Below are 41,872 nucleotides of genomic sequence, written 5' to 3'. Positions count from 1 at the left end.
ACGATGCATCGCCGATGGTAGTGTGGGGTCTCCCCATGTGAGAGTAGGTCATCGTCAAGATTCATTTCGCAAAACCCCTATCTGCGCGAGCAGGTAGGGGTTTTGTCTTTTGGCTGGAAAACTCCCTGTTGGTAGCGTCTGCGGGCGGCCCTTTTCCTATGCAAGGCCACTACCCATAGCTATCATGCCAGCCTTATTCCAAGTCGAGACTGGCATGCTGAAGTTGTTGAATCTCCTCAAGGATGGCCGGTTCCATTCCGGAGAAGCCTTGGGGGCAGCCCTCGGGGTGAGTCGCAGCGCCGTTTGGAAGCAGCTGCAGCACCTGGAGACTGAGTTGAACCTCACCATTCACAAGGTTCGTGGCCGCGGCTACCAGTTAGCGGCGCCTCTGGCCCTGCTCGAAGCGAAGGCGATCGCCGAGTTTGCCGAGGGCGAGCAGTGGCCAGTTTTCATCCACGAAACCATTGATTCGACCAACGCCGAAGGGCTGCGGCTTGCGGGTGAGGGGCAGGCTGCTCCTTTTTTGGTACTGGCCGAGCGCCAGAATGCCGGGCGTGGCCGCCGTGGTCGTCAATGGGTAAGCCCCTTCGCAGAAAACCTCTATTACAGCCTCGTCTTGCGTGTCGAAGGTGGCATGCGCCAGCTCGAAGGGCTGAGCCTGGTGGTGGGGTTGGCGGTAATGCGTACGCTGCAAGGTTTCGGCGTAAAGGATGTGGGGCTTAAATGGCCCAATGATGTGCTTGTGCGTGGGCAGAAGATCACGGGCATCTTGCTTGAGCTGGTCGGCGACCCGGCAGACGTCTGTCACGTGGTGCTTGGTATTGGCATTAATGTGAACATGCAGACCAATGACCAGGTCGACCAGGCGTGGACCTCGATGCGACGTGAGGTTGGCGCCGCAATTGATCGCAATCACTTGGTGGCGATGCTCAGCCAGCAACTGCAACATGAATTGGCGCGTCACCGCCGCTATGGTTTTGCCGCATTCCAGGAGGAGTGGGAGCAAGCGCATCTATGGCAGGGGCGTAACGTATCGCTGGTTGCCGGCAGCACCCGGATCGATGGGGTGGTGCTTGGTGTGGACGGGCAGGGCGGCTTGCGCCTTGAGGTCGACGGTGTGGAAAAGAGCTTCAGCGGTGGTGAGCTCAGTTTGAGGTTGCGTGATGATTCTTGAGCTCGATTGCGGTAACAGCTTTATCAAGTGGCGGGTCATTCATGCTGGCGACGCTACGATCGTGGGCGGCGGTATTGTCGATTCGGACCAGTCGCTGGTGGCCGAGGTCAGTACCTTGGCGTCGCTGCGTTTGTCGGGTTGCCGTATTGTCAGTGTGCGCAGCGAGGAAGAAACTGCTGCACTTTGTGCGCTGATCGGCCAGGCATTCCGTGTGGTGGCGCAAGTCGCAGAGCCTGCGCAGCAAGCAGCGGGGGTGCGTAATGGCTATGAAGACTATCAACGCCTGGGTATGGATCGCTGGCTCGCAGCGTTGGGTGCGTTTCACCTGGCCAAGGGTGCTTGCCTGGTGATCGACCTGGGGACCGCCGCCAAGGCTGACTTCATCGCCGCCGATGGCGAGCACCTGGGTGGTTATATCTGTCCGGGGATGCCGCTAATGCGTAGTCAGTTGCGTACACATACCCGGCGTATCCGCTATGACGATGCTTCGGCAGCGCGTGCATTGACCAGCCTTGCCCCGGGGCGCTCAACCGTCGAGGCTGTGGAGCGTGGTTGTGTATTAATGCTGCAAGGCTTTGCTCGGACTCAGCTCGAACAGGCGCGTGCGCTGTGGGGAGAGGATTTTACCGTGTTTCTTACCGGCGGGGATGCGCCGTTGGTGCGTGAAGCTGCGCCGCAGGCGCGGGTAGTCCCTGACCTGGTATTCGTTGGCCTGGCAATGGCCTGCCCATTGGACTGAGGTGCTTATGCGTTGGTTGTTTCTGCTGTTGCTGGTGCTCAACGTCTTCTATTACGTCTGGCATCAACAGGAAGCCCCGCTCAAGGTCAAGGATGTCGCCCCGCTATCGTTGTACAAAGGTAACCAACAAGAGATCCGCCTGCTGCGTGAAACAGGCGTGTCCACACCGGCCCGACGTCGCGATGAGTGCCTGGTTGTCGGTGGCCTGGCGGGTAAAGAGCAGCTTGATGCACTGCGTCAGCGCTTGCTGAGCCTGGATATCAATGCATTGCCTGTGTCGGGTCAGCTGCCGGGGGCCGATGGTCTCTGGCTTAAGGTTTCCCCGGAAAGCGAGCGGTTGCTGGACCAAACCGTACTCGCCGCACTTTCCAGTGATTTCAAAGACTTAAAACATAAAATTATTTTCTGCCAGGGTATTGCAACTGGCGAATAGCTTGATAGAATGGCGCCCGCTTCACAGGGAACACCACTCAGGTGGCGGAACTGGAAGCGGTGTCAACGTAGCTAAGTTTCAGATTTGATTGAAAAAATTTGAAAAATAGCTTGACACCAGGGCGGCAGCCAAATAGAATGCCGGCCACATCTGGAGGGATTCCCGAGCGGTCAAAGGGGACGGACTGTAAATCCGTTGCGAGAGCTTCGAAGGTTCGAATCCTTCTCCCTCCACCAGTTTTAGCGAGAGCCGCAAGCTCCGCGGGTATAGTTTAGTGGTAGAACCTCAGCCTTCCAAGCTGATGATGCGGGTTCGATTCCCGCTACCCGCTCCAAGTTTGCTGGGTTTTGCGCAAAGTGTTTCGCTCTTGTAGCTCAGTTGGTAGAGCACACCCTTGGTAAGGGTGAGGTCAGCGGTTCAAGTCCGCTCAAGAGCTCCATATAAACAAGGCAGATATGAAAATATCTGCCTTTGTTTTATCAGCGTAAGACTATTTCTTCTGCGGAGGATTGTATCGATGGCTAAGGAAAAGTTTGATCGTTCCCTACCACACGTGAACGTTGGCACTATCGGCCACGTTGACCATGGTAAAACCACTCTGACTGCAGCTCTGACTCGCGTCTGCTCCGAAGTTTTCGGTTCGGCAGTCGTTGAGTTCGATAAGATCGACTCGGCTCCAGAAGAAAAAGCGCGCGGTATCACCATCAACACCGCTCATGTCGAGTACAACTCGAACATTCGTCACTACGCTCACGTCGACTGCCCAGGTCACGCTGACTACGTGAAGAACATGATCACCGGTGCTGCCCAGATGGACGGCGCGATCCTGGTTTGCTCGGCCGCTGATGGCCCGATGCCACAAACCCGTGAGCACATCCTGCTGTCCCGTCAGGTTGGCGTTCCGTACATCGTGGTCTTCCTGAACAAGGCTGACCTGGTAGACGACGCTGAGCTGCTGGAACTGGTCGAGATGGAAGTTCGCGACCTGCTGTCCACCTATGACTTCCCAGGCGACGACACTCCGATCATCATCGGTTCGGCTCGTATGGCGCTGGAAGGCAAAGACGACAACGAGATGGGCACCACTGCCGTCAAGAAGCTGGTTGAAACTCTGGACAGCTACATCCCAGAGCCAGAGCGTGCTATCGACAAGCCGTTCCTGATGCCAATCGAAGACGTATTCTCGATCTCGGGTCGTGGTACCGTTGTTACCGGTCGTATCGAGCGTGGTATCGTCCGCGTTCAGGATCCGCTGGAAATCGTTGGTCTGCGTGACACCACCACCACCACCTGCACCGGTGTTGAGATGTTCCGCAAGCTGCTGGACGAAGGTCGTGCTGGCGAGAACTGCGGCGTTCTGCTGCGTGGTACCAAGCGTGACGACGTTGAGCGTGGCCAGGTTCTGGTCAAGCCAGGTTCGGTCAAGCCGCACACCAAGTTCACCGCAGAAGTCTACGTCCTGTCGAAGGAAGAAGGCGGCCGTCACACTCCGTTCTTCAAAGGCTACCGTCCTCAGTTCTACTTCCGTACCACTGACGTGACCGGTAACTGCGAACTGCCGGAAGGCGTTGAAATGGTAATGCCAGGTGACAACATTCAGATGACTGTCACGCTGATCAAGACCATCGCAATGGAAGACGGTCTGCGCTTCGCTATCCGTGAAGGCGGTCGTACCGTCGGCGCCGGCGTCGTAGCAAAAATTATCGAATAAGTAGTTGATTTACTTGATCAGGCCGGTATAATGGCCGGCCTGATACAGCGTTACAGGTCAGTAGCTCAATTGGCAGAGCGACGGTCTCCAAAACCGTAGGTTGGGGGTTCGATTCCCTCCTGACCTGCCATTCACCTCGGTGTGATTGGCTTTCTTCTCACAGGATCCTCCCCGATGACTCCCAAAACTGAAGCCCAAGAATCGCGTTTTGATCTGTTCAAGTGGCTGGCTGTAGTTGCTTTGGTGGTTGTTGGCGTCGTGGGTAATCAATATTACTCCGCCTCCCCAATCCTGTATCGCGTCCTTGCATTGCTCGCCCTGGCTGCGGCTGCTGGCTTTGTTGCCCTGCAGACTGCGAAGGGTAAGTCGTTCTTTGCGTTGGCGAAGGAAGCTCGTACCGAGATCCGTAAAGTCGTGTGGCCGACCCGCCAAGAAACCACTCAGACCACGCTGATTGTCGTGGCTGTAGTTCTGGTTATGGCGCTGCTGTTGTGGGGTCTTGATTCCCTGCTCGGCTGGGCGGTCTCCTTGATTGTTGGCTAAGGGTGTCCCGTGGCTAAGCGTTGGTACGTAGTGCATGCTTACTCGGGTTACGAGAAGCATGTGATGCGCTCGCTGATCGAGCGCGTCAAGCTGGCTGGCATGGAAGACGGTTTCGGCGAAATTCTGGTTCCGACCGAAGAAGTCGTTGAAATGCGTAACGGCCAGAAGCGCAAGAGTGAGCGCAAATTCTTCCCTGGCTATGTACTGGTCCAGATGGAGATGAACGAAGGGACTTGGCACTTGGTCAAGGATACCCCTCGTGTGATGGGCTTCATCGGTGGTACCGCAGACAAACCTGCGCCAATCACTGATAAAGAAGCTGAGGCTATCCTGCGTCGCGTTGCCGACGGTAGCGACAAGCCGAAGCCGAAGACGCTGTTCGAACCAGGTGAAGTGGTTCGAGTCATTGACGGTCCGTTCGCAGACTTCAATGGCAGTGTCGAAGAGGTTAACTACGAAAAGAGTCGCCTCCAGGTGGCGGTGCTCATTTTCGGTCGCTCTACCCCGGTAGAGCTCGAGTTCAGCCAGGTCGAAAAGGTCTAGGCGGACGAAGCATCCCATACCCCGCAGCCCTGTGTGCTGCGGGGTTTTGTCGTCACTGGGATAAAACGCAAGTCATCCGGGGAGCCTTCTGGCGTTCGTACCCGATTTTGGAGTAGCTCATGGCTAAGAAGATTCAGGCTTACATCAAGCTGCAAGTTAAGGCCGGCCAGGCCAACCCAAGCCCACCCGTTGGTCCAGCACTGGGCCAACACGGTGTGAACATCATGGAATTCTGCAAGGCCTTCAACGCCCGTACTCAGGGTCAAGAAGCCGGCCTGCCGACTCCTGTGATCATCACTGTCTACAGCGACCGTAGCTTCACTTTCGAGACCAAGAGCACCCCTGCCTCGGTTCTGCTGAAGAAAGCTGCTGGCCTGACCAGTGGTTCGGCTCGTCCGAACACCGTCAAAGTTGGTACCGTGACCCGTGCTCAGCTCGAAGAGATCGCCAAGACCAAACAGGCTGATCTGACCTCTGCTGACCTGGACGCTGCTGTGCGCACCATCGCTGGCTCTGCCCGCAGCATGGGCCTGAACGTGGAGGGTGTGTAATGGCTAAGCTGACCAAGCGCCAAAAGGCTATTGCTTCGAAAATCGAAGCTGGCAAAGTCTACAACTTCGAAGAAGCAGCCGTGCTGCTGGCCGAACTGTCCACCGTGAAGTTCAGCGAATCCTTCGACGTTGCTGTCAACCTCGGCGTTGACCCGCGTAAATCCGACCAGGTCGTTCGTAGCGCTACTGTGCTGCCACACGGCACTGGCAAGACCGTACGCGTTGCCGTCTTCACCCAGGGTCCAGCTGCTGAGGCCGCTCTGGCTGCCGGCGCTGACCGTGTAGGTATGGACGATCTGGCTGCTGAAATGAAAGCCGGCGACCTGAACTATGACGTTGTTATCGCATCGCCTGATGCCATGCGCGTTGTAGGTCAGCTGGGTCAGGTTCTGGGTCCTCGCGGCCTGATGCCTAACCCGAAAGTTGGTACTGTGACTCCAGACGTAGCCGGCGCTGTCAAAAACGCCAAGGCTGGTCAGGTTCGCTACCGTACCGACAAGAACGGTATCATTCACACCTCCGTTGGCAAAGTCGGCTTCGAAGCCGTCAAGCTGAAGGAAAACGTTGAAGCCCTGATCGCTGATCTGAAGCGTATCAAGCCAGCTTCTTCGAAAGGTATTTACGTCAAGCGCGTTACCCTGAGCACCACCATGGGCCCAGGCCTGGTCATCGACCAAGGTTCGCTGAACGCGTAAGACCATGGCGGCACGACGTGTCGTGCTGCCAGCAAAAATTGGGGTCCCTGCCTGGCGGGGGCTATCCAAGACCGTAGGCGACGCAAGTCTTAAACCACCAGCCTACGCAGATGGTGCTCCCGATTCGTTATCGAATCAGACACCAAAACGACATCCGGCTTCGGCCAGATGAAACGGTAGAAACCAGGAGTAAACCCGTGGCAATTAAACTCGAAGACAAGAAGGCCATCGTCGCTGAAGTCAACGAGGCTGCCAAAGTCGCTCTGTCCGCTGTCGTGGCTGATGCCCGTGGTGTGACTGTAGGCGCAATGACCGGACTCCGTAAAGAGGCTCGTGAAGCTGGCGTTTACGTACGTGTCGTACGTAACACCCTGCTCAAGCGCGCTGTTGCTGATACTGAATTCAGTGTCCTCAACGACGCCTTCACTGGCCCGACCCTGATCGCTTTCTCCAACGAACACCCGGGCGCTGCTGCTCGTCTGTTCAAAGAGTTCGCCAAGGGTCAGGACAAGTTCGAGATCAAGGCAGCTGCGTTTGACGGCAAGTTCATTGCCGCCAACCAGATCGATGTACTGGCTACCTTGCCGACCCGTGACGAAGCTATCGCACGTCTGATGAGCGTGATTCAAGGCGCTACCAGCAAGCTGGCTCGTACTCTGGCGGCCGTTCGCGACCAGAAAGAAGCTGCTGCTGCCTAAGGCGGCGTAACCTCTTTCAAAATCATTTGTTTAATTTGATGGCTGCGAAGGCTGTCACCCCAATACAGGATTTAAGTCATGTCCCTGACTAACGAGCAAATCATCGAAGCAATCGGCCAGAAAACCGTTCTGGAAGTTGTTGAGCTGATCAAAGCTATGGAAGAAACCTTCGGCGTTACCGCTGCTGTTGCCGCTGCTGGCCCAGCTGCTGCTGCTGCCGTTGTTGAAGAGCAAACCGAATTCAACGTTGTTCTGCTTGAAGCCGGTGAGAAGAAAGTAAACGTGATCAAGGCCGTTCGTGAACTGACCGGTCTGGGCCTGAAAGAAGCCAAAGAGAAAGTCGACGGCGCTCCTCAGGTCGTAGCTGAAGGCGTTTCGAAAGAAGCCGCTGAAGACGCTAAGAAGAAGCTGGAAGAAGCAGGCGCTAAAGTCGAGCTGAAGTAATTTCGACTTTGCGATGCCAGCCTGAGCGTTGAGCACAAGGCTGATGGCTGGTGGCTTATGCCACCGGCCTTTTTCCGTTATTGGTGGCCGATCAGATCGGCCCCGATAGCGAGCTGCAAGACACCCATGTGGGTGGCGCAAACCAAGGGGTTTGCACGATTTTCTGGCTGCTCCCGCCGGGAGAAGCCAAACAAGCAGGTGACCAAGCTGGGGAACGCTGATGGCTTACTCATACACTGAGAAAAAACGTATCCGCAAGGACTTTAGCAAGTTGCCGGACGTCATGGATGTGCCTTACCTCCTGGCCATCCAGCTGGATTCGTATCGCGAATTCCTGCAAGCGGGAGCATCCAAGGATCAGTTCCGCGACGTCGGCCTGCACGCGGCCTTCAAATCGGTATTCCCGATCATCAGCTACTCCGGCAATGCTGCCCTGGAGTACGTAGGCTATCGCCTGGGCGAACCCGCCTTCGATGTGAAGGAATGTGTCCTGCGTGGCGTGACCTTCGCGGTCCCACTGCGGGTCAAGGTGCGCCTGATCATCTTCGACAAGGAATCGTCGAACAAAGCGATCAAGGACATCAAAGAGCAAGAAGTCTACATGGGTGAAATCCCCCTGATGACTGAGAACGGTACCTTCGTAATCAACGGTACCGAGCGTGTGATCGTTTCCCAGCTGCACCGTTCGCCTGGTGTGTTCTTCGACCACGACCGTGGCAAGACGCACAGCTCCGGCAAGCTGCTGTACTCCGCTCGCATCATTCCTTACCGTGGTTCCTGGCTGGACTTCGAGTTCGACCCGAAGGACTGCGTATTCGTGCGTATCGACCGTCGCCGCAAACTGCCGGCATCGGTACTGCTGCGTGCGCTGGGTTACAGCACCGAAGAGGTTCTGAACACCTTCTACACCACCAACGTGTTCCACGTTTCCGGCGAAAAACTGAGCCTGGAACTGGTACCGCAGCGTCTGCGTGGTGAAGTCGCGGTCATGGACATCCATGACGAAACCGGCAAGGTCATTGTCGAGCAGGGTCGCCGTATCACTGCGCGCCACATCAACCAGCTCGAGAAAGCCGGCGTCAAGCAGCTCGACGTTCCTATGGAATACGTCCTGGGTCGCACCACTGCCAAGGCTATCGTGCATCCGGCTACCGGCGAGATCCTCGCCGAGTGCAACACCGAGATGACCACCGAGCTGCTGATCAAGGTCGCCAAGGCGCAGGTTGTCCGTATCGAGACCCTGTACACCAACGACATCGATTGCGGTCCGTTCATCTCCGACACCCTGAAGATCGACACCACCAGCAACCAGCTGGAAGCCTTGGTCGAAATCTATCGCATGATGCGTCCAGGCGAGCCGCCAACCAAGGATGCTGCCGAGACCCTGTTCAACAACCTGTTCTTCAGCGCCGAGCGTTACGACCTGTCCGCCGTAGGCCGCATGAAGTTCAACCGTCGTATCGGTCGTACCGAGATCGAAGGTTCGGGCGTGCTGAGCAAGGAAGACATCGTCGAGGTCCTCAAGACCCTGGTCGACATCCGTAACGGCAAAGGTATCGTCGACGACATCGACCACCTGGGTAACCGTCGCGTTCGTTGCGTTGGCGAGATGGCCGAGAACCAGTTCCGTGTTGGCCTGGTGCGCGTCGAGCGTGCGGTCAAGGAACGTCTGTCGATGGCTGAAAGCGAAGGCCTGATGCCGCAAGACCTGATCAACGCCAAGCCGGTAGCGGCGGCGGTGAAAGAGTTCTTCGGTTCCAGCCAGCTGTCGCAGTTCATGGACCAGAACAACCCGCTCTCCGAGATCACCCACAAGCGCCGTGTTTCTGCACTCGGCCCTGGCGGTCTGACCCGTGAGCGTGCTGGCTTCGAAGTCCGTGACGTACACCCGACCCACTACGGCCGCGTGTGCCCGATCGAGACCCCTGAAGGTCCGAACATCGGTCTGATCAACTCCCTGGCGGCCTATGCCCGCACCAACCAGTACGGCTTCCTGGAAAGCCCGTACCGCGTGGTGAAGGAAGGCGTGGTCAGCGACGACATCGTGTTCCTGTCGGCCATTGAAGAAGCGGATCACGTCATCGCCCAGGCTTCGGCCGCGATGAACGAGAAGAAGCAACTGATCGATGAGCTGGTAGCGGTTCGTCACCTGAACGAATTCACCGTCAAGGCGCCGGAAGACGTCACCTTGATGGACGTTTCGCCGAAGCAGGTTGTCTCGGTCGCAGCGTCGCTGATTCCGTTCCTCGAACACGACGACGCCAACCGTGCACTGATGGGTTCGAACATGCAGCGTCAGGCTGTACCGACCCTGCGCGCTGACAAGCCGCTGGTAGGTACCGGCATGGAGCGCAACGTTGCCCGTGACTCCGGCGTCTGCGTCGTAGCCCGTCGTGGCGGCGTGATCGACTCGGTCGATGCCAGCCGTATCGTCGTGCGTGTTGCCGATGACGAAGTCGAGACCGGTGAAGCAGGTGTAGATATCTACAACCTGACCAAGTACACCCGCTCGAACCAGAACACCTGCATCAACCAGCGTCCGCTGGTCAGCAAAGGTGATGTGGTCAAGCGTCACGACATCATGGCCGACGGTCCGTCCACCGATATGGGTGAACTGGCACTGGGTCAGAACATGCGCATCGCGTTCATGGCGTGGAACGGCTTCAACTTCGAAGACTCCATCTGCCTGTCCGAGCGTGTGGTTCAGGAAGACCGCTTCACCACGATCCACATCCAGGAACTGACCTGTGTGGCGCGTGACACCAAGCTTGGCCCAGAGGAAATCACCGCAGACATCCCGAACGTGGGTGAAGCTGCGCTGAACAAGCTGGACGAAGCCGGTATCGTCTACGTGGGTGCCGAAGTCGGCGCTGGCGACATCCTGGTCGGCAAGGTCACTCCGAAAGGCGAGACCCAGCTGACTCCGGAAGAGAAGCTGCTGCGCGCAATCTTCGGCGAGAAGGCAAGCGACGTCAAAGACACCTCCCTGCGTGTGCCAACCGGCACCAAAGGTACTGTCATCGACGTTCAGGTCTTCACCCGTGACGGCGTTGAGCGCGACAGCCGCGCCCTGGCCATCGAGAAGATGCAGCTGGACGAGATCCGCAAGGACCTCAACGAAGAGTTCCGCATCGTCGAAGGTGCAACCTTCGAGCGTCTGCGTTCCGCCCTGAACGGCCAAGTGGTCGACGGTGGTGCGGGCCTGAAGAAAGGCACCGTGATCGCTGACGAAGTACTGGACGGTCTGGAGCACGGCCAGTGGTTCAAACTGCGCATGGCCGAAGATGCTCTGAACGAGCAGCTGGAAAAAGCCCAGGCTTACATCGTCGATCGCCGTCGTCTGCTGGATGACAAGTTCGAAGACAAGAAGCGCAAGCTGCAGCAAGGCGATGACCTGGCACCGGGCGTACTGAAGATCGTCAAGGTCTACCTGGCTATCCGCCGCCGCATCCAGCCGGGCGACAAGATGGCTGGTCGTCACGGTAACAAAGGTGTGGTCTCGGTGATCATGCCGGTCGAAGACATGCCGCACGACGCCAACGGTACTCCGGTCGACGTCGTACTGAACCCGCTGGGCGTACCTTCGCGTATGAACGTCGGTCAGATCCTTGAAACCCACCTGGGCCTCGCGGCCAAAGGCCTGGGCGAGAAGATCGACCGGATGATCGAAGAGCAACGCAAAGCTGCTGAGCTGCGCGTGTTCCTTACCGAGATCTACAACGAGATCGGCGGTCGTCAGGAAAGCCTGGAAGAGTTCACCGACGAAGAGATCCTCGCCCTGGCGCACAACTTGAAGAAGGGCGTGCCTATGGCTACCCCGGTCTTCGACGGTGCCAAGGAAAGCGAGATCAAGGCCATGCTGAAACTGGCAGACATGCCAGAAAGCGGCCAGATGGTGCTGTTCGACGGCCGTACCGGCAACAAATTCGAGCGTCCTGTGACCGTTGGTTACATGTACATGCTCAAGCTGAACCACTTGGTGGACGACAAGATGCACGCGCGTTCCACTGGTTCCTATAGCCTGGTTACTCAGCAGCCGCTGGGTGGTAAGGCGCAGTTCGGTGGTCAGCGTTTCGGGGAGATGGAAGTGTGGGCGCTGGAAGCATACGGCGCGGCATACACCCTGCAAGAAATGCTCACAGTGAAGTCGGACGACGTGAACGGCCGTACCAAGATGTACAAGAACATCGTGGATGGCGATCACCGTATGGAGCCGGGCATGCCCGAGTCCTTCAACGTGTTGATCAAAGAGATCCGTTCGCTCGGTATCGATATCGATCTGGAAACCGAATAACACGTGACGCGAAGGGGAGCGGGGCTGGCACAGCCCGCTTCCTGCTCCGCCAGGAGGAAAGGCCTTGAAAGACCTACTGAATTTGCTGAAAAACCAGGGTCAAGTCGAAGAGTTCGACGCCATCCGCATCGGTCTGGCGTCGCCTGAAATGATCCGTTCGTGGTCGTTCGGTGAAGTTAAGAAGCCGGAAACCATCAACTACCGTACGTTCAAGCCTGAGCGTGACGGCCTGTTCTGCGCCAAGATCTTTGGCCCAGTCAAGGACTACGAGTGCCTGTGCGGCAAGTACAAGCGCCTCAAGCACCGCGGTGTGATCTGCGAGAAGTGCGGCGTTGAAGTTGCCCTGGCCAAGGTTCGTCGTGAGCGCATGGCGCACATCGAACTGGCCTCGCCGGTTGCCCACATCTGGTTCCTGAAGTCGCTGCCGTCCCGTATCGGTTTGCTGATGGACATGACCCTGCGTGATATCGAACGCGTTCTCTACTTCGAGAGCTACGTCGTTATCGACCCAGGCATGACCACCCTGGAAAAGGGTCAGCTGCTGAACGACGAGCAGTACTTCGAAGCGCTGGAAGAGTTCGGTGACGACTTCGACGCCCGCATGGGTGCCGAGGCTGTCCGCGAGCTGCTGCACGCTATCGACCTGGAGCACGAGATTGGCCGCCTGCGCGAAGAGATTCCGCAGACCAACTCGGAAACCAAGATCAAGAAGCTGTCCAAGCGCCTGAAGCTGATGGAAGCTTTCCAGGGCTCGGGCAACCTGCCTGAGTGGATGGTCCTGACCGTCCTGCCAGTACTGCCGCCGGACCTGCGTCCGCTGGTTCCGCTGGATGGTGGCCGCTTTGCGACCTCCGACCTGAACGACCTGTATCGTCGGGTGATCAACCGTAACAACCGTCTGAAGCGCCTGCTCGATCTGTCGGCGCCGGACATCATCGTGCGCAACGAAAAGCGCATGCTGCAGGAAGCGGTCGACGCCCTGCTGGACAACGGCCGTCGCGGTCGCGCCATCACTGGCTCGAACAAGCGTCCGCTGAAGTCCCTGGCTGACATGATCAAAGGTAAGCAAGGTCGTTTCCGTCAGAACTTGCTCGGTAAGCGTGTGGACTACTCCGGCCGTTCGGTAATTACCGTTGGCCCGACCCTGCGTCTGCACCAGTGCGGTCTGCCGAAGAAGATGGCCCTCGAGCTGTTCAAGCCGTTCATTTTCGGCAAGCTGGAAATGCGTGGTCTGGCGACCACCATCAAGGCTGCCAAGAAGATGGTCGAGCGCGAGCTGCCAGAGGTATGGGACGTGCTCGCCGAGGTCATCCGCGAACACCCCGTGCTGCTCAACCGTGCACCGACCCTTCACCGTCTGGGTATCCAGGCGTTCGAGCCTGTGCTCATCGAAGGTAAGGCGATCCAGCTGCACCCGTTGGTCTGTGCGGCGTACAACGCCGACTTCGACGGTGACCAGATGGCTGTTCACGTGCCGCTGACGCTGGAAGCCCAGCTCGAAGCGCGCGCGCTGATGATGTCGACCAACAACATTCTGTCGCCAGCCAACGGTGAGCCAATCATCGTTCCGTCGCAGGACGTTGTACTGGGTCTGTACTACATGACCCGTGAAGCCATCAACGCCAAGGGCGAAGGTCGCGTATTCGCCGACCTGCAGGAAGTCGACCGCGTATTCCGCGCCGGCGAAGCTGCCCTGCACGCGAAAATCAAGGTCCGTATCAACGAGACCGTGAATGACCGCGATGGTAGCGTCACCAAGAACACCCGCATCGTCGACACCACTGTCGGCCGTGCGCTGCTGTTCCAGGTTGTGCCGGCAGGTCTGCCGTACGACGTGGTCAACCAGCCGATGAAGAAGAAGGCGATCTCCAAGCTGATCAACCAGTGCTACCGCGTGGTTGGTCTGAAAGAGACCGTTATCTTCGCTGACCAGCTGATGTACACCGGTTTTGCCTACTCGACCATTTCCGGCGTTTCGATCGGTGTTAACGACTTCGTTATCCCGGACGAAAAAGCCCGCATCATCGGTACCGCTACCGACGAAGTGAAGGAAATCGAGAGCCAGTACGCCTCCGGCCTGGTAACCCAGGGCGAGAAGTACAACAAGGTCATCGACTTGTGGTCCAAGGCGAACGACGAAGTGTCCAAGGCGATGATGGCCAACCTCTCGAAAGAGAAGGTCATCGACCGCGAAGGCAACGAAGTCGAGCAAGAGTCCTTCAACTCGATGTACATGATGGCTGACTCCGGTGCGCGGGGTTCCGCTGCACAGATCCGTCAGCTGGCAGGTATGCGTGGTCTGATGGCCAAGCCGGACGGCTCGATCATCGAGACGCCGATCACCGCGAACTTCCGTGAAGGTCTGAGCGTACTGCAGTACTTCATCTCGACTCACGGTGCTCGTAAGGGTCTGGCGGATACCGCACTGAAGACTGCGAACTCCGGTTACCTGACTCGTCGTCTGGTAGACGTTGCGCAGGATCTGGTCGTGACCGAGATCGACTGTGGCACCGACCACGGTTTGCTGATGACGCCGCACATCGAAGGCGGTGACGTTGTCGAGCCGCTGGGTGAGCGCGTATTGGGCCGTGTCATTGCCCGTGACGTGTTCAAGCCAGGCACCGAGGACGTCATCGTTCCGGCCGGTACCTTGGTCGACGAGCAGTGGGTCGAGTTCATCGAGCTGAACAGCATCGACGAAGTTATCGTGCGTTCGCCGATCAACTGCGAAACTCGCTACGGCATCTGCGCCAAGTGCTACGGTCGTGACCTGGCTCGCGGTCACCAGGTCAACATCGGTGAAGCTGTCGGCGTTATCGCTGCACAGTCGATCGGTGAGCCGGGTACCCAGCTGACCATGCGTACGTTCCACATCGGTGGTGCTGCAAGCCGGACCTCGGCTGCCGACAGCGTCCAGGTGAAGAACGGCGGTATGGTGCGTCTGCACAACCTGAAGCATGTCGTGCGCGCCGATGGCAACCTGGTTGCCGTATCGCGTTCCGGCGAGCTGGCCATTGCCGATGAATTCGGTCGTGAGCGTGAGCGTTACAAGCTGCCTTACGGTGCGGTGATTTCGGTCAAGGAAGGTGACAAGGTCGAAGCTGGCGCCATCGTCGCCAAGTGGGACCCGCACACCCACCCGATCGTTACCGAGCTGAAAGGTACCGTGACCTTCGTGGGCATGGAAGAAAACATCACCATCAAGCGTCAGACCGACGAATTGACGGGGTTGACCAACATCGAAGTTCTGGACGTCAAGGATCGCCCTGCCGCAGGCAAGGAAATCCGTCCGGCAATCAAGATGGTCGATGCCAACGGCAAGGACCTGTACCTGCCAGGTACCGACGTACCGGCTCAGTACTTCCTGCCGGCCAACGCCCTCGTCGGCGTGGCTGACGGTGCTCAGATCGGTGTGGGTGACGTTATCGCGCGTATCCCGCAAGAAACGTCGAAAACCCGTGACATCACCGGTGGTCTGCCACGCGTCGCCGACTTGTTCGAAGCGCGCCGTCCGAAAGAAGCCTCGATTCTGGCTGAAGTCAGCGGCACCATCGCGTTCGGTAAAGAGACCAAGGGCAAGCGTCGTCTGGTCATTACTCCGACCGACGGTAGCGATCCGTACGAAGAGTTGATTCCGAAGTGGCGCCACCTGAACGTCTTCGAAGGCGAACAGGTAAACCGCGGCGAAGTTATCTCCGACGGCCCGAGCGATCCGCACGACATCCTGCGTCTGCTGGGTGTGAGCGCGCTGGCGAAGTACATCGTCAACGAGATTCAGGACGTTTACCGTCTGCAAGGCGTTAAGATCAACGACAAGCACATCGAGACCATCCTGCGTCAGATGCTGCGTAAGGTCGAGATTGCCGAGTCGGGTGATTCCAGCTTCATCAAGGGCGACCAGATGGAACTGACTCACGTACTGGTCGAGAACGAGCGTCTGGCCAGCGAAGACAAGTTCATCTCGAAGTTCTCGCGCGTGCTGCTGGGTATCACCAAGGCGTCGCTGTCGACCGAATCGTTCATTTCCGCGGCTTCCTTCCAGGAAACCACCCGCGTATTGACCGAAGCGGCCGTCACCGGCAAGCGCGATTACCTGCGCGGCCTGAAAGAGAACGTGGTCGTGGGTCGTCTGATCCCGGCCGGTACCGGTCTGGCCTACCACAGCGAGCGCAAGCGTCGCCGTGAAGCCGACAAACCGCTGCGTGTGAGCGCCAGTGAGGTTGAAGCCGCACTGACCGAAGCGCTGAATTCCAGCGGTAACTAAGTACAGGGCAGGGCCCCGGCAAGCCCCGAACGGCCGTCGGCGACATAAATTGTTGCCGATGACCGGGCGGGGATGGCCGGGGCCTCGTCTTGACTGGGTGCAAGATCCTCCGTAGACTTTTGTACCCTTAAATTTGGTGAGGCTCCGTCTCGCCAATTTTTGGCTTTCTTGCAAGACAATAGAGTCGCAAGACAATCAGTGGAGCTAGTAGATGGCAACTATCAACCAGCTGGTACGTCAGCCGCGTAAGCGTTCGGTCGAGAAGTCCGACGTTCCTGCGCTGCAGAACTGCCCGCAACGTCGTGGCGTGTGCACCCGCGTGTACACCACCACGCCGAAAAAACCTAACTCGGCACTGCGTAAAGTTTGCCGTGTTCGCCTGACCAACGGTTTCGAGGTTTCCTCGTACATCGGCGGTGAAGGCCACAACCTGCAAGAGCACAGCGTCGTCCTGATCCGTGGCGGCCGTGTAAAAGACTTGCCAGGTGTTCGTTACCACACCGTTCGCGGCTCTCTGGATACTTCGGGCGTTAAAGGCCGTAACCAGGGTCGTTCGAAGTACGGTACCAAGCGTCCGAAGTAATCGGCCGTTTGCACACATCCATTTTTTTGAGTCGATAAGAGTAAGGTCGGGCAGGGGTCGCAGACCCACGTCCCGGGCTAACCTGAAGACCGTTTGAGGGCTTATCATGCCAAGACGTCGTGTAGCAGCAAAACGTGAGATTCTGGACGATCCTAAATACGGATCCCAAATCCTCGCCAAGTTCATGAACCACGTGATGGAAAGCGGCAAAAAGGCCGTGGCCGAGCGCATCGTTTACGGTGCACTGGACAAGGTCAAAGAGCGCAAGAACAGCGACCCCCTGGAAATCTTCGAGAAAGCTCTCGACGCCATCGCTCCGCTGGTCGAAGTAAAGTCCCGTCGTGTCGGCGGTGCCACTTACCAGGTCCCGGTTGAAGTTCGTCCATCCCGTCGTAATGCTCTGGCAATGCGCTGGCTCGTAGACTACGCCCGCAAGCGCGGCGAGAAGTCGATGGCTCTGCGCCTGGCTGGCGAGCTGCTGGATGCTGCTGAAGGCAAAGGTGCTGCAGTCAAGAAGCGTGAAGACGTTCACCGTATGGCCGAAGCCAACAAAGCGTTCTCGCACTACCGCTTCTAATTCAAGCATCAATCATTTTGCGAGGGCTTTATGGCTCGTACTACAGCAATTAACCGCTACCGTAACATTGGTATCTGTGCCCACGTTGACGCGGGCAAGACCACCACTACCGAGCGGATCCTGTTCTATACAGGCCTGAGCCACAAGATGGGCGAGGTGCACGACGGCGCCGCGACCACCGACTGGATGGTGCAGGAGCAGGAGCGGGGTATCACCATTACCTCCGCTGCCGTTACCACCTTCTGGAAAGGTTCTGTTGGTCAGTATGACAACTACCGCGTAAACGTCATCGATACCCCCGGCCACGTCGACTTCACCATTGAAGTAGAGCGTTCGCTGCGTGTACTCGACGGCGCGGTCGTTGTGTTCTGCGGTACCTCCGGCGTTGAGCCTCAGTCCGAAACCGTATGGCGTCAGGCCAACAAATATGGCGTTCCACGTGTTGTTTACGTGAACAAGATGGACCGTGCCGGTGCAAACTTCCTGCGCGTCGTAGGTCAGATCAAGAACCGTCTGGGTCACACCCCGGTTCCTGTTCAGCTGGCCATCGGTTCGGAAGATAACTTCCAGGGTCAGGTCGACCTGATCAAGATGAAGGCTATCTACTGGAACGACGACGACAAAGGCACCACCTATCGCGAGGAAGAAATTCCTGCCGATATGCTGGAGCTGGCTGAAGAGTGGCGCTCCAACATGGTTGAGGCGGCTGCCGAGGCCAGCGAAGAGCTGATGAACAAGTACCTGGAAGGCGAAGAGCTGACCGTCGACGAAATCAAAGCCGGTCTGCGCGCGCGCACCCTGGCCAGCGAAATCGTACCGGCCGTCTGCGGTTCGTCGTTCAAGAACAAGGGCGTTCCCCTGGTTCTCGACGCCGTCATCGACTACCTGCCTGCTCCGACCGAGATTCCTGCAATCCAGGGTATCAACCCGGACGACAAGGATCTGGACAAAGACGATCCGGCTGTTCGTAAAGACGAGCGTCACGCTGACGACGACGAGCCGTTCTCGGCTCTGGCGTTCAAGATCGCGACTGACCCGTTCGTGGGTACTCTGACCTTCGTTCGCGTCTACTCGGGTGTTCTGACCTCCGGTGACTCCGTCATCAACTCGGTCAAGGGCAAGAAAGAGCGCGTTGGTCGTATGGTGCAGATGCACGCCAACCAGCGTGAAGAGATCAAGGAAGTACGCGCTGGCGACATCGCGGCCCTGATCGGCATGAAGGACGTGACCACAGGCGAAACCCTGTGCAACGCTGACAAGCCAATCATCCTTGAGCGTATGGACTTCCCTGAGCCGGTTATTTCGCTCTCCGTAGAGCCGAAAACCAAGGCTGACCAGGAGAAGATGGGTATCGCTCTGGGCAAGCTGGCTCAGGAAGACCCGTCGTTCCGCGTCAAGACCGACGAAGAGACTGGTCAGACCATCATCTCGGGCATGGGTGAGTTGCACCTGGATATCCTCGTTGACCGCATGAAGCGCGAGTTCAACGTCGAAGCCAACATCGGTAAGCCTCAGGTTTCGTACCGCGAGAAGATCACCAAGTCCAACGTCGAGATCGAAGGCAAGTTCGTTCGTCAGTCGGGCGGTCGTGGTCAGTTCGGTCACTGCTGGATCCGTTTCTCGGAGCCGGACGTCGACGAGAAAGGCAACATCACCGAAGGTCTGGTGTTCACCAACGAAGTCGTTGGTGGTGTGATTCCTAAGGAATTCATCGCCCCGATCCAGAAGGGTATCGAAGAGCAGATGAAAAACGGCGTTGTTGCCGGCTATCCGCTGCTCGGCCTGAAGGCTACGGTATTCGACGGTTCGTACCACGACGTCGACTCCAACGAAATGGCGTTCAAGATCGCCGCTTCGATGGCGACCAAGCAACTGGCCCAGAAGGGTGGTGGCGTGGTGCTTGAGCCGATCATGAAGGTCGAAGTTGTAACTCCGGAAGACTACCTGGGTGACGTGATGGGTGACCTGAGCCGTCGTCGCGGGATGATCCAGGGTAATGAAGACTCGGTGTCCGGCAAGGTAATCACTGCTGAGGTACCGCTCGGAGAGATGTTCGGTTATGCGACCGACGTTCGTTCCATGTCTCAGGGTCGCGCAAGCTACTCCATGGAATTCTCCAAATACGCCGAAGCTCCGTCGAACATCGTCGAAGCACTCGTTAAAAAACAAGGCTAATCCCCTTTAGGCAAGAGGTTCACTGTCGTGGCTAAAGAAAAATTTGATCGTTCCCTTCCCCACGTTAACGTCGGCACTATCGGCCACGTTGACCACGGTAAGACCACTCTGACCGCAGCTCTGACTCGCGTCTGCTCCGAAGTTTTCGGTTCGGCAGTCGTTGAGTTCGACAAGATCGACTCGGCTCCGGAAGAAAAAGCGCGCGGTATCACCATCAACACCGCTCACGTCGAGTACAACTCGAACATTCGTCACTACGCTCACGTCGACTGCCCAGGTCACGCTGACTACGTGAAGAACATGATCACCGGTGCTGCCCAGATGGACGGCGCGATCCTGGTTTGCTCGGCCGCTGATGGCCCGATGCCACAAACCCGTGAGCACATCCTGCTGTCCCGTCAGGTTGGCGTTCCGTACATCGTGGTCTTCCTGAACAAGGCTGACCTGGTAGACGACGCTGAGCTGCTGGAACTGGTCGAGATGGAAGTTCGCGACCTGCTGTCCACCTATGACTTCCCAGGCGACGACACTCCGATCATCATCGGTTCGGCTCGTATGGCGCTGGAAGGCAAAGACGACAACGAGATGGGCACCACTGCCGTCAAGAAGCTGGTTGAAACTCTGGACAGCTACATCCCAGAGCCAGAGCGTGCTATCGACAAGCCGTTCCTGATGCCAATCGAAGACGTATTCTCGATCTCGGGTCGTGGTACCGTTGTTACCGGTCGTATCGAGCGTGGTATCGTCCGCGTTCAGGATCCGCTGGAAATCGTTGGTCTGCGTGACACCACCACCACCACCTGCACCGGTGTTGAGATGTTCCGCAAGCTGCTGGACGAAGGTCGTGCTGGCGAGAACTGCGGCGTTCTGCTGCGTGGTACCAAGCGTGACGACGTTGAGCGTGGCCAGGTTCTGGTCAAGCCAGGTTCGGTCAAGCCGCACACCAAGTTCACCGCAGAAGTCTACGTCCTGTCGAAGGAAGAAGGCGGCCGTCACACTCCGTTCTTCAAAGGCTACCGTCCTCAGTTCTACTTCCGTACCACTGACGTGACCGGTAACTGCGAACTGCCGGAAGGCGTTGAAATGGTAATGCCAGGTGACAACATTCAGATGACTGTCACGCTGATCAAGACCATCGCAATGGAAGACGGTCTGCGCTTCGCTATCCGTGAAGGCGGTCGTACCGTCGGCGCCGGCGTCGTAGCCAAAATCATCGAGTAATCACTCGATCGATTGAAAAAACCCCCGCTCAGCGGGGGTTTTTTTTATTGGGTTGACACTAAATTGAGCCGTCTATAGAATCACGCCTCCTTTTAGCGGGCGTAGTGCGTCCGTTGGGAACAGCCTGGAGTCTGAAATCCAATGCAAAATCAGCAAATCCGTATCAGGTTGAAGGCTTTCGACCATCGCCTGATCGACCAATCCACCCAGGAAATCGTGGAAACCGCGAAACGTACTGGTGCACAAGTGCGTGGTCCAATTCCACTGCCTACCCGCAAAGAGCGTTTCACCGTTCTGGTCTCCCCGCACGTCAACAAAGACGCGCGTGACCAGTACGAGATTCGCACTCATAAGCGCGTTCTGGACATCGTCCAGCCAACGGATAAAACCGTTGATGCGCTGATGAAGCTTGATCTCGCGGCAGGTGTGGAAGTGCAGATCAGCCTCGGCTAAGACTTCGGTCTTGTCCGTGTAACGCTCTGAAATGGGCGGCCATAGCGGGTGAAAGCCCCGTACACTCATGAGGTTACAACATGACTATTGGTGTAGTCGGTCGTAAATGCGGTATGACCCGCGTTTTCACCGAAGAAGGTGTCTCCATTCCGGTCACGGTCATTGAGATCGAGCCGAATCGCGTCACCCAGTTCAAGACTGAAGAAACCGATGGCTACCGTGCAGTGCAAGTCACTGTCGGCGAGCGTCGTGCTTCGCGTGTGACTGCTGCTCAAGCAGGTCACTTCGCTAAAGCGAACGTTGCCGCTGGTCGCGGTGTCTGGGAGTTCCGCCTTGAAGAAGGCGAGTTCCAGGCTGGCGACTCGATCAAAGCTGAACTCTTCACTGCAGGCCAGCTGGTAGACGTTACTGGTCAGTCCAAAGGTAAAGGCTTCGCCGGTACCATCAAGCGCTGGAACTTCCGTGGTCAGGACAACACCCACGGTAACTCCGTGTCGCACCGTGTCCCAGGCTCCATCGGCCAGTGCCAGACTCCTGGTCGTGTGTTCAAGGGCAAGAAAATGTCCGGCCACATGGGCGCCGAGCGCGTGACTGTTCAGTCCCTGGAAGTAGTACGCGTAGACGCTGAACGCAACCTGCTGCTGATCAAGGGTGCCGTTCCTGGCGCTACTGGCGGCGACGTGGTTGTACGTCCGGCTGTCAAGGCTCGCGGTTAAGGGGAAACTGACATGCAACTTAATGTAAATGACGCTCAGGCGATCGAAGTTTCCGAACTGACTTTCGGTGGCGAATTCAACGAGACGCTGGTTCACCAAGCAGTCGTGGCCTACATGGCCGGCGGCCGTCAGGGCACCAAGCAGCAAAAGACCCGTTCCGACGTGGCTGGTGGCGGTAAGCGCCCATGGCGTCAGAAGGGTACTGGCCGTGCTCGTGCTGGTACCACTCGTGGTCCGATCTGGCGTGGCGGTGGTGTTACCTTCGCAGCTCGCCCTCAAGATCACTCGCAAAAGCTCAACAAGAAGATGTATCGCGCAGCTCTGCGCTCCATCCTCGCTGAGCTGGTGCGTAGCGACCGTCTGGTCGTGGTTCAGGACTTCGCTGTTGAAGCACCGAAAACCAAAGATCTGCTGAACAAGCTGAACGGCATGGGTCTGAGCGACGTTCTGATCGTTTCGGACGCTGTTGATCAGAACCTGTACCTGGCTGCTCGCAACCTGCCGCACGTCGATGTACGTGACGTTCAAGGTTCCGACCCGGTCAGTCTGATCGCATACGAGAAAGTGTTGATCACTGTCTCGGCCGTGAAGAAATTCGAGGAGCTGCTGGGATGAACCAGGAACGCGTATTCAAAGTCCTCCTTGGCCCGCACGTTTCCGAGAAGGCTACCGTTCTGGCTGAGAAGAAAGGCCAGTTCGTATTCAAGGTTGCTACCGACGCAACCAAGCTGGAAATCAAGAAAGCTGTCGAAGGCCTGTTCAACGTAAAAGTTGAAAACGTGTCGACCGTTAACGTTCTGGGTAAAACCAAGCGTACCGCACGTGGTCTGGGCAAGCGTAATGACTGGAAGAAGGCAATTGTCTCCCTTCAGCCAGGCCAAGATCTCGATTTCAGCAGCAGTGCTGAGTAAGGAAGGGGTGCATCATGGCAATCGTTAAATGCAAACCGACTTCCCCTGGCCGCCGTTTCGTGGTCAAGGTGGTCAACAAGGAGCTCCACAAGGGCGCTCCTCACGCACCGCTGCTCGAGAAGAAGTCGAAGTCTGGTGGTCGTAACAACAATGGCCGCATTACCACTCGTCACGTTGGTGGTGGTCACAAGCAGCATTACCGTCTGGTCGACTTCCGTCGCAACGACAAAGATGGCATCCCAGCCACTGTCGAGCGTATCGAATACGATCCAAACCGTACTGCTCACATCGCCCTGCTGTGCTACGCAGACGGTGAGCGTCGCTACATCATCGCCCCTAAAGGCGTGAGCGCTGGCGACCAGCTGATCGCAGGTGCCCTGGCCCCAATCAAGGCCGGTAACTCCCTGCAGCTGCGCAACATCCCAGTAGGTAGCACCATTCACGGCGTCGAACTGAAGCCGGGTAAAGGTGCTCAGATCGCTCGTTCCGCTGGTGCTTCGGCTCAGCTGATCGCTCGTGACGGCGTCTACGTGACTCTGCGTCTGCGCTCCGGTGAGATGCGTAAAGTACTGGCTGAGTGCCGTGCGACCCTGGGCGAAGTCTCGAACTCCGAGCACAGCCTGCGTTCGCTGGGTAAAGCTGGTGCCAAACGCTGGCGCGGCGTTCGCCCAACCGTTCGTGGTGTTGCCATGAACCCGGTTGACCACCCACATGGTGGTGGTGAAGGTCGTACCTCTGGTGGTCGTCATCCGGTATCGCCATGGGGCTTCCCAACCAAGGGTGCTAAAACCCGTGGTAATAAGCGTACCGACAACATGATCGTCCGTCGTCGCAAGTAACTAGAGGGATACGACAGTGCCACGTTCTCTGAAAAAAGGTCCTTTTATCGATCTTCACCTGTTGAAGAAGGTCGAAGTGGCGGTGGAGAAGAACGATCGCAAGCCAGTTAAAACCTGGTCGCGTCGCTCGATGATCCTGCCACAAATGGTCGGTCTGACCATCGCGGTTCATAACGGTCGCCAACATGTCCCAGTTCTCGTGAACGAAGACATGGTCGGCCACAAACTGGGCGAGTTCGCCGGTACCCGCACCTATCGCGGGCACGTGGCTGACAAGAAAGCCAAGCGTTAAGGGGTAAGGAAATGGAAGTAGCCGCTAAGTTGTCGGGCGCTCGCATCTCCGCCCAGAAAGCCCGCTTGGTCGCCGACCAGATCCGCGGGAAGAAGGTGGGCGAAGCGCTCAACCTGTTGGCCTTCAGCAGCAAAAAAGCCGCTGAAATCATGAAGAAAGTCCTCGAGTCGGCCGTTGCCAACGCCGAACACAACGAAGGCGCAGACGTTGATGACCTGAAGGTCTCCACCGTCTTCGTCAACGAAGGGCGTTCGCTGAAGCGCATCATGCCACGTGCCAAAGGCCGTGCTGATCGCATCGTCAAGCGGTCTTGCCATATCACTGTCAAGGTTGCGGACAAGTAACGGAGTCGATCAGATGGGTCAGAAAGTACATCCCACTGGCATTCGCCTGGGAATCGTCAAGGAGCACACCTCCGTCTGGTACGCAGACGGTGCTACTTACGCAGATTACCTGTTGAAGGATCTGAAAACACGTGAGTACCTCCAAGACAAACTAAAAAGCGCGTCCGTAAGCCGTATCGATATTCATCGTCCGGCTCAAACTGCACGCATCACCATCCACACTGCTCGTCCCGGTATCGTTATCGGTAAGAAAGGTGAGGATGTCGAGAAGCTGCGTCAGGACCTGACCAAGCAGATGGGTGTGCCTGTGCACATCAACATCGAAGAGATCCGCAAGCCGGAGCTCGACGCTATGCTGGTTGCGCAGAGCGTAGCTCAGCAGCTGGAACGCCGCGTAATGTTCCGTCGTGCCATGAAGCGCGCCGTACAGAACGCCATGCGTATTGGTGCCAAGGGCATCAAGATCCAGGTGAGCGGTCGTCTCGGCGGCGCCGAGATTGCTCGTACCGAGTGGTATCGCGAAGGTCGTGTGCCTCTGCACACCCTGCGTGCCGATATCGACTACAACACCTACGAAGCTCACACCACTTATGGTGTGATCGGTGTGAAGGTTTGGATCTTCAAAGGCGAAGTTATTGGTGGTCGCCAAGAAGAACTGAAACCACAAGCACCAGCGCCTCGTAAAAAAGCTGCTAAGTAAGGGGTACGCCAAATGTTGCAACCAAAGCGTACAAAATTCCGCAAGCAGATGACTGGCCACAACCGTGGTCTGGCACTGCGCGGTAGCAAAGTCAGCTTCGGCGAATTCGCCCTGAAAGCTGTTGCTCGCGGTCGCCTCACCGCCCGCCAGATCGAGTCGGCACGTCGTGCTCTGACCCGTCACGTTAAACGTGGCGGCAAGATCTGGATCCGTGTGTTCCCGGACAAGCCGATCTCCAAGAAGCCTCTCGAGGTTCGTATGGGTAAAGGTAAGGGCTCCGTGGAATACTGGGTTGCCCAGATCCAGCCAGGCAAAGTCCTGTACGAGATCGAGGGTGTTTCTGAAGAGCTGGCGCGCGAAGCTTTCGCCCTGGCTGCTGCAAAGCTGCCTCTCGCCACCTCCTTTGTTAAGCGGACGGTGATGTGATGAAAGCGAATGAACTTCGTGAAAAATCGGCACAGCAGCTGAACGAGCAACTGCTCGGCTTGCTGCGCGACCAGTTCAATCTGCGCATGCAGAAAGCAACTGGCCAGTTGGGGCAGTCGCACCTGCTCTCGCAAGTTAAGCGTGACATCGCTCGCGTGAAAACTGTGCTCAACCAGCAGGCAGGTAAGTGATCATGGCTGAAGCTGAAAAAACCGTCCGTACGCTGACTGGCCGTGTCGTCAGCGACAAAATGGACAAGACCATCACCGTTCTGATCGAGCGTCGCGTAAAGCACCCGATCTACGGTAAATACGTTAAGCGTTCGACTAAGCTGCACGCGCACGACGAAACCAACCAGTGCAAGATCGGCGACAAAGTTTCGATTACCGAAACCCGTCCGCTGGCCAAGACCAAGTCCTGGGCACTGGTTGAAGTCCTCGAACGCGCTGTTGAAGTCTAAGGGCTAGGGGTCGGAGAAATTTTATGATTCAGACTCAATCCATGCTCGATGTGGCCGATAACAGCGGCGCTCGTCGCGTCATGTGCATCAAGGTACTCGGCGGTTCGCACCGTCGTTACGCTGGCATCGGTGACATCATCAAAGTAACCGTCAAGGAAGCAATTCCGCGCGGTAAGGTCAAAAAAGGCCAGGTGATGACCGCTGTTGTCGTCCGTACCCGTCACGGTGTACGTCGCGCTGACGGTTCCATCATTCGTTTCGACGGCAACGCTGCTGTTCTGCTGAACAACAAGCAAGAGCCGATCGGCACTCGCATCTTCGGGCCAGTGACCCGTGAACTTCGTACTGAGAAGTTCATGAAGATCGTCTCGCTCGCCCCTGAAGTGCTGTAAGGAGATCCGACATGCAAAAGATTCGTCGTGACGACGAGATCATCGTGATCGCCGGCAAAGACAAAGGTAAGCGCGGTAAGGTGCTGAAGGTTCTTGCTGATGACCGTCTGGTTATCGGTGGTGTGAACCTGGTCAAGCGTCATACCAAGCCTAACCCGATGGCGGGCGTTCAGGGCGGTATCGTCGAGAAAGAAGCGCCTCTGCACGCTTCCAACGTTGCCATCTTCAACGGCGAAACCAACAAGGCTGACCGCGTTGGTTTCAAAGTAGAAGACGGTAAGAAAATTCGTGTCTTCAAGTCGACCCAAAAAGCGGTTGATGCTTGAACACTGCTAGGTAGAAGACCATGGCACGACTGAAAGAGATTTACCGGAACGAAATCGCTCCCAAGCTTAAGGAAGAACTTAAGCTGTCGAACGTGATGGAAGTTCCGCGCGTTACCAAAATCACCCTGAACATGGGTCTGGGCGAAGCGATCGGCGACAAAAAAGTCATCGAGCACGCTGTTGCCGACCTGGAAAAGATCACCGGTCAAAAGCCGGTCGTGACTTTCGCTCGTAAATCCATCGCGGGCTTCAAAGTCCGTGAAGGATGGCCGATCGGCGTCAAGGTGACCCTGCGTAGCGACAAGATGTACGAATTCCTGGACCGCCTGCTGGCGATCTCCCTGCCTCGGGTTCGCGACTTCCGCGGCCTGAATGCCAAGTCCTTCGATGGCCGTGGCAACTACAGCATGGGCGTGAAAGAGCAGATCATCTTCCCGGAAATCGATTACGACAAGATCGATGCTCTGCGCGGTTTGGACATCACCCTGACCACCACTGCTCGTTCGGATGACGAAGGCCGCGCTCTGCTGCGTGCTTTCAAATTCCCGTTCCGCAACTGATTGGAGTAGGAAAATGGCCAAGAAGAGCATGAAAAACCGCGAGCTGAAGCGTCAGCTCACGGTAGCCAAGTTCGCCAAAAAGCGTGCTGAGCTGAAAGCGACCATCGTCAACCTGAACGCCTCTCCTGAAGAGCGTTTCGCTGCCGTTGTCGCTCTGCAGAAGCAGCCACGTGATGCCAGCGCTGCGCGTCTGCGCAACCGTTGCCGCCTGACCGGTCGTCCTCACGGTGTATACCGTAAGTTCGGCCTGGGCCGTAACATGCTGCGTCAAGCGGCAATGCGTGGTGACGTACCAGGTCTGGTCAAGGCCTCCTGGTAATCGCTGCAGGTGTGATCCCGGCGGAAGGGGAGCAATCTTCCGACCGCCGGTGACCTCGCCAACAAACAAGCCCCTATATGGGGCTTGTTTCGTTTCTGCCTTGTGTCTAGAATGACCGGCTCACCTGAGCCTGGGTTTTTTACCCAACCCGCTCGGGTGGTTGTGATAGCCGCAAGGCTAATAATTCTTGTATCAGGAGCATCTAGCCCATGAGTATGCAGGACCCGTTAGCGGACATGCTAACTCGCATCCGTAATGCCCAGATGGCTGAAAAGTCCGTCGTGAGCATGCCTTCCTCTACGCTGAAGGTTGCGGTTGCCAAAGTTCTGAAGGATGAAGGTTACATCGCTGGCTACCAAGTCAGTGGCGAAGCCAAGCCCTCCCTGTCGATCGAACTGAAGTACTTCGAAGGCCGTCCGGTCATCGAGGAACTGAAGCGCTCCAGCCGTCCAGGCCTGCGCCAGTACAAGGCCGTCACCGATCTGCCGAAAGTACGTGGCGGTCTGGGCGTGTCTATTGTCTCCACCAACAAAGGTGTGATGACTGATCGCGCTGCGCGCGCTGCCGGCGTCGGCGGCGAAGTTCTCTGCACAGTGTTCTAAGGGGGGATAGACATGTCTCGCGTCGCTAAGAACCCCGTTAAGCTGCCATCTGGTGTCGAAGTCAAATTCGCCGGCCAGCAGCTTTCGGTGAAGGGTGCCAAAGGCACTCTCGAACTGAACGTTCACTCGTCTGTTGAAGTTACCGAAGAGTCTGGTGAGCTGCGTTTCGTCGCTCGCAATGGTGACCAGCAAGCTCGCGCCATGGCCGGTACTACCCGCGCTCTGGTCAACAACATGGTCCAAGGCGTAAGCCAAGGCTTCGAGCGTAAGCTCCAGCTGGTCGGTGTTGGTTACAAGGCTCAGGCCAAGGGCACCGTCCTGAACCTGGCCCTGGGCTTCTCGCACCCAGTGGACTACGAACTGCCAGCCGGTATCACCGCTGAAACACCTAGCCAGACCGACATCCTGATCAAGGGTATCGACAAGCAGCTGGTAGGTCAGGTGGCCGCTGAAATCCGCGACTTCCGTCCGCCAGAGCCTTACAAAGGTAAAGGTGTGCGTTACGCGGACGAAGTAGTCCGTCGTAAAGAAGCCAAGAAGAAGTAGGGCCTAGCAAATGACCGACAAAAAAGTTACTCGACTGCGTCGCGCTCGCAAAGCACGCCTCAAGATGCACGAACTCGAAGTCGTGCGCCTGTGCGTGTTCCGCTCCTCGCAGCACATCTATGCCCAGGTCATTTCGGCCGACGGCAGCAAGGTTCTGGCAAGCGCCTCGACCTTGGACAAAGACCTGCGTGATGGCGCCACTGGCAACATCGACGCGGCCACTAAGGTTGGCAAGCTGGTAGCTGAGCGTGCGAAAGCCGCCGGTGTATCTCAAGTTGCCTTTGACCGTTCCGGCTTCAAGTACCATGGCCGCGTCAAAGCGCTGGCTGATGCTGCTCGTGAAGGCGGGCTGGAGTTCTAAGTTATGGCAAATAACGATCAAAAGCGCGACGAAGGCTACATCGAGAAGCTGGTTCAAGTTAACCGCGTTGCCAAGACCGTAAAAGGCGGCCGTATCTTCACCTTCACCGCGTTGACCGTGGTAGGTGATGGTAAAGGTCGTGTTGGCTTCGGCCGTGGCAAGTCGCGCGAAGTACCAGCCGCGATCCAGAAAGCCATGGAAGCTGCTCGTCGCAATATGATCCAGGTTGACCTGAAGGGCACTACCCTGCAGTACGCCACCAAGGCTGCCCACGGCGCCTCGAAGGTTTACATGCAGCCTGCTTCGGAAGGTACCGGTATCATCGCCGGCGGCGCAATGCGTGCTGTCCTGGAAGTTGCTGGTGTTCAGAACGTTCTGGCCAAGTGCTACGGTTCGACCAACCCAGTGAACGTGGTTTACGCCACTTTCAAGGGTCTGAAAGCCATGCAATCTCCTGAATCCATTGCTGCCAAGCGCGGCAAGAGCGTCGAGGAGATCTTCTGATCATGGCAACCGTTAAAGTAACGCTGATCAAGAGCGTCTCGGGCCGTATTCCTAACCACAAACTGTGCGTTAAGGGTCTGGGTCTGCGTCGCATCGGTCACACTGTAGAAGTCCAGGATACTCCCGAGAATCGCGGGATGATCAACAAGGCTTACTACATGCTGCGCGTCGAGGGTTAATCGATGAAACTCAATGATCTGAGTCCAGCGCCGGGTTCCCGTCGCGAAAAACATCGTCCGGGTCGTGGTATCGGTAGCGGTCTGGGTAAGACCGGCGGCCGTGGCCACAAAGGTCAGACCTCCCGTTCGGGTGGTTCGATCGCTCCGGGCTTCGAAGGCGGTCAACAGCCGCTGCACCGTCGTCTGCCGAAGTTCGGCTTCGTTTCGCTGAAAGCCATGGACCGCGCAGAAGTGCGTCTGTCCGAGCTGGCCAAAGTGGAAGGCGACGTGATCTCCGTGCAATCCCTGAAGGATGCCAACGTGATCAACCAGCACATTCAGCGTGTGAAAATCATGCTGTCTGGCGAAGTTACTCGCGCAGTCACCATCAAGGGCATCGCAGCCACCAAGGGTGCGCGTGCGGCTATCGAAGCAGCTGGCGGCAAATTCGAGGAATAAATGGCTAAGCAAGGTGCTCTCTCTTCGCTCGGTAAGGGCGGGATGTCGGAACTCTGGGCTCGTCTGCGCTTTCTGTTCATGGCGATCATCGTCTATCGGATAGGTGCGCATATCCCGGTTCCAGGCATCAATCCGGACCGTTTGGCGGATCTGTTTCGGCAGAATGAGGGGACCATTCTTAGCTTGTTCAACATGTTTTCCGGTGGTGCGCTTGAGCGCATGAGCATCTTTGCACTGGGGATCATGCCGTACATTTCGGCATCGATCATCATGCAGCTGATGACGGCGGTCAGCCCGCAACTGGAGCAGTTGAAGAAGGAAGGTGAAGCTGGCCGTCGCAAGATCAGCCAGTACACCCGCTACGGCACCGTTATTCTGGCGCTGGTCCAAGCCATTGGCATGTCCATTGGCCTGGCCAACCAGGGCGTGGCGTTTTCTGCCGGTCTAGGCTTCCATGTCGTCGCGGTTTCCACGTTTGTGGCAGGCGCGATGTTCATGATGTGGCTGGGCGAGCAGATCACTGAGCGCGGTGTGGGCAACGGTATCTCGATGTTGATCTTCGCGGGTATCGTTGCCGGTCTTCCGAGAGCAATCGGGCAGTCTTTCGAGTCTGCGCGCACAGGCGATATCAACATTTTCGCCCTGGTCGCTATCGGTTTGCTGGCAGTAGCGATTATCGGTTTCGTGGTGTTCATTGAGCGTGGTCAGCGTCGTATCGCCGTTCACTACGCCAAGCGTCAGCAGGGCCGCAAGGTCTTCGCTGCGCAGACCAGCCACTTGCCGTTGAAGGTGAACATGGCAGGGGTTATCCCGGCCATTTTCGCCAGCAGCATTTTGCTGTTCCCGGCTTCGCTGGGTGCCTGGTTCGGTCAGTCCGAAGGTATGGGCTGGCTGCAGGACATCTCGCAGTCGATCGCTCCTGGTCAGCCGTTGAACATTTTGCTGTTTAGTGCAGGGATCATTTTCTTCTGCTTCTTCTACACAGCGTTGATGTTCAATCCGAAAGACGTAGCGGAAAACCTGAAGAAGTCCGGTGCCTTTATTCCGGGTATCCGTCCTGGTGAGCAGTCGGCGCGCTACATTGATGGCGTTCTGACCCGTTTGACCATGTTCGGTGCTCTATACATGATGGCCGTCTGCCTTCTGCCCCAGTTCCTGGTGGTGGCAGCAAATGTGCCGTTCTACCTTGGCGGGACCTCGTTGCTGATTGTGGTAGTGGTTGTGATGGACTTCATGTCCCAAGTACAATCGCACCTCGTTTCGCACCAGTACGAATCCCTGATGAAGAAAGCCAACCTGAAAGGCTACGGTGGCAGCGGTTTGCTGCGCTGATACGCCCCTAAGGTTCGAGGAGTCGGTAATGAAAGTTCGTGCATCGGTGAAAAAGCTGTGCCGTAACTGCAAGATCATCCGTCGCGAAGGCGTCGTACGAGTGATCTGCAGCGCGGAACCGCGTCACAAACAGCGCCAAGGCTGATTGTGATCGTCGCTTCAAACCCAGCAGCTAGTGTGCTGCTGGGTTGATTATTCGTTTCTACAGCGATATTATCTCGCGCCCTATTTCTTGGCTTCCGGGGCGTAGGTAGCTGTCAATTGGAGTCCCACTGAATGGCCCGTATTGCAGGCGTCAACATTCCAGATAACAAGCATACTGTTATCTCGCTGACCTACATCTATGGTGTCGGTCGCACAACTGCGCAGAAGATCTGTGCAGACGCTGGTGTAAACCCAGCCGCTAAGATCAAGGATCTGAGCGACGAGCAAATCGAAACCCTGCGTGGCGAAGTCGCGAAGTTCACCACCGAAGGTGACCTGCGTCGTGACATCAACATGAAGATCAAGCGCTTGATGGACCTGGGTTGCTACCGCGGCCTGCGTCATCGTAAAGGTCTGCCGGTTCGCGGTCAGCGCACCAAGACCAACGCACGCACCCGTAAGGGCCCGCGTAAGCCGATCCGCAAGTAACCGCCCAGGAATATAGACATGGCAAAACCTGCTGCTCGTCCTCGTAAGAAAGTCAAAAAGACAGTGGTTGATGGCATCGCCCACATCCACGCTTCTTTTAACAACACCATCGTGACCATCACCGACCGTCAGGGCAATGCTTTGTCCTGGGCGACCTCCGGTGGTTCGGGTTTCCGTGGTTCGCGCAAATCCACCCCGTTCGCAGCTCAGATTGCTGCTGAGCGTGCTGGTCAAGCTGCGCTGGAATACGGTCTGAAGAACCTCGACGTTAACGTCAAGGGTCCAGGTCCAGGTCGTGAGTCCGCCGTTCGTGCATTGAACAGCTGCGGCTACAAGATCGCCAGCATCACCGACGTGACGCCAATCCCGCATAACGGGTGCCGTCCGCCGAAGAAGCGTCGCGTGTAATCAGGAGACAGAAGAATGGCACGTTACATTGGTCCAAAATGCAAACTGTCTCGTCGTGAAGGCACCGATCTGTTCCTGAAGAGCGGCGTTCGCGCTCTGGAATCGAAGTGCAACATCGAAGCAGCCCCAGGTATCCACGGCCAGCGCCGTGGCCGTCAGTCCGACTACGGTACCCAGCTGCGCGAGAAACAAAAAGTCCGTCGTATCTACGGTGTTCTGGAGCGTCAGTTCCGCGGTTACTACCAAGCTGCTGCCTCGAAAAAAGGCGCAACCGGTGAGAACCTGCTGCAACTGCTCGAGTGCCGTCTGGATAACGTCGTTTACCGTATGGGCTTCGGCTCGACTCGTTCCGAGTCCCGTCAGCTGGTTTCGCACAAAGCGATCAGCGTCAACGGTAAGACTGTAAACATTCCATCCTACCAAGTTCGTCCGGGTGACGTGGTCGCGGTTCGCGAGAAGTCGCTGAGCCAGCTGCGCATTGTTCAAGCCCTTGAACTGTGCGCCCAGCGTGGCCGCGTTGAGTGGGTTGATGTGGATGCTGCTAAAAAGTCGGGCGTTTTCAAGAACGTTCCTGCTCGCAGCGACCTGTCCGCCGACATCAACGAGAACCTGATTGTCGAGCTCTACTCCAAGTAAGGGCTAGAAAATAGGTGCATCCATGCAGATTTCGGTAAATGAGTTCCTGACTCCCCGCCACATTGATGTGCAGGTAGTCAGTCCGACCCGCGCCAAGATCACGCTCGAGCCTCTCGAGCGTGGCTTCGGCCATACCCTGGGCAACGCGCTGCGCCGCATCCTGTTGTCCTCCATGCCTGGCTGTGCAGTAGTCGAGGCCGAGATCGATGGCGTACTCCATGAGTACTCCGCGATCGAAGGTGTTCAGGAAGACGTCATTGAAATCCTGTTGAACCTGAAAGGCCTGGCTATCAAACTGCACGGTCGTGACGAAGTTACGCTGACCTTGTCGAAAAAGGGTTCGGGGGTGGTTACCGCTGCCGATATTCAGCTGGATCACGATGTCGAGATCGTCAACCCCGATCACGTAATCGCGAACCTGGCGTCGAATGGCGCCCTGAACATGAAGCTCACCGTAGCTCGTGGTCGTGGTTACGAGCCGGCCGACTCCCGTCAGACCGACGAAGACGAAAGCCGTAGCATTGGCCGTCTGCAGTTGGACGCTTCGTTCAGCCCGGTGCGTCGTATCGCCTATGTGGTCGAAAACGCCCGTGTTGAACAGCGTACCAACTTGGACAAGCTGGTCATTGATCTGGAAACCAACGGCACCCTGGATCCTGAAGAGGCTATCCGCCGCGCTGCGACCATCCTGCAACAGCAGCTGGCCGCGTTCGTCGACCTCAAAGGTGACAGTGAGCCGGTTGTTGTCGAGCAGGAAGACGAGATCGATCCGATCCTGCTGCGTCCGGTTGACGACCTGGAACTGACTGTACGTTCGGCCAACTGCCTCAAGGCGGAGAACATCTACTACATCGGCGACCTGATTCAGCGTACCGAAGTAGAGCTGTTGAAGACTCCTAACCTGGGCAAGAAGTCCCTGACTGAAATCAAGGACGTCCTGGCCTCTCGTGGTCTGTCTCTCGGCATGCGCCTCGACAACTGGCCGCCTGCAAGTCTTAAGAAAGACGACAAGGCGACCGCCTGATCGTCGTAATCACCGAACGTAGTGTTTGGTAAGGAATGAATCATGCGTCATCGTAAAAGTGGACGTCACCTGAGCCGTACCAGCTCTCACCGCAAAGCTATGTTCCAGAACATGGCAGTGTCGCTGATCGAGCACGAGCTGATCAAAACCACCCTGCCGAAAGCCAAGGAACTGCGCCGCGTTGCCGAGCCGCTGATCACCCTGGCCAAGGAAGACAGCGTTGCTAACCGTCGTCTGGCCTTCGACCGTACCCGTTCGAAGTCCGCTGTTGGCAAACTGTTCAACGATCTGGGCAAGCGTTACGCCACCCGTCAGGGCGGCTACCTGCGCATCCTGAAGTGCGGTTTCCGCGCTGGCGACAACGCGCCTATGGCGTACGTCGAGCTGGTTGATCGTCCAGTCGGTGGTGCTGTAGAAGCTGCCGAGTAAGACGTTCTGTCTGCTACAAAAAACCGGGCCTAGTGCCCGGTTTTTTGTTTCTGCACGTATTGTTAATTTCTATTGATACAAGTCATGTAATGAATTTGTCCTGAAACAACCGCTCGTCAATACTCCTATCCAAGCCGATTAGCCGGCACTTCAAGACCGATAAGGAGAGCCCATGAGCAAGATTCTCACCACCGCCAGCGGTGCACCTGTAGCTGACAACCAGAATTCCCGCTCTGCCGGCCCCCGCGGCCCGCTGCTGCTCGACGATTTCCACCTGATCGAGAAGCTTGCCCACTTCAACCGCGAAAACATCCCCGAGCGTCGTGTTCACGCCAAGGGTTCGGGCGCCTATGGCACGTTTACCGTCACCCGCGATATCACCGAGCTCACCAGCGCCAAGCTGTTCGAGCAGGTCGGCAAACAGACTGAAACCTTCCTGCGTTTCTCCACCGTCGGTGGCGAACGGGGTTCGGCCGACACCGAGCGTGACCCGCGAGGTTTTGCGCTGAAGTTCTATACCGAGGAAGGCAACTGGGACATCGTTGGCAATAACACCCCGGTGTTCTTCATCCGTGACCCGCTCAAGTTCCCGGACTTTATCCACACCCAGAAGCGCCACCCGCAATCCAACCTGAAGAACGCCCAGATGATGTGGGACTTCTGGTCGCACTCACCCGAGGCACTGCACCAGGTCACCATCCTGTTCTCCGACCGCGGCATTCCGGACGGCTATCGTCACATGCACGGCTTCGGCAGCCACACCTACAGCCTGATCAGCGCTGCAGGCGAGCGCACCTGGGTCAAATGGCACTTCAAGACCCAGCAAGGCATCAAGAACCTCGCCCCAGCCGACGCTGCACGCCTGGCCGGCACAGACCCGGACTACGCCCAGCGCGACCTGTTCGAGGCCATCGAGCGTGGCGACTACCCGCGCTGGACCGTGTGCATTCAGGTGATGAGTGAAGCCGAGGCGGCCAGCCGCGACGAGAACCCGTTCGACGTGACCAAGACCTGGTCGCAAAAGGACTACCCATTGATCGAAGTGGGTGTGCTGGAGCTCAACCGCAACCCGCTCAACTACTTCGCCGAAGTCGAGCAGGCCGCTTTTGGCCCTAGCAACATGGTCCCTGGTGTAGGGCTGTCGCCAGACCGCATGCTGCAAGGCCGCGTGTTTGCCTACGCTGATGCGCACCGCTACCGAGTGGGTACCAACCATCAGCATCTGCCGGTCAATGCACCGCGCTGCCCAGTCAACAGCTACCAGCGTGACGGTTCGATGGCCACCGGCAGTTACGGCAGCGCGCCGAACTACGAGCCCAACAGTTACGCCGATGCACCCAAGCAGTCGCCACGCCATGCCGAGCCTGCACTGGCCCTCAATGGTTCGGCTGATCGCTACGATCACCGCGAGGACAACGACTACTACAGCCACGCCGGTGCGTTGTTCCGCCTGATGAACGAACAGCAGAAGGCCTTGCTGATCAGTAACATCGCCGGTGCCATGGCAGGGGTGAGCGAGGATGTGATCCAGCGTCAGCTCCAGTACTTCTACAAGGCTGACGCCGCCTACGGCGAAGGCATTGCAAAGGCGCTGGGGGTGAACCTCGCTTAACTCGAAGTGATAAGAAGAACCGCCCTCATTTGGGCGGTTTTTCAATGAATATCACTACTGTTTAGCCGATTTTTTGCCTGTTATTGCGCGTTTATCCGTGACCGCGAGCAAAACCTGGTTCACACTATGTCCATTGATGTTTTCACATGGAGATGCAGGGCGATGCAAGGTCACCCGGACGTAATCAACTACCTCGTCACGTTGCTGAAGGGCGAACTGGCAGCACGCGACCAGTACTTCATTCACTCGCGTATGTATGAAGACTGGGGCCTGTCCAAGCTCTACGAGCGTATCAACCACGAGATGGAAGAAGAGACGCAGCACGCCGATGCGCTGATGCGCCGCATCCTCATGCTCGAAGGCACCCCCGACATGCGTGCCGATGACCTTGAAGTGGGCAGCACCGTGCCGGAAATGATCGAGGCTGACCTCAAGCTCGAATACAAGGTGCGTGCCGCGCTGTGCAAAGGCATTGAGCTGTGCGAGCTGCACAAGGACTACATCAGCCGCGACATCCTGCGCGCCCAGCTGGCTGACACCGAAGAAGATCACACCTACTGGCTGGAGAAGCAGCAGGGCCTGATCAAGGTGATCGGCCTGGAGAACTACCTGCAGTCGCAGATGTAAGTTATCCACAGCCCACGAAAAAGCCCCTGGCACCTACGGTACCAGGGGCTTTTTTATGCACAGGCGGATCAGGCCCGGTCACGCTCCAACAGCGGCTTGAGGTAATGCCCGGTGTAGGACTGCTTCATCTTGGCCAGCTCTTCCGGCGTACCGCTGGCAATGATCTGCCCACCCTTGGAGCCACCCTCCGGCCCCAGGTCCACCAGCCAGTCGGCCGTCTTGATCACGTCCAGGTTGTGCTCGATCACCACCACGGTGTTGCCGTGGTCGCGCAGGCGGTGCAGCACATCGAGCAACTGCTGGATATCGGCGAAGTGCAGGCCGGTGGTCGGCTCGTCGAGGATGTACAGGGTCTTGCCGGTGTCGCGCTTGGACAGCTCGCGCGACAGCTTCACCCGCTGCGCCTCACCGCCGGACAAGGTCGTCGCCGACTGCCCCAGCTTGATGTATGACAGGCCCACGTCCATCAGCGTTTGCAGCTTGCGCGCCAGCGCCGGCACCGCATCGAAGAACTCGCGGGCATCCTCGATGGTCATTTCCAGCACCTCGTGGATGTTCTTGCCCTTGTACTTGATCTCCAGGGTTTCGCGGTTATAGCGCTTGCTCTTGCACACATCGCACGGCACGTAGATGTCTGGCAGGAAGTGCATCTCGACCTTGATCAGGCCGTCACCCTGGCACGCCTCGCAACGCCCCCCCTTGACGTTGAACGAGAAACGACCGGGGCCATAGCCGCGCGAGCGCGACTCGGGCACGCCCGAGAACAGTTCACGGATAGGCGTGAAGATACCGGTGTAGGTTGCCGGGTTGGAGCGCGGTGTGCGGCCAATCGGGCTCTGGTCGATATCGACTACCTTGTCCAGGTGCTGCATGCCGTCCATGCTGCTGTGCGGCGCGGCTTCCAGGCTGCTGGCACCGTTCAGCGCGGTCGCGGCGAGCGGGTACAAGGTGTTGTTGATCAGCGTCGACTTGCCCGAACCCGATACCCCTGTCACGCAGGTCAGCAGGCCGATCGGGATTTCCAGGTCAACGTTCTGCAGGTTGTTGCCGCGGGCACCTTTGAGTTTCAGCGAGAGCTTCTTGTCGCGCGGTGTGCGTTTGGCTGGCACGGCGATCTTCTTGCGCCCGGACAGGTATTTGCCAGTCAGCGAGTCAGGGTGCGCCATGACCTCTTCAGGCGTGCCCTCGGCGACGATCTGGCCGCCATGCACCCCGGCCCCCGGACCGATGTCCACCACGTAGTCAGCCAGGCGGATAGCGTCCTCGTCGTGCTCTACCACGATCACCGTGTTGCCAAGGTCGCGCAGGTGGTTGAGGGTGGCCAGCAGGCGGTCGTTGTCGCGTTGATGAAGACCGATGGACGGTTCGTCGAGGATGTACATCACCCCGACCAGGCCCGCGCCGATCTGGCTGGCAAGGCGGATGCGCTGGGCTTCACCGCCCGACAGGGTGTCGGCGCTGCGGTCCAGTGTCAGGTAGTCCAGGCCGACGTTGACCAGAAATTGCAGGCGCTCGCAGATTTCCTTGAGGATCTTCGAAGCAATTTCGCCTCGGCGCCCGGTCAGGGTCAGCTCGCCGAAGTAGTTGCTGGCTTCACCGATGGGCAGGTTGGTAACTGCCGGCAGGGTTTTCTCGCCAACCCACACGTGGCGGGCCTCGCGCCGCAGGCGAGTACCGCGGCAGTCGGGGCAGGGCTGGGTGCCGAGCAGCTTGGCCAGCTCTTCACGCACGGTGGCCGATTCGGTCTCGCGGTAGCGCCGCTCCAGGTTCGGCACGATGCCCTCGAACGGGTGCGAGCGTTTGACGATGTCGCCCCGGTCGTTGAGGTACTTGAAGTCCACGCTCTGCTTGCCGCTGCCTTGCAGGATCACCTTCTGGTGCTCGGCCGACAGCTCGCCGAACGGCGCCTCCAGGCTGAACCCGTAATGCGCGGACAGCGAGCCGAGCATCTGGAAGTAATAGACGTTGCGCCGGTCCCAACCGCGTATCGCGCCCTCGGCCAAGGTCAGCTCGGCATTGACCAGGCGCTTGGTGTCGAAGAACTGCTTGACCCCCAGGCCGTCACAGGTCGGGCAGGCACCGGCCGGGTTGTTGAACGAGAACAGCTTGGGTTCCAGCTCGCTGATCGCATGGCCGCAGACCGGGCAGGCGAAGCGGGCGGAGAAGATCATCTCTTCGCCTTCCTCATCGTCCATCGGCGCCACCAGGGCGATGCCGTCGGCCAGCTTGAGCGCAGTCTCGAACGACTCGGCCAGGCGCTGCTGCAGGTCGGCGCGGACCTTGAAGCGGTCTACCACCACATCGATGCTGTGCTTCTTCTGCTTGTCCAGCTTGGGCAGTTCATCGAGCTCGTAGAGCTTGCCGTTGACCCGTGCGCGGACGAAGCCTTGGGCGCGCAGCTCGTCGAACACCGCCAGGTGCTCGCCCTTGCGCTCGCGGATTACCGGGGCCAGCAGCATCAGCTTGCTGCCTTCAGGGCGCTCCAGTACCAGGTCGACCATCTGGCTGATGGTCTGCGCTTCCAGCGGGATGTCGTGGTCCGGGCAGCGCGGGGTGCCGACGCGGGCATAAAGCAGGCGCAGGTAGTCGTAGATCTCGGTGATCGTGCCCACGGTAGAGCGCGGGTTGTGCGACGTCGACTTCTGCTCGATGGAGATGGCCGGGGAGAGCCCTTCAATGGTGTCGACGTCGGGCTTTTCCATCATCGACAGGAACTGCCGGGCATAGGCCGACAGGGATTCGACATAGCGGCGCTGGCCTTCGGCGTACAGCGTGTCGAACGCCAGTGAGGACTTGCCGGATCCGGACAGGCCGGTGATCACGATCAGCTTGTCCCGCGGCAGGGTCAGGTCGATGTTCTTCAGGTTGTGGGTACGTGCCCCACGAATCAGGATCTTGTCCACTGCGGCCTCGCTCGGCGGGCATAAACAAGGAAGTATACGGCGCGCTGCCATTACGCGGCAAAGCGTCGCGTATATGCCGTCTAGCTGTCGGACTGATAGAATCGCCGCCGGTTCACACGAGGTTAATCCATGCACGACACCCACAACGAGCGCATGAGTGGCAGCGAAACCCGCGCCGCAAGCGGCCTGGCCCTGGTCTTTGCCTTTCGTATGCTGGGCATGTTCATGGTCTTGCCGGTGCTGGCCACCTACGGCATGGACCTGGCTGGCGCCACGCCCGCGCTGATCGGCCTGGCCATTGGCGCCTATGGCCTGACCCAGGCGGTACTGCAGATCCCGTTCGGCATGGTGTCCGACCGCATCGGGCGGCGTCCGGTGATCTACCTGGGGCTGGTGATCTTCGCCCTGGGCAGCATTTTGGCGGCCCAGGCCGACTCTATCTGGGGCGTGATCGCCGGGCGCATTCTGCAGGGCGCGGGGGCGATTTCTGCGGCGGTCATGGCGCTGCTGTCCGACCTTACCCGCGAGCAACACCGCACCAAGGCCATGGCCATGATCGGCATGAGCATCGGCCTGTCATTCGCCGTCGCCATGGTCGTCGGGCCACTGTTGACCAGTGCCTTCGGCTTGTCAGGATTGTTCCTCGCCACGGCGGGGCTTGCCTTGGTCGGTATCCTGCTGATTGCCTTCGTCGTGCCCAATTCCCACAGCACCCTGCAGCACCGCGAGTCGGGTGTCGCGCGCCAGGCACTCGGCCCGACCCTGCGCCATGCGGACCTTCTGCGCCTGGACGTCGGTATCTTCATCCTGCATGCCATTCTCATGGCCAGCTTCGTCGCCCTGCCTTTGGCCTTCGTCGAACGGGGCGGCCTGCCGAAGGAAGAACACTGGTGGGTGTACCTGACCGCGCTGTTCATCTCATTTTTTGCAATGGTGCCGTTCATCATCTACGGCGAGAAGAAGCGCAAGATGAAACGCGTGCTGGCCGGAGCGGTCAGTGTGTTGCTGCTGGTAGAGGTGTTCTTCTGGCAGTGGGCTGACAACTTGCGCGGACTGGTGATTGGCACCGTGGTATTCTTTACTGCATTCAACCTGCTGGAAGCCTCGCTGCCTTCGCTGGTGAGCAAGGTGTCGCCTGCGGGTGGCAAGGGAACGGCGATGGGGGTGTATTCCACCAGCCAGTTCCTGGGCGCCGCCCTAGGCGGAATCCTCGGTGGCTGGTTGTTCCAGCACGGTGGGCTGAACATGGTGTTTCTGGGTTGTGCGGCGCTGTGTGCCGTGTGGCTGGTCGTTGCCTTGCGCATGAACGAGCCGCCGTATGTGACCAGCCTGCGCATGCCGTTGACGCCCGAGGCAGTCCGGGAAGCCGGGTTGACCGAACGCCTGATGGCCGTGCCGGGTGTAACCGACGCCGTTGTGGTGGCAGAAGAAGCCGCCATCTATATCAAACTGGATACGAAAATTTTGGACCGTACGACCCTCGAGCGTCTGGTGAACCCAGCCTCTTCGGCGTGCGAAGCCTAGGAGAACGTTATGGCCCGTGGGGTTAACAAAGTCATTCTGGTCGGCACCTGTGGCCAGGATCCCGAAGTCCGCTACCTGCCCAACGGTAACGCCGTGACCAACCTGAGCCTGGCTACCAGCGAGCAGTGGACCGACAAGCAGTCGGGCCAGAAGGTCGAGCGTACCGAGTGGCACCGTGTGTCGATGTTCGGCAAGGTTGCCGAAATTGCCGGCGAATACCTGCGCAAGGGTTCGCAGGTGTACATCGAAGGCAAGCTGCAGACCCGCGAGTGGGAAAAAGACGGCATCAAGCGTTACACCACCGAAATCATCGTCGACATGCAGGGCACCATGCAGCTGTTGGGCGGCCGTCCGCAGAACCAGCAAGGTGGCGGCGACCAGTACAACCAGGGTGGTGGTAACAACTACAACCAGGGTGGCCAGCAGCAACAGTACAACCAGGCGCCGCCACGTCAGCAGGCCCAGCGCCCACAACAGGCTCCTCAGCGCCCAGCGCCGCAGCAGCCAGCGCCGCAGCCGGCGGCTGACTTTGACAGCTTTGATGACGATATTCCGTTCTGATCAGCGCGGTTAGGCGTCACGCTACATCGAAAGCCCAGGGCATTTGCCCTGGGTTTTTTTATGGTGCGCCAGGCATGGCGCGTTGCGCGCTAGCGCAACCAGCTTGGCTGTGGTGGCCACGCTGGTGGCTTGGAGGTGAAAGTCCTCTACACACCCGGCAAGGGGAAGTG

49 protein-coding genes and 4 tRNA genes are annotated in these 41,872 nt (G+C 57.9%); 52 read left to right on the top strand and 1 reads right to left on the bottom strand.

Annotated elements, in window-relative coordinates; all coding sequences use genetic code 11:
* Positions 1-214 precede the first annotated feature (214 nt).
* The 50 genes from birA to bfr all read left to right on the top strand — a co-directional run bounded on the left by birA (position 215) and on the right by bfr (position 36,714).
* Positions 215-1,174, top strand: a complete 960-nt coding sequence (gene birA / locus HU766_RS24455) for a bifunctional biotin--[acetyl-CoA-carboxylase] ligase/biotin operon repressor BirA (protein ID WP_047583918.1) — start codon at positions 215-217, stop codon at positions 1,172-1,174.
* A complete protein-coding gene (locus HU766_RS24450) occupies positions 1,164-1,913 on the top strand; it encodes a pantothenate kinase (RefSeq protein ID WP_033703503.1) in 750 nt (249 codons plus the stop codon). The genes birA and HU766_RS24450 overlap by 11 nt, the downstream gene beginning before the upstream one ends.
* A 7-nt stretch (positions 1,914-1,920) precedes the next feature.
* Entirely contained in the window at positions 1,921-2,346 is a 426-nt protein-coding gene (locus HU766_RS24445) for a hypothetical protein (protein ID WP_033703501.1), read from the top strand.
* Between the two features lie 152 nt (positions 2,347-2,498).
* Positions 2,499-2,582 (top strand) — tRNA-Tyr (locus tag HU766_RS24440).
* A 24-nt stretch (positions 2,583-2,606) separates the two neighbouring features.
* Positions 2,607-2,680: transfer RNA gene (locus tag HU766_RS24435), tRNA-Gly, on the top strand.
* A gap of 29 nt (positions 2,681-2,709) precedes the next feature.
* A tRNA-Thr gene (locus tag HU766_RS24430) sits at positions 2,710-2,785 on the top strand.
* Between the two features lie 78 nt (positions 2,786-2,863).
* Positions 2,864-4,057, top strand: coding sequence for an elongation factor Tu (gene tuf / locus HU766_RS24425; protein WP_028614144.1), 1,194 nt, complete (start codon positions 2,864-2,866; stop codon positions 4,055-4,057).
* 54 nt (positions 4,058-4,111) lie between these two features.
* A tRNA-Trp gene (locus HU766_RS24420) sits at positions 4,112-4,187 on the top strand.
* A gap of 44 nt (positions 4,188-4,231) precedes the next feature.
* Positions 4,232-4,600 (top strand): preprotein translocase subunit SecE, encoded by a 369-nt coding sequence (gene secE / locus HU766_RS24415; RefSeq protein WP_027595465.1) that lies wholly within the window; start codon positions 4,232-4,234, stop codon positions 4,598-4,600.
* A gap of 9 nt (positions 4,601-4,609) precedes the next feature.
* A complete protein-coding gene (nusG, locus tag HU766_RS24410; protein ID WP_003255501.1) occupies positions 4,610-5,143 on the top strand; it encodes a transcription termination/antitermination protein NusG in 534 nt (177 codons plus the stop codon).
* Between the two features lie 119 nt (positions 5,144-5,262).
* A complete protein-coding gene (gene rplK, locus HU766_RS24405) occupies positions 5,263-5,694 on the top strand; it encodes a 50S ribosomal protein L11 (protein WP_028633698.1) in 432 nt (143 codons plus the stop codon).
* Positions 5,694-6,389 carry a 50S ribosomal protein L1 gene (gene rplA, locus HU766_RS24400; protein ID WP_033703496.1) on the top strand — a complete coding sequence of 232 codons (696 nt, stop codon included), beginning with the start codon at positions 5,694-5,696 and terminating at the stop codon, positions 6,387-6,389. Before rplK ends, rplA begins: the two co-directional genes overlap by 1 nt.
* 197 nt (positions 6,390-6,586) lie before the next feature.
* Entirely contained in the window at positions 6,587-7,087 is a 501-nt protein-coding gene (gene rplJ / locus HU766_RS24395) for a 50S ribosomal protein L10 (protein WP_027595468.1), read from the top strand.
* A 78-nt stretch (positions 7,088-7,165) separates the two neighbouring features.
* The gene (rplL, locus tag HU766_RS24390) at positions 7,166-7,531 is read left to right on the top strand and encodes a 50S ribosomal protein L7/L12 (protein ID WP_033703494.1); all 366 of its coding nucleotides are present in this window, start codon (positions 7,166-7,168) and stop codon (positions 7,529-7,531) included.
* A 220-nt stretch (positions 7,532-7,751) separates the two neighbouring features.
* Positions 7,752-11,825 carry a DNA-directed RNA polymerase subunit beta gene (gene rpoB / locus HU766_RS24385; RefSeq protein WP_047583916.1) on the top strand — a complete coding sequence of 1,358 codons (4,074 nt, stop codon included), beginning with the start codon at positions 7,752-7,754 and terminating at the stop codon, positions 11,823-11,825.
* Positions 11,826-11,889: 64 nt separating this feature from the next.
* The gene (rpoC, locus tag HU766_RS24380; protein ID WP_033703491.1) at positions 11,890-16,089 is read left to right on the top strand and encodes a DNA-directed RNA polymerase subunit beta'; all 4,200 of its coding nucleotides are present in this window, start codon (positions 11,890-11,892) and stop codon (positions 16,087-16,089) included.
* 211 nt (positions 16,090-16,300) lie between these two features.
* Positions 16,301-16,672 (top strand): 30S ribosomal protein S12, encoded by a 372-nt coding sequence (gene rpsL, locus HU766_RS24375; RefSeq protein WP_003255492.1) that lies wholly within the window; start codon positions 16,301-16,303, stop codon positions 16,670-16,672.
* Positions 16,673-16,778: 106 nt separating this feature from the next.
* On the top strand, positions 16,779-17,249 hold the full coding sequence (gene rpsG / locus HU766_RS24370; protein WP_008089143.1) for a 30S ribosomal protein S7: 471 nt from the start codon (positions 16,779-16,781) through the stop codon (positions 17,247-17,249).
* A 30-nt stretch (positions 17,250-17,279) separates the two neighbouring features.
* The gene (fusA, locus tag HU766_RS24365) at positions 17,280-19,424 is read left to right on the top strand and encodes an elongation factor G (protein WP_033703490.1); all 2,145 of its coding nucleotides are present in this window, start codon (positions 17,280-17,282) and stop codon (positions 19,422-19,424) included.
* 27 nt (positions 19,425-19,451) lie between these two features.
* Positions 19,452-20,645 (top strand): elongation factor Tu, encoded by a 1,194-nt coding sequence (tuf, locus tag HU766_RS24360; protein ID WP_028614144.1) that lies wholly within the window; start codon positions 19,452-19,454, stop codon positions 20,643-20,645.
* Positions 20,646-20,786: 141 nt separating this feature from the next.
* Positions 20,787-21,098, top strand: coding sequence for a 30S ribosomal protein S10 (rpsJ, locus tag HU766_RS24355; protein ID WP_003186070.1), 312 nt, complete (start codon positions 20,787-20,789; stop codon positions 21,096-21,098).
* An 80-nt stretch (positions 21,099-21,178) separates the two neighbouring features.
* Positions 21,179-21,814, top strand: coding sequence for a 50S ribosomal protein L3 (rplC, locus tag HU766_RS24350; RefSeq protein WP_027594871.1), 636 nt, complete (start codon positions 21,179-21,181; stop codon positions 21,812-21,814).
* A 12-nt stretch (positions 21,815-21,826) separates the two neighbouring features.
* Positions 21,827-22,429, top strand: a complete 603-nt coding sequence (gene rplD / locus HU766_RS24345) for a 50S ribosomal protein L4 (protein WP_003255485.1) — start codon at positions 21,827-21,829, stop codon at positions 22,427-22,429.
* The gene (rplW, locus tag HU766_RS24340; protein ID WP_003255484.1) at positions 22,426-22,725 is read left to right on the top strand and encodes a 50S ribosomal protein L23; all 300 of its coding nucleotides are present in this window, start codon (positions 22,426-22,428) and stop codon (positions 22,723-22,725) included. Before rplD ends, rplW begins: the two co-directional genes overlap by 4 nt.
* A 14-nt stretch (positions 22,726-22,739) precedes the next feature.
* Positions 22,740-23,564: a 50S ribosomal protein L2 gene (gene rplB / locus HU766_RS24335; RefSeq protein ID WP_008089816.1), complete on the top strand. Its 825-nt coding sequence runs from the start codon at positions 22,740-22,742 to the stop codon at positions 23,562-23,564.
* 16 nt (positions 23,565-23,580) lie between these two features.
* Complete coding sequence (gene rpsS / locus HU766_RS24330; protein WP_003255482.1) at positions 23,581-23,856, top strand: 30S ribosomal protein S19; 276 nt, start codon at positions 23,581-23,583, stop codon at positions 23,854-23,856.
* Between the two features lie 11 nt (positions 23,857-23,867).
* Positions 23,868-24,200, top strand: coding sequence for a 50S ribosomal protein L22 (rplV, locus tag HU766_RS24325; protein WP_003103908.1), 333 nt, complete (start codon positions 23,868-23,870; stop codon positions 24,198-24,200).
* A gap of 13 nt (positions 24,201-24,213) precedes the next feature.
* Positions 24,214-24,900 (top strand): 30S ribosomal protein S3, encoded by a 687-nt coding sequence (rpsC, locus tag HU766_RS24320; RefSeq protein ID WP_003255481.1) that lies wholly within the window; start codon positions 24,214-24,216, stop codon positions 24,898-24,900.
* A gap of 12 nt (positions 24,901-24,912) precedes the next feature.
* Positions 24,913-25,326 carry a 50S ribosomal protein L16 gene (gene rplP / locus HU766_RS24315; RefSeq protein ID WP_003255479.1) on the top strand — a complete coding sequence of 138 codons (414 nt, stop codon included), beginning with the start codon at positions 24,913-24,915 and terminating at the stop codon, positions 25,324-25,326.
* Complete coding sequence (gene rpmC / locus HU766_RS24310; protein ID WP_002555481.1) at positions 25,326-25,517, top strand: 50S ribosomal protein L29; 192 nt, start codon at positions 25,326-25,328, stop codon at positions 25,515-25,517. Before rplP ends, rpmC begins: the two co-directional genes overlap by 1 nt.
* Before the next feature lie 2 nt (positions 25,518-25,519).
* Positions 25,520-25,786 (top strand): 30S ribosomal protein S17, encoded by a 267-nt coding sequence (gene rpsQ, locus HU766_RS24305; protein WP_023534981.1) that lies wholly within the window; start codon positions 25,520-25,522, stop codon positions 25,784-25,786.
* A gap of 23 nt (positions 25,787-25,809) precedes the next feature.
* Positions 25,810-26,178, top strand: a complete 369-nt coding sequence (gene rplN / locus HU766_RS24300) for a 50S ribosomal protein L14 (protein WP_002555479.1) — start codon at positions 25,810-25,812, stop codon at positions 26,176-26,178.
* An 11-nt stretch (positions 26,179-26,189) separates the two neighbouring features.
* Positions 26,190-26,504 carry a 50S ribosomal protein L24 gene (gene rplX, locus HU766_RS24295; RefSeq protein ID WP_003255476.1) on the top strand — a complete coding sequence of 105 codons (315 nt, stop codon included), beginning with the start codon at positions 26,190-26,192 and terminating at the stop codon, positions 26,502-26,504.
* A gap of 20 nt (positions 26,505-26,524) precedes the next feature.
* Positions 26,525-27,064: a 50S ribosomal protein L5 gene (gene rplE / locus HU766_RS24290; protein WP_003255474.1), complete on the top strand. Its 540-nt coding sequence runs from the start codon at positions 26,525-26,527 to the stop codon at positions 27,062-27,064.
* 13 nt (positions 27,065-27,077) lie between these two features.
* On the top strand, positions 27,078-27,383 hold the full coding sequence (gene rpsN, locus HU766_RS24285) for a 30S ribosomal protein S14 (protein WP_012316516.1): 306 nt from the start codon (positions 27,078-27,080) through the stop codon (positions 27,381-27,383).
* A gap of 209 nt (positions 27,384-27,592) precedes the next feature.
* On the top strand, positions 27,593-27,985 hold the full coding sequence (gene rpsH / locus HU766_RS24280; protein WP_027594873.1) for a 30S ribosomal protein S8: 393 nt from the start codon (positions 27,593-27,595) through the stop codon (positions 27,983-27,985).
* A 12-nt stretch (positions 27,986-27,997) separates the two neighbouring features.
* A complete protein-coding gene (rplF, locus tag HU766_RS24275; protein ID WP_003255469.1) occupies positions 27,998-28,531 on the top strand; it encodes a 50S ribosomal protein L6 in 534 nt (177 codons plus the stop codon).
* Between the two features lie 10 nt (positions 28,532-28,541).
* The gene (gene rplR / locus HU766_RS24270) at positions 28,542-28,892 is read left to right on the top strand and encodes a 50S ribosomal protein L18 (protein ID WP_008089801.1); all 351 of its coding nucleotides are present in this window, start codon (positions 28,542-28,544) and stop codon (positions 28,890-28,892) included.
* Between the two features lie 3 nt (positions 28,893-28,895).
* Positions 28,896-29,396: a 30S ribosomal protein S5 gene (rpsE, locus tag HU766_RS24265; protein WP_003255465.1), complete on the top strand. Its 501-nt coding sequence runs from the start codon at positions 28,896-28,898 to the stop codon at positions 29,394-29,396.
* Positions 29,397-29,398: 2 nt separating this feature from the next.
* Positions 29,399-29,575 (top strand): 50S ribosomal protein L30, encoded by a 177-nt coding sequence (gene rpmD, locus HU766_RS24260; RefSeq protein WP_008089798.1) that lies wholly within the window; start codon positions 29,399-29,401, stop codon positions 29,573-29,575.
* Between the two features lie 3 nt (positions 29,576-29,578).
* A complete protein-coding gene (rplO, locus tag HU766_RS24255) occupies positions 29,579-30,013 on the top strand; it encodes a 50S ribosomal protein L15 (RefSeq protein ID WP_003255461.1) in 435 nt (144 codons plus the stop codon).
* Positions 30,014-31,345 (top strand): preprotein translocase subunit SecY, encoded by a 1,332-nt coding sequence (gene secY / locus HU766_RS24250; protein ID WP_003255459.1) that lies wholly within the window; start codon positions 30,014-30,016, stop codon positions 31,343-31,345.
* Positions 31,346-31,373: 28 nt separating this feature from the next.
* The gene (gene rpmJ, locus HU766_RS24245; RefSeq protein ID WP_002555468.1) at positions 31,374-31,490 is read left to right on the top strand and encodes a 50S ribosomal protein L36; all 117 of its coding nucleotides are present in this window, start codon (positions 31,374-31,376) and stop codon (positions 31,488-31,490) included.
* Positions 31,491-31,621: 131 nt separating this feature from the next.
* Positions 31,622-31,978, top strand: coding sequence for a 30S ribosomal protein S13 (gene rpsM / locus HU766_RS24240; RefSeq protein ID WP_003255457.1), 357 nt, complete (start codon positions 31,622-31,624; stop codon positions 31,976-31,978).
* Positions 31,979-31,996: 18 nt separating this feature from the next.
* The gene (gene rpsK / locus HU766_RS24235; RefSeq protein ID WP_003255454.1) at positions 31,997-32,386 is read left to right on the top strand and encodes a 30S ribosomal protein S11; all 390 of its coding nucleotides are present in this window, start codon (positions 31,997-31,999) and stop codon (positions 32,384-32,386) included.
* Positions 32,387-32,401: 15 nt separating this feature from the next.
* The gene (gene rpsD, locus HU766_RS24230) at positions 32,402-33,022 is read left to right on the top strand and encodes a 30S ribosomal protein S4 (protein ID WP_009681977.1); all 621 of its coding nucleotides are present in this window, start codon (positions 32,402-32,404) and stop codon (positions 33,020-33,022) included.
* A gap of 22 nt (positions 33,023-33,044) precedes the next feature.
* Complete coding sequence (gene rpoA, locus HU766_RS24225; RefSeq protein WP_003255452.1) at positions 33,045-34,046, top strand: DNA-directed RNA polymerase subunit alpha; 1,002 nt, start codon at positions 33,045-33,047, stop codon at positions 34,044-34,046.
* Between the two features lie 42 nt (positions 34,047-34,088).
* Positions 34,089-34,475: a 50S ribosomal protein L17 gene (gene rplQ, locus HU766_RS24220; protein WP_003255451.1), complete on the top strand. Its 387-nt coding sequence runs from the start codon at positions 34,089-34,091 to the stop codon at positions 34,473-34,475.
* 172 nt (positions 34,476-34,647) lie between these two features.
* Complete coding sequence (locus HU766_RS24215; RefSeq protein ID WP_186661306.1) at positions 34,648-36,087, top strand: catalase; 1,440 nt, start codon at positions 34,648-34,650, stop codon at positions 36,085-36,087.
* Between the two features lie 162 nt (positions 36,088-36,249).
* Entirely contained in the window at positions 36,250-36,714 is a 465-nt protein-coding gene (gene bfr, locus HU766_RS24210; RefSeq protein ID WP_008089766.1) for a bacterioferritin, read from the top strand.
* A gap of 68 nt (positions 36,715-36,782) precedes the next feature.
* On the opposite strand, the gene uvrA is transcribed toward bfr, so the two are convergent.
* A complete protein-coding gene (gene uvrA, locus HU766_RS24205; RefSeq protein WP_186661303.1) occupies positions 36,783-39,617 on the bottom strand; it encodes an excinuclease ABC subunit UvrA in 2,835 nt (944 codons plus the stop codon).
* A 129-nt stretch (positions 39,618-39,746) separates the two neighbouring features.
* On the opposite strand from uvrA, the gene HU766_RS24200 reads away from it, so the two are divergent.
* Entirely contained in the window at positions 39,747-41,141 is a 1,395-nt protein-coding gene (locus HU766_RS24200; protein ID WP_095065585.1) for an MFS transporter, read from the top strand.
* A 9-nt stretch (positions 41,142-41,150) separates the two neighbouring features.
* The gene (locus HU766_RS24195; protein WP_033703483.1) at positions 41,151-41,702 is read left to right on the top strand and encodes a single-stranded DNA-binding protein; all 552 of its coding nucleotides are present in this window, start codon (positions 41,151-41,153) and stop codon (positions 41,700-41,702) included.
* The last annotated feature ends 170 nt before the right edge of the window (positions 41,703-41,872 follow it).

This window comes from Pseudomonas sp. SWRI77 (assembly GCF_014269105.1).
GTDB classification, from domain to species: domain Bacteria; phylum Pseudomonadota; class Gammaproteobacteria; order Pseudomonadales; family Pseudomonadaceae; genus Aquipseudomonas; species Aquipseudomonas capeferrum.
The sequence above is the reverse complement of the archived record's forward strand: the minus strand, read 5'-3'. Positions and strand labels throughout refer to the sequence as shown.

Coding starts and splice junctions, on each gene's coding strand:
- HU766_RS24450 (WP_033703503.1), top strand. CDS start 1,164: ATGATTCTTGAGCTCGATTGCGGTAACAGCTTTATCAAGTGGCGGGTC.
- rpsJ (WP_003186070.1), top strand. CDS start 20,787: ATGCAAAATCAGCAAATCCGTATCAGGTTGAAGGCTTTCGACCATCGC.
- rpsN (WP_012316516.1), top strand. CDS start 27,078: ATGGCCAAGAAGAGCATGAAAAACCGCGAGCTGAAGCGTCAGCTCACG.
- tuf (WP_028614144.1), top strand. CDS start 2,864: ATGGCTAAGGAAAAGTTTGATCGTTCCCTACCACACGTGAACGTTGGC.
- bfr (WP_008089766.1), top strand. CDS start 36,250: ATGCAAGGTCACCCGGACGTAATCAACTACCTCGTCACGTTGCTGAAG.
- HU766_RS24215 (WP_186661306.1), top strand. CDS start 34,648: ATGAGCAAGATTCTCACCACCGCCAGCGGTGCACCTGTAGCTGACAAC.
- rpsM (WP_003255457.1), top strand. CDS start 31,622: ATGGCCCGTATTGCAGGCGTCAACATTCCAGATAACAAGCATACTGTT.
- rplK (WP_028633698.1), top strand. CDS start 5,263: ATGGCTAAGAAGATTCAGGCTTACATCAAGCTGCAAGTTAAGGCCGGC.
- rplP (WP_003255479.1), top strand. CDS start 24,913: ATGTTGCAACCAAAGCGTACAAAATTCCGCAAGCAGATGACTGGCCAC.
- rpsC (WP_003255481.1), top strand. CDS start 24,214: ATGGGTCAGAAAGTACATCCCACTGGCATTCGCCTGGGAATCGTCAAG.
- rplL (WP_033703494.1), top strand. CDS start 7,166: ATGTCCCTGACTAACGAGCAAATCATCGAAGCAATCGGCCAGAAAACC.
- rplF (WP_003255469.1), top strand. CDS start 27,998: ATGTCTCGCGTCGCTAAGAACCCCGTTAAGCTGCCATCTGGTGTCGAA.
- rpmJ (WP_002555468.1), top strand. CDS start 31,374: ATGAAAGTTCGTGCATCGGTGAAAAAGCTGTGCCGTAACTGCAAGATC.
- rplA (WP_033703496.1), top strand. CDS start 5,694: ATGGCTAAGCTGACCAAGCGCCAAAAGGCTATTGCTTCGAAAATCGAA.
- rplX (WP_003255476.1), top strand. CDS start 26,190: ATGCAAAAGATTCGTCGTGACGACGAGATCATCGTGATCGCCGGCAAA.
- rpoB (WP_047583916.1), top strand. CDS start 7,752: ATGGCTTACTCATACACTGAGAAAAAACGTATCCGCAAGGACTTTAGC.
- rpsQ (WP_023534981.1), top strand. CDS start 25,520: ATGGCTGAAGCTGAAAAAACCGTCCGTACGCTGACTGGCCGTGTCGTC.
- rpsE (WP_003255465.1), top strand. CDS start 28,896: ATGGCAAATAACGATCAAAAGCGCGACGAAGGCTACATCGAGAAGCTG.
- secY (WP_003255459.1), top strand. CDS start 30,014: ATGGCTAAGCAAGGTGCTCTCTCTTCGCTCGGTAAGGGCGGGATGTCG.
- rpmC (WP_002555481.1), top strand. CDS start 25,326: ATGAAAGCGAATGAACTTCGTGAAAAATCGGCACAGCAGCTGAACGAG.
- HU766_RS24195 (WP_033703483.1), top strand. CDS start 41,151: ATGGCCCGTGGGGTTAACAAAGTCATTCTGGTCGGCACCTGTGGCCAG.
- rplQ (WP_003255451.1), top strand. CDS start 34,089: ATGCGTCATCGTAAAAGTGGACGTCACCTGAGCCGTACCAGCTCTCAC.
- rpmD (WP_008089798.1), top strand. CDS start 29,399: ATGGCAACCGTTAAAGTAACGCTGATCAAGAGCGTCTCGGGCCGTATT.
- rpoA (WP_003255452.1), top strand. CDS start 33,045: ATGCAGATTTCGGTAAATGAGTTCCTGACTCCCCGCCACATTGATGTG.
- rplW (WP_003255484.1), top strand. CDS start 22,426: ATGAACCAGGAACGCGTATTCAAAGTCCTCCTTGGCCCGCACGTTTCC.
- rplR (WP_008089801.1), top strand. CDS start 28,542: ATGACCGACAAAAAAGTTACTCGACTGCGTCGCGCTCGCAAAGCACGC.
- rpsK (WP_003255454.1), top strand. CDS start 31,997: ATGGCAAAACCTGCTGCTCGTCCTCGTAAGAAAGTCAAAAAGACAGTG.
- rplE (WP_003255474.1), top strand. CDS start 26,525: ATGGCACGACTGAAAGAGATTTACCGGAACGAAATCGCTCCCAAGCTT.
- rpsG (WP_008089143.1), top strand. CDS start 16,779: ATGCCAAGACGTCGTGTAGCAGCAAAACGTGAGATTCTGGACGATCCT.
- rpsL (WP_003255492.1), top strand. CDS start 16,301: ATGGCAACTATCAACCAGCTGGTACGTCAGCCGCGTAAGCGTTCGGTC.
- rpsD (WP_009681977.1), top strand. CDS start 32,402: ATGGCACGTTACATTGGTCCAAAATGCAAACTGTCTCGTCGTGAAGGC.
- rplO (WP_003255461.1), top strand. CDS start 29,579: ATGAAACTCAATGATCTGAGTCCAGCGCCGGGTTCCCGTCGCGAAAAA.
- HU766_RS24200 (WP_095065585.1), top strand. CDS start 39,747: ATGCACGACACCCACAACGAGCGCATGAGTGGCAGCGAAACCCGCGCC.
- rplD (WP_003255485.1), top strand. CDS start 21,827: ATGCAACTTAATGTAAATGACGCTCAGGCGATCGAAGTTTCCGAACTG.
- fusA (WP_033703490.1), top strand. CDS start 17,280: ATGGCTCGTACTACAGCAATTAACCGCTACCGTAACATTGGTATCTGT.
- rplC (WP_027594871.1), top strand. CDS start 21,179: ATGACTATTGGTGTAGTCGGTCGTAAATGCGGTATGACCCGCGTTTTC.
- secE (WP_027595465.1), top strand. CDS start 4,232: ATGACTCCCAAAACTGAAGCCCAAGAATCGCGTTTTGATCTGTTCAAG.
- rplV (WP_003103908.1), top strand. CDS start 23,868: ATGGAAGTAGCCGCTAAGTTGTCGGGCGCTCGCATCTCCGCCCAGAAA.
- rpsH (WP_027594873.1), top strand. CDS start 27,593: ATGAGTATGCAGGACCCGTTAGCGGACATGCTAACTCGCATCCGTAAT.
- HU766_RS24445 (WP_033703501.1), top strand. CDS start 1,921: ATGCGTTGGTTGTTTCTGCTGTTGCTGGTGCTCAACGTCTTCTATTAC.
- rplB (WP_008089816.1), top strand. CDS start 22,740: ATGGCAATCGTTAAATGCAAACCGACTTCCCCTGGCCGCCGTTTCGTG.
- birA (WP_047583918.1), top strand. CDS start 215: ATGCTGAAGTTGTTGAATCTCCTCAAGGATGGCCGGTTCCATTCCGGA.
- rplN (WP_002555479.1), top strand. CDS start 25,810: ATGATTCAGACTCAATCCATGCTCGATGTGGCCGATAACAGCGGCGCT.